General features: G+C 58.9%; 49 protein-coding genes and 4 tRNA genes (2 of these 53 running past the window's edge). 24 read left to right on the top strand and 29 right to left on the bottom strand.

Annotation, left to right across the window (positions count from 1 at the left end; genetic code table 11):
- From clpB to GHO25_RS01030, 5 genes are all read left to right on the top strand, one after another.
- Positions 1 to 1,329 carry the 3' portion of an ATP-dependent chaperone ClpB gene (clpB, locus tag GHO25_RS01050; protein ID WP_048367348.1) on the top strand. It extends 1,239 nt beyond the left edge of the window, so 1,329 of the gene's 2,568 nt are visible here — the last part of the coding sequence; its start codon lies off the left edge, out of view; it ends in the stop codon at positions 1,327 to 1,329.
- 307 nt (positions 1,330 to 1,636) lie between these two features.
- A tRNA-Asn gene (locus GHO25_RS01045) sits at positions 1,637 to 1,712 on the top strand.
- A gap of 9 nt (positions 1,713 to 1,721) precedes the next feature.
- Positions 1,722 to 1,798: transfer RNA gene (locus GHO25_RS01040), tRNA-Pro, on the top strand.
- A gap of 5 nt (positions 1,799 to 1,803) precedes the next feature.
- Positions 1,804 to 1,879: transfer RNA gene (locus GHO25_RS01035), tRNA-Lys, on the top strand.
- 93 nt (positions 1,880 to 1,972) lie between these two features.
- A tRNA-Pro gene (locus GHO25_RS01030) sits at positions 1,973 to 2,049 on the top strand.
- 31 nt (positions 2,050 to 2,080) lie between these two features.
- Here the strand turns inward: GHO25_RS01030 and GHO25_RS01025 are convergent.
- The 4 genes from GHO25_RS01025 to glsA are packed head-to-tail and all read right to left on the bottom strand — an operon-like array spanning position 2,081 to position 4,775.
- A complete protein-coding gene (locus GHO25_RS01025; protein ID WP_153389611.1) occupies positions 2,081 to 2,248 on the bottom strand; it encodes a hypothetical protein in 168 nt (55 codons plus the stop codon).
- Between the two features lie 29 nt (positions 2,249 to 2,277).
- Positions 2,278 to 3,420, bottom strand: coding sequence for an amino acid permease (locus GHO25_RS01020; protein WP_372240911.1), 1,143 nt, complete (start codon positions 3,418 to 3,420; stop codon positions 2,278 to 2,280).
- Between the two features lie 5 nt (positions 3,421 to 3,425).
- On the bottom strand, positions 3,426 to 3,806 hold the full coding sequence (locus GHO25_RS26440; protein ID WP_256677128.1) for an amino acid permease: 381 nt from the start codon (positions 3,804 to 3,806) through the stop codon (positions 3,426 to 3,428).
- Between the two features lie 24 nt (positions 3,807 to 3,830).
- Positions 3,831 to 4,775, bottom strand: coding sequence for a glutaminase A (gene glsA, locus GHO25_RS01015; protein WP_048367346.1), 945 nt, complete (start codon positions 4,773 to 4,775; stop codon positions 3,831 to 3,833).
- Positions 4,776 to 4,948: 173 nt separating this feature from the next.
- On the opposite strand from glsA, the gene GHO25_RS01010 reads away from it, so the two are divergent.
- Positions 4,949 to 6,346, top strand: a complete 1,398-nt coding sequence (locus tag GHO25_RS01010; RefSeq protein WP_048367344.1) for a glutamate decarboxylase — start codon at positions 4,949 to 4,951, stop codon at positions 6,344 to 6,346.
- 58 nt (positions 6,347 to 6,404) lie between these two features.
- Here the strand turns inward: GHO25_RS01010 and GHO25_RS01005 are convergent, their stop codons facing one another.
- The 6 genes from GHO25_RS01005 to GHO25_RS00980 form a co-directional block, all read right to left on the bottom strand.
- Positions 6,405 to 7,706: an NAD(P)/FAD-dependent oxidoreductase gene (locus tag GHO25_RS01005; RefSeq protein ID WP_153389610.1), complete on the bottom strand. Its 1,302-nt coding sequence runs from the start codon at positions 7,704 to 7,706 to the stop codon at positions 6,405 to 6,407.
- Positions 7,707 to 7,989: 283 nt separating this feature from the next.
- Positions 7,990 to 8,619 carry a DUF1780 domain-containing protein gene (locus tag GHO25_RS01000; protein ID WP_048367338.1) on the bottom strand — a complete coding sequence of 210 codons (630 nt, stop codon included), beginning with the start codon at positions 8,617 to 8,619 and terminating at the stop codon, positions 7,990 to 7,992.
- Positions 8,620 to 8,699: 80 nt separating this feature from the next.
- Positions 8,700 to 8,906, bottom strand: coding sequence for a DNA gyrase inhibitor YacG (gene yacG, locus GHO25_RS00995; protein WP_048367331.1), 207 nt, complete (start codon positions 8,904 to 8,906; stop codon positions 8,700 to 8,702).
- A complete protein-coding gene (gene coaE, locus GHO25_RS00990) occupies positions 8,903 to 9,526 on the bottom strand; it encodes a dephospho-CoA kinase (RefSeq protein ID WP_048367327.1) in 624 nt (207 codons plus the stop codon). Before coaE ends, yacG begins: the two co-directional genes overlap by 4 nt.
- Position 9,527: 1 nt before the next feature.
- Positions 9,528 to 10,394: an A24 family peptidase gene (locus GHO25_RS00985; protein ID WP_153389609.1), complete on the bottom strand. Its 867-nt coding sequence runs from the start codon at positions 10,392 to 10,394 to the stop codon at positions 9,528 to 9,530.
- On the bottom strand, positions 10,391 to 11,608 hold the full coding sequence (locus GHO25_RS00980; protein ID WP_153389608.1) for a type II secretion system F family protein: 1,218 nt from the start codon (positions 11,606 to 11,608) through the stop codon (positions 10,391 to 10,393). The genes GHO25_RS00985 and GHO25_RS00980 overlap by 4 nt, the downstream gene beginning before the upstream one ends.
- Positions 11,609 to 11,828: 220 nt before the next feature.
- Here GHO25_RS00980 and GHO25_RS00975 point away from each other — a divergent pair, with 220 nt between their 5' ends.
- From GHO25_RS00975 to GHO25_RS00965, 3 genes are all read left to right on the top strand, one after another.
- Positions 11,829 to 12,239: a prepilin-type N-terminal cleavage/methylation domain-containing protein gene (locus GHO25_RS00975; protein WP_227024818.1), complete on the top strand. Its 411-nt coding sequence runs from the start codon at positions 11,829 to 11,831 to the stop codon at positions 12,237 to 12,239.
- Between the two features lie 84 nt (positions 12,240 to 12,323).
- On the top strand, positions 12,324 to 13,820 hold the full coding sequence (locus GHO25_RS00970) for a DNA-3-methyladenine glycosylase 2 (RefSeq protein WP_153389607.1): 1,497 nt from the start codon (positions 12,324 to 12,326) through the stop codon (positions 13,818 to 13,820).
- On the top strand, positions 13,817 to 14,314 hold the full coding sequence (locus GHO25_RS00965) for a methylated-DNA--[protein]-cysteine S-methyltransferase (protein WP_153389606.1): 498 nt from the start codon (positions 13,817 to 13,819) through the stop codon (positions 14,312 to 14,314). The genes GHO25_RS00970 and GHO25_RS00965 overlap by 4 nt, the downstream gene beginning before the upstream one ends.
- Before the next feature lie 83 nt (positions 14,315 to 14,397).
- Here GHO25_RS00965 and nadC read toward each other — a convergent pair whose 3' ends face one another.
- Complete coding sequence (nadC, locus tag GHO25_RS00960; protein ID WP_048367315.1) at positions 14,398 to 15,246, bottom strand: carboxylating nicotinate-nucleotide diphosphorylase; 849 nt, start codon at positions 15,244 to 15,246, stop codon at positions 14,398 to 14,400.
- Between the two features lie 403 nt (positions 15,247 to 15,649).
- Here nadC and GHO25_RS00955 point away from each other — a divergent pair, with 403 nt between their 5' ends.
- From GHO25_RS00955 to ampE, 3 genes are all read left to right on the top strand, one after another.
- Positions 15,650 to 17,086: a DUF1631 family protein gene (locus GHO25_RS00955; protein ID WP_372240910.1), complete on the top strand. Its 1,437-nt coding sequence runs from the start codon at positions 15,650 to 15,652 to the stop codon at positions 17,084 to 17,086.
- 81 nt (positions 17,087 to 17,167) lie between these two features.
- Positions 17,168 to 17,731 carry a 1,6-anhydro-N-acetylmuramyl-L-alanine amidase AmpD gene (gene ampD / locus GHO25_RS00950; protein ID WP_048367313.1) on the top strand — a complete coding sequence of 188 codons (564 nt, stop codon included), beginning with the start codon at positions 17,168 to 17,170 and terminating at the stop codon, positions 17,729 to 17,731.
- Positions 17,728 to 18,564: a regulatory signaling modulator protein AmpE gene (ampE, locus tag GHO25_RS00945; protein WP_153389604.1), complete on the top strand. Its 837-nt coding sequence runs from the start codon at positions 17,728 to 17,730 to the stop codon at positions 18,562 to 18,564. The genes ampD and ampE overlap by 4 nt, the downstream gene beginning before the upstream one ends.
- 83 nt (positions 18,565 to 18,647) lie before the next feature.
- On the opposite strand, the gene GHO25_RS00940 is transcribed toward ampE, so the two are convergent.
- Together GHO25_RS00940 and cra are read right to left on the bottom strand one after the other, a co-directional pair.
- Positions 18,648 to 19,433 carry a TatD family hydrolase gene (locus GHO25_RS00940; protein WP_048388032.1) on the bottom strand — a complete coding sequence of 262 codons (786 nt, stop codon included), beginning with the start codon at positions 19,431 to 19,433 and terminating at the stop codon, positions 18,648 to 18,650.
- A gap of 9 nt (positions 19,434 to 19,442) precedes the next feature.
- Positions 19,443 to 20,432 (bottom strand): catabolite repressor/activator, encoded by a 990-nt coding sequence (gene cra, locus GHO25_RS00935; protein WP_048367306.1) that lies wholly within the window; start codon positions 20,430 to 20,432, stop codon positions 19,443 to 19,445.
- A 341-nt stretch (positions 20,433 to 20,773) separates the two neighbouring features.
- Between cra and ptsP the strand changes: the two genes are divergently transcribed.
- The 4 genes from ptsP (at position 20,774) to GHO25_RS00915 (ending at position 26,913) form a co-directional block, all read left to right on the top strand.
- Positions 20,774 to 23,638, top strand: coding sequence for a phosphoenolpyruvate--protein phosphotransferase (ptsP, locus tag GHO25_RS00930; protein WP_153389603.1), 2,865 nt, complete (start codon positions 20,774 to 20,776; stop codon positions 23,636 to 23,638).
- The gene (gene pfkB, locus GHO25_RS00925; RefSeq protein WP_153389602.1) at positions 23,638 to 24,582 is read left to right on the top strand and encodes a 1-phosphofructokinase; all 945 of its coding nucleotides are present in this window, start codon (positions 23,638 to 23,640) and stop codon (positions 24,580 to 24,582) included. Before ptsP ends, pfkB begins: the two co-directional genes overlap by 1 nt.
- Positions 24,583 to 24,593: 11 nt before the next feature.
- Positions 24,594 to 26,330, top strand: coding sequence for a PTS fructose-like transporter subunit IIB (locus GHO25_RS00920; protein ID WP_048367299.1), 1,737 nt, complete (start codon positions 24,594 to 24,596; stop codon positions 26,328 to 26,330).
- Between the two features lie 214 nt (positions 26,331 to 26,544).
- Positions 26,545 to 26,913: a hypothetical protein gene (locus tag GHO25_RS00915; protein WP_153389601.1), complete on the top strand. Its 369-nt coding sequence runs from the start codon at positions 26,545 to 26,547 to the stop codon at positions 26,911 to 26,913.
- Between the two features lie 55 nt (positions 26,914 to 26,968).
- On the opposite strand, the gene GHO25_RS00910 is transcribed toward GHO25_RS00915, so the two are convergent.
- A complete protein-coding gene (locus GHO25_RS00910) occupies positions 26,969 to 29,506 on the bottom strand; it encodes a sulfite reductase flavoprotein subunit alpha (protein ID WP_178109932.1) in 2,538 nt (845 codons plus the stop codon).
- Positions 29,507 to 29,645: 139 nt separating this feature from the next.
- The gene (locus tag GHO25_RS00905; RefSeq protein ID WP_153389600.1) at positions 29,646 to 31,946 is read right to left on the bottom strand and encodes a TonB-dependent siderophore receptor; all 2,301 of its coding nucleotides are present in this window, start codon (positions 31,944 to 31,946) and stop codon (positions 29,646 to 29,648) included.
- Positions 31,947 to 32,164: 218 nt separating this feature from the next.
- Between GHO25_RS00905 and GHO25_RS00900 the strand changes: the two genes are divergently transcribed.
- Complete coding sequence (locus GHO25_RS00900; RefSeq protein ID WP_048367292.1) at positions 32,165 to 32,845, top strand: Fe2+-dependent dioxygenase; 681 nt, start codon at positions 32,165 to 32,167, stop codon at positions 32,843 to 32,845.
- A gap of 3 nt (positions 32,846 to 32,848) precedes the next feature.
- Complete coding sequence (locus tag GHO25_RS00895; protein WP_048367289.1) at positions 32,849 to 33,607, top strand: tetratricopeptide repeat protein; 759 nt, start codon at positions 32,849 to 32,851, stop codon at positions 33,605 to 33,607.
- Positions 33,608 to 33,680: 73 nt separating this feature from the next.
- Here GHO25_RS00895 and GHO25_RS00890 read toward each other — a convergent pair whose 3' ends face one another.
- A complete protein-coding gene (locus tag GHO25_RS00890; protein WP_153331743.1) occupies positions 33,681 to 34,844 on the bottom strand; it encodes a type III PLP-dependent enzyme in 1,164 nt (387 codons plus the stop codon).
- Positions 34,845 to 35,240: 396 nt separating this feature from the next.
- Entirely contained in the window at positions 35,241 to 37,526 is a 2,286-nt protein-coding gene (locus GHO25_RS00885; RefSeq protein ID WP_305977942.1) for a TonB-dependent siderophore receptor, read from the bottom strand.
- Positions 37,527 to 37,659: 133 nt separating this feature from the next.
- On the opposite strand from GHO25_RS00885, the gene GHO25_RS00880 reads away from it, so the two are divergent.
- The 4 genes from GHO25_RS00880 (at position 37,660) to GHO25_RS00865 (ending at position 41,749) form a co-directional block, all read left to right on the top strand.
- Positions 37,660 to 38,418, top strand: a complete 759-nt coding sequence (locus GHO25_RS00880) for a response regulator (protein WP_153389599.1) — start codon at positions 37,660 to 37,662, stop codon at positions 38,416 to 38,418.
- Between the two features lie 19 nt (positions 38,419 to 38,437).
- Entirely contained in the window at positions 38,438 to 39,811 is a 1,374-nt protein-coding gene (locus GHO25_RS00875) for an ATP-binding protein (RefSeq protein ID WP_153389625.1), read from the top strand.
- A gap of 106 nt (positions 39,812 to 39,917) precedes the next feature.
- Positions 39,918 to 40,793 carry an alpha/beta fold hydrolase gene (locus tag GHO25_RS00870; protein ID WP_048367278.1) on the top strand — a complete coding sequence of 292 codons (876 nt, stop codon included), beginning with the start codon at positions 39,918 to 39,920 and terminating at the stop codon, positions 40,791 to 40,793.
- A 38-nt stretch (positions 40,794 to 40,831) separates the two neighbouring features.
- On the top strand, positions 40,832 to 41,749 hold the full coding sequence (locus GHO25_RS00865) for a LysR substrate-binding domain-containing protein (protein ID WP_178109931.1): 918 nt from the start codon (positions 40,832 to 40,834) through the stop codon (positions 41,747 to 41,749).
- Positions 41,750 to 41,834: 85 nt separating this feature from the next.
- Here the strand turns inward: GHO25_RS00865 and leuD are convergent, their stop codons facing one another.
- Positions 41,835 to 42,449, bottom strand: a complete 615-nt coding sequence (leuD, locus tag GHO25_RS00860) for a 3-isopropylmalate dehydratase small subunit (RefSeq protein ID WP_153389597.1) — start codon at positions 42,447 to 42,449, stop codon at positions 41,835 to 41,837.
- Positions 42,446 to 43,867, bottom strand: coding sequence for a 3-isopropylmalate dehydratase large subunit (leuC, locus tag GHO25_RS00855; protein ID WP_153389596.1), 1,422 nt, complete (start codon positions 43,865 to 43,867; stop codon positions 42,446 to 42,448). Before leuC ends, leuD begins: the two co-directional genes overlap by 4 nt.
- 374 nt (positions 43,868 to 44,241) lie before the next feature.
- Between leuC and GHO25_RS00850 the strand changes: the two genes are divergently transcribed.
- Positions 44,242 to 45,141, top strand: a complete 900-nt coding sequence (locus GHO25_RS00850) for a hypothetical protein (RefSeq protein WP_153389595.1) — start codon at positions 44,242 to 44,244, stop codon at positions 45,139 to 45,141.
- Between the two features lie 89 nt (positions 45,142 to 45,230).
- On the opposite strand, the gene GHO25_RS00845 is transcribed toward GHO25_RS00850, so the two are convergent.
- The 5 genes from GHO25_RS00845 to GHO25_RS00825 all read right to left on the bottom strand — a co-directional run bounded on the left by GHO25_RS00845 (position 45,231) and on the right by GHO25_RS00825 (position 50,204).
- Positions 45,231 to 46,472 carry a hypothetical protein gene (locus GHO25_RS00845; protein ID WP_082148617.1) on the bottom strand — a complete coding sequence of 414 codons (1,242 nt, stop codon included), beginning with the start codon at positions 46,470 to 46,472 and terminating at the stop codon, positions 45,231 to 45,233.
- Between the two features lie 280 nt (positions 46,473 to 46,752).
- On the bottom strand, positions 46,753 to 47,910 hold the full coding sequence (locus GHO25_RS00840; RefSeq protein WP_048367267.1) for a betaine/proline/choline family ABC transporter ATP-binding protein: 1,158 nt from the start codon (positions 47,908 to 47,910) through the stop codon (positions 46,753 to 46,755).
- The gene (locus tag GHO25_RS00835; RefSeq protein ID WP_048367265.1) at positions 47,907 to 48,560 is read right to left on the bottom strand and encodes an ABC transporter permease; all 654 of its coding nucleotides are present in this window, start codon (positions 48,558 to 48,560) and stop codon (positions 47,907 to 47,909) included. Before GHO25_RS00835 ends, GHO25_RS00840 begins: the two co-directional genes overlap by 4 nt.
- Before the next feature lie 9 nt (positions 48,561 to 48,569).
- A complete protein-coding gene (locus GHO25_RS00830) occupies positions 48,570 to 49,463 on the bottom strand; it encodes a glycine betaine ABC transporter substrate-binding protein (RefSeq protein ID WP_153328542.1) in 894 nt (297 codons plus the stop codon).
- 24 nt (positions 49,464 to 49,487) lie between these two features.
- A complete protein-coding gene (locus GHO25_RS00825; RefSeq protein WP_048367262.1) occupies positions 49,488 to 50,204 on the bottom strand; it encodes an ABC transporter permease in 717 nt (238 codons plus the stop codon).
- Between the two features lie 337 nt (positions 50,205 to 50,541).
- On the opposite strand from GHO25_RS00825, the gene GHO25_RS00820 reads away from it, so the two are divergent.
- Positions 50,542 to 52,125: a peptide chain release factor 3 gene (locus GHO25_RS00820; protein ID WP_048367260.1), complete on the top strand. Its 1,584-nt coding sequence runs from the start codon at positions 50,542 to 50,544 to the stop codon at positions 52,123 to 52,125.
- Between the two features lie 341 nt (positions 52,126 to 52,466).
- Here the strand turns inward: GHO25_RS00820 and GHO25_RS00815 are convergent, their stop codons facing one another.
- From GHO25_RS00815 to GHO25_RS00795, 5 genes are all read right to left on the bottom strand, one after another.
- Positions 52,467 to 53,441, bottom strand: a complete 975-nt coding sequence (locus GHO25_RS00815) for a peptide ABC transporter ATP-binding protein (protein ID WP_153389594.1) — start codon at positions 53,439 to 53,441, stop codon at positions 52,467 to 52,469.
- A complete protein-coding gene (locus GHO25_RS00810; RefSeq protein ID WP_153389593.1) occupies positions 53,441 to 54,409 on the bottom strand; it encodes an ABC transporter ATP-binding protein in 969 nt (322 codons plus the stop codon). Before GHO25_RS00810 ends, GHO25_RS00815 begins: the two co-directional genes overlap by 1 nt.
- A 10-nt stretch (positions 54,410 to 54,419) precedes the next feature.
- Positions 54,420 to 55,331: an ABC transporter permease subunit gene (locus tag GHO25_RS00805; RefSeq protein ID WP_153389592.1), complete on the bottom strand. Its 912-nt coding sequence runs from the start codon at positions 55,329 to 55,331 to the stop codon at positions 54,420 to 54,422.
- A 10-nt stretch (positions 55,332 to 55,341) separates the two neighbouring features.
- The gene (locus tag GHO25_RS00800) at positions 55,342 to 56,352 is read right to left on the bottom strand and encodes an ABC transporter permease subunit (protein ID WP_048367255.1); all 1,011 of its coding nucleotides are present in this window, start codon (positions 56,350 to 56,352) and stop codon (positions 55,342 to 55,344) included.
- Between the two features lie 74 nt (positions 56,353 to 56,426).
- On the bottom strand, positions 56,427 to 57,383 hold the 3' portion of the coding sequence (locus tag GHO25_RS00795; RefSeq protein WP_153389591.1) for an ABC transporter substrate-binding protein. It continues 639 nt past the right edge of the window; the window shows 957 of its 1,596 coding nt (coding positions 640-1,596); the start codon falls outside the window, past its right edge; it ends in the stop codon at positions 56,427 to 56,429.

Genomic DNA, 57,383 nt, shown 5'->3' with positions numbered 1-57,383 from the left:
CGTCTTGAGCGCCGCTTGATTCAACTGAAGGTTGAAGCCCAGGCGCTGAAGAAAGAAGAAGATGAGGCGGCGAAAAAACGTCTCGAGAAACTGCAGGAAGAAATCGAGCGCCATGAGCGTGAGTATTCTGACCTGGAAGAAATCTGGACCTCGGAAAAAGCCGAAGTGCAGGGTTCTGCCCAGATCCAGCAGAAAATCGAGCAGGCTCGCCAAGAGCTGGAAGTGGCACGCCGCGGTGGCAACCTTAACCGCATGGCCGAGTTGCAGTACGGGGTCATTCCCGACCTGGAGCGCAGCCTGCAGATGGTCGACGAGCACAGCAACCAGACTGAGAACCAGTTGTTGCGCAGCAAAGTGACCGAAGAAGAAATCGCTGAAGTCGTCTCGAAGTGGACCGGTATCCCCGTGTCGAAAATGCTCGAAGGCGAACGCGAAAAACTCATGAACATGGAAAACCTGTTGCATGAGCGCGTGATTGGTCAGGACGAGGCCGTGGTGGCCGTGGCGAACGCGGTACGTCGTTCGCGGGCTGGCTTGAGTGACCCGAACCGTCCAAGCGGCTCGTTCATGTTCCTGGGCCCAACCGGTGTCGGTAAAACCGAGTTGTGCAAGGCGCTGGCCGAGTTCCTCTTTGATACTGAAGAGGCAATGGTACGGATCGACATGTCCGAGTTCATGGAGAAACATTCCGTGGCTCGACTGATCGGTGCGCCACCAGGGTATGTGGGTTACGAAGAAGGCGGTTACCTGACCGAAGCAGTACGGCGCAAGCCTTACTCGGTGGTGCTGCTGGACGAAGTCGAGAAGGCGCACCCGGATGTGTTCAACGTGCTGCTGCAAGTGCTTGAAGACGGTCGCCTGACTGACAGCCATGGCCGTACGGTGGATTTCCGCAACACGGTGATCGTGATGACCTCCAACCTGGGCTCTGCACAGATCCAGGAACTGGTCGGTGATCGTGAAGCACAACGCGCTGCGGTGATGGATGCGGTGAGTACGCACTTCCGTCCGGAGTTTGTGAACCGGATCGACGAAGTGGTGATCTTCGAGCCTCTGGCACGTGATCAGATCGCAGGCATTGCCGAGATCCAGCTGGGTCGTCTGCGCAGCCGTCTGGCTGAGCGTGACCTGACGCTGGAACTGAACCAGGATGCGTTGGACAAGTTGATCGCTGTGGGTTACGACCCGGTGTATGGCGCACGGCCACTCAAACGTGCGATTCAACGCTGGATCGAAAACCCTCTGGCACAACTGATTCTTTCGGGTCAGTTCTTGCCAGGCACCACGGTAGTGGCCAGTGTGAAAGACGACGAAATCGTCTTCGCATAAGGCTCAAGACCCGTGTTTTAAGGAAGGCCTCACTCAGTGAGGCCTTTTTTTACTTAGGGTGTTGATCTGTAAGGAAAACGCTTGTAAGATGCGCCCCGCAGTAAGTCACCCGCAACGGCAACTTGGCCCAAACCAAGAAGCCCATTAGAAGACCTAAATCATTGTCTTCTAAGGAAAAAAAAGGGTTGACAAGGGTTTGAAAGGTTGTAAAATGGCCCGCCTCAGAGACGCCAACGCAGCGATGCGATGAAGTCAAAGAGAATTGCAAAGATGTAAAGCAGTAACGTTGTAAATTGAAACAAATAGTTCCGCGATAGCTCAGTTGGTAGAGCAAATGACTGTTAATCATTGGGTCCCTGGTTCGAGTCCAGGTCGTGGAGCCAGTTTCAAGCCGGGGTATAGCGCAGTCCGGTAGCGCGCCTGCTTTGGGAGCAGGATGTCAGGAGTTCGAATCCCCTTACCCCGACCATTTTTGGGTCGTTAGCTCAGTTGGTAGAGCAGTTGGCTTTTAACCAATTGGTCGTAGGTTCGAATCCCACACGACCCACCATTTTTGGCTCCAGTTCGCTGGAGCTAGATCTTAAGATCAGAGGCCAAAAGCGCTGATCGCAGAAGGCGCCTCTTGAAGGTGCCTTTTTTTTACCGGGGTATAGCGCAGTCCGGTAGCGCGCCTGCTTTGGGAGCAGGATGTCAGGAGTTCGAATCCCCTTACCCCGACCATTTTCTGCCCGGCAGTAATGGGTGTGAAAAATCAGGTACTGATGCCAATCGCATCAGAGGCCATAAAAAAAGCGTCCTTCGGGACGCTTTTTTTATGCCTGTAGAAAACCCGGTTCCCCGCGACCTTGTAGTCGCTGCCGCAGGCTGCGATAAGGCCCGAAAGGCCTTCGGTTTTAAGCAGGACCGCGATGCGGTCCATCGCAGCCTTCGGCAGCGACTACAGGCCCATCACGCCTTCGCGGCCTTGGCGTCGGCGTCCTGCAGGTCTTGCAATGCCGCTGAATATTGATCGGCCTCGGCTTTTGGCACCATCTGCCATGACGGTTTGCGCACCGCATAGAAGATGAACGGCGGCACGCCAGCAATCACCAGCCCGATCAACAAGACCCCTGCGTACTCGAAAAACGGCATGCTGCTGAAGTTATTCGGCGGGATAAAGCCGAACACCAGCGCCACACACGTCGAGAACAACCCCAGGTAGCACCAGCCATGCAGCCCTTTAAGGACATAGCCGCGTTTAACGTTGGGCTGAGTTTTACGCAGCTTCATGGCGGAGAGGAACATAAACACATAAATAATCAGGTACATCAGCGCCGCCATCGCACTGATCATCCAAAACGCATCCGACACGTTGTCGATAAAGATGTAAATCGTTGAGAGCAACGTGACGATCACGGCCTGCAGGTACAAAATATTTTTCTGTACGCCTTTTTTGTTCACTTCTTGCAGCACAGGCGGGAGCATCCCGGCCTTGCCCACAAACAACAGACCCGTCGAAGGCCCTGCCGTCCAGGCCAGTACTCCGCCCAACGCCCCGATAATCAGCAAAATTGCCATGATCGGCGTCGCCCACGGCATGTTGAACCCTGCAAAGAAAGCGGCATAGGCCTGAATCACGCCGGCTGTGAGGCTGGTTGAGTCAGCCGGTACCACCAGCGAAATCGCCACGGTCGGCGGGATGAACACCAGCAGGATCATAAAGAACGCCAAAAGAATCGCACGCGGCATTTCTTTTTGCGGGTTACGCAATTCGCGGGCGTGGATGGAGTTCATTTCGATACCGGCAAACGCCAAAAAGTTACTCACAATCAACACCAGGCCGGTAATCACCCCGGTGAATTCGCGCCACAAGTCCGAGTGCAGGTTGTGCGGGCCTGCCTTAACCGTGGTGGAAGTGTCGAAAATGGCCGGGATCAGCGCGTCCAGGGTTAATGGCGCCGCAGACTTGTGCCCCAGTACCAGCCAAGCCACGCCCAGCAATACCAGCACGGCAGCAGGCAGGGCCGTGCCCAGCAACATGAACCAGGACGTCAGCTTGGACAGCGCACCCAGGCCGTTAAGCGCGACAAACGTTGATAACCAATACAACACGATGATCACCGCCGCCGTGAACACCCCGCTTTTGGCAGGTCCGGGTTGATCAAGTAGGCCATGGTACTGGCTGCAAATCCGAGCACGATGGGGTACCACACCACCACCTGTACCCACATGAACCACATGATAAAAAAGCCTGGACGGTCGCCGTACGCTTGCCTCACCCAGCCGTAAATCCCGCCATTCCAGCCGGTGCCCAGTTCAGAGGCCACCAGTGACACGGGGATGAAGAACAACAGGGCTGGAATCACATATAGAAAAATAGAGCCCAGGCCATAAACGGCCATGGTCGGTAGTGAGCGGATACTGGCAACAGCGGCCACCATCATGAAACAGATGGTGAGCCATGACATGTAAGTTTTTGCTTTGCTGGTCGTAGCCATTTGCGCCTCCCTTAATCTTCCTGATCAGTGCAGCAAGCTCAGATTGAGCGTGCGGCTGAGATATTCAGCGGCCAATTGGCCGCGAACGCTGTTGCCTGCTACATCCAGTGGCGGAGCAAAGGCGGCGATGGCGCACACCCCGGGTACAACGGCCAGAATCCCGCCGCCAACACCGCTTTTGCCGGGTAAACCGACTTTGTAGTACCAGTCACCGGTGGTGTCATAAAGGCCATTCAAGGTCATTTCGGACAGTATCGGCGCTACGTTTTTGGCCTCTACCACGCGTTTACCGGTGAGCGGATTAACCCCGCCATTGGCCAGTGTCACGCCCATCGTGACCAGATCCTGGCAGGTGATCGACACCGAACATTGGCGGGTGTACACGGCGCAGACTTCCATCGGATCGGCGTACATGTAGCCGTAACTTTGCAGCAACCAGGCAATGCCGCGATTGTGCTGATTGCTGGCGGCTTCGGACTTGTATACCTCTTCGTTGACGCTTAACTCGCGCCCGGCAAAGGCGTTGTAAGTGGCCTGGATTTTCTCCCAGCGCACTTGCGGGTTTTCGGCCTTGATCAAGCTGACGGTGGCCATGGCGCCGGCGTTTACAAACGGGTTGAGCGGTCGGCCTTTGTGCAATTCCAGCGCGACCACCGAGTTGAAAGGCTCGCCGGTCGGGTCACAGCCAATCTTGCTGCGCAACGTTTGCGGGCTGTATTCGTCGAGCACATGGGCGAGGGTGAAGACTTTGGAAATCGACTCGATGGCGAATTCGTAATCGGTGTCTCCGACCTCGGCATGGGTGCCGTCGCAGAACATGATGCTGATGCCGAACAACTGCGAAGGGACAGACGCCAGATAGGGGATGTAACTGGCGTTTTTACCGTGGTGGTTGCTGGCGAAGCGTTTCAAGGCTTCCTCCAGGGCCTGTGTGACGGTGGCGTCGGCAGTCGTGACTTTTCGCTTCATTACGCTCGCTCCGTGAGTTCAGTACAGGAACGAAGACTATAGATCGGAAAAAAAGCGTTGATCGTAAATCGGACAGCAAACTCCAAATGCTTGGCTAAGCTGCATGGGTCGATGCTGAGCCGGTGGCAAGCGGTAGGTTCAGTTGTGTTGCTTATTACTCAAGGAGAGTTTTCATGGCACTGCACCGCGTCAAGCGTCACTCTGCGACTGACCCTATTTTTGGTTCATCGACTTTGGATCATGCCGCCGCGATCAAGCGCTTCCCGGAGTCGGAGCAGGTCGCAAGCGAGGTTTTCCAATTGGTCCACGACGAGTTGTATCTGGACGGTAACTCCCGACAGAACCTCGCCACTTTCTGCCAAACCTGGGCAGAAGATGAAGTGCACCGGCTGATGGACTTGTCGATAGACAAAAACATGATCGACAAAGACGAGTACCCGCAATCGGCGGAGCTTGAGAGCCGTTGCATTCATATGCTGGCCGACTTATGGCATTCCCCTGATGCGGCGAGCACCTTGGGCACCTCCACCGTGGGTTCCAGCGAAGCTTGCATGCTCGGCGGTCTGGCTGCGCTGTGGCGCTGGCGTGCTGCACGTAAAGCCGCTGGCAAATCGACTGCCACCCCGAACATGGTCTGCGGGCCGGTGCAGGTGTGCTGGCATAAGTTCGCCCGTTATTGGGACGTAGAAATCCGCGAAGTGCCGATGTCCGAAGGCCACTGGTTCATGACCCCGGAAGACCTCGACGGCCGGGTCGATGAGAACACCATCGTAGTGGTGCCGACGTTTGGCCAAACCTTTACCGGCTTGTACGAGACGGTCCAGCCGCTGTCAGATGCCCTCGATGAGCTGGAAAAACGCACCGGCCTGAGCGTGGATATTCACGTCGACGGCGCCAGCGGTGCATTCTTGGCCCCGTTCTGTGCGCCTGAAGTGCTGTGGGATTTCCGTGTTGCCCGGGTCAAATCCATCAGCACCTCCGGCCACAAATTCGGCCTGGCGCCATTGGGGGCGGGCTGGGTGGTCTGGCGCGATGCGCAGGACCTGCCAGAAGGGTTGATCTTCCACGTGAACTACCTGGGCGGCGACATGCCGACTTTCGCCCTGAACTTCTCGCGCCCGGCCGGGCAGATTATTTCCCAGTACTACAACTTCTTGCGTCTGGGGCGTGAGGGCTACGAGCGTATTCACTCGGAATGCTATGCCACGGCGCAGTACCTGGCACGTGAACTGGTCAAGATCGGGCCGTTTGAAATGCTCTTCAGTGGCGACCCCAAGCTCGGGATCCCGGCACTGACCTGGCGTTTGAAGCCGGGCGCCGACACCAATTACACCCTGTATGACCTGGCTGACCGGTTGCGTATTCGTGGCTGGCTGGTGCCCGCGTACAGCCTACCGGCGAATGTTGAAGACGTCGTGGTGCAGCGGATTCTGGTCAGACAAGGCCTGTCGATCGACATGGCCAAGCTGCTGCTGGAAGACTTTGCGCGCAACGTGAAGTTTTTTGAAGACCACAAACCCCACGGCTTTAAAGGCCGTGAGGCGGAAGCAGGGAACCACGCAGGGCGTTGAAACCTGTGGTCGCTGTCCAGGCATGAGGCCGCGCCTCGTGCTTGGACAGCGGCTGCGGTTAATGCAGTTTCAGGCGCGGTTCGGTGCCGCGTCCGATTCTGCTGCCCAGCATCAGCATCAACGTACGGAACGTGCCATACAGCGCCATCTGGTGCATGCGGTACAGCGAAATGTAGAACATCCGCGCCAACCAGCCTTCCAGCATCACGGTGCCCATCAGGCTGCCCATCAAGTTACCCACTGCCGAAAAACTCGACAGCGAGATCAACGAGCCGTAATCGCGGTAGTGGTAGTCCGGCAATTGCGTTTTACCTTCCAGGCGCAGCTTCAACGATTTGGCCAGCAATGAAGCCTGTTGGTGAGCCGCTTGCGCGCGCGGTGGCACCATCTTGTCGCTGCCCGGTTGCGGGCAGGCCGCGCAATCACCAAAGGCGAAAATGTTCTCGTCGCGAGTGGTTTGCAGGGTCGGCAGCACCACCAATTGGTTGATGCGGTTGGTCTCAAGCCCCGCCAAATCCTTGAGAAAGCCCGGCGCACGAATACCGGCTGCCCAGACTTTCAGGCTCGCGGGAATCACTTGCCCATCGGCGGTCACCAGACTGTCTGCGGTCACTTCGCTGACGGCCGAGTTGGTCAGCACTTTAACCCCAAGTTTTTCCAGGGTTTTATGCACAGGTCCGCCAATGCGCTCAGGCAATGCAGGCAACACCCGTGGCCCGGCTTCGATCAGGGTGATGTGCATGTTTTCAGGTTTGATGCGGTCCAGGCCGTATGCCGCCAGTTCGTGCGCCGCGTTATGCAGTTCGGCGGCCAGTTCGACCCCGGTCGCACCGGCACCGACAATGGCCACGCTGATGGTTTCGACCGCATCTGTTTGTCCGGCATGGGCGCGCAGATAGTGGTTGAGCAATTGCTGATGGAAGCGCTCGGCCTGCTTGCGGGTATCCAGAAACAAGCAATGTTCAGCCGCGCCCTTGGTGCCGAAATCGTTGGTGGTACTGCCCACGGCAATCACCAGCGTGTCGTAGCTCAACTCGCGCGCAGGCACCAGTTCTTGCCCGTTTTCGTCGAGGGTCGCCGACAATGAGATCTTTTTCAGCTCACGGTCCAACCCGCTCATGCGCCCCAGCTGGAATTCGAAGTGATTCCATTTGGCTTGGGCCACATAGTTGAGTTCGTCTTCTGATGAGTTCAGCGAGCCAGCAGCGACTTCATGCAGCAGCGGTTTCCAGATATGGGTCAGGTTGGCGTCCACCAGCGTGACGTTGGCTTTGCCGCGCTTGCCCAGGCTCTTGCCCAGGCGGGTCGCCAACTCCAGACCGCCAGCGCCGCCGCCGACGATAACAATACGATGGGTCATAGGTATCACTCACAAGGCTTAAAAAAATCGGTGCGCGGGTTATCCGGGCGAGCGCAAAGCAGCTCAAAGCGCCGGAGAACCTGGAATTCGGTGTGCAACGGGTCATCTGGGTTATGGGGCCAGGCATAAAGAGTGCCCCGTCAGATAGACGTTGCAGGGTGTGACAAAGCTACAGCATTAGCGCCATCAGGATCAAAGCCAGCATAACGGTTGCAGCTCAACGGCTCGACTCTCAGTTTGTCGTGTAGACGAACGAGGGTGTTTTCAATTAACCGCTTTGGGCTCACAAACTGATCCCGACATCGAAAATAATGCTGCGGCCCAGATTGTTGCGCAAAAAATCTGGCGCATCCGGTTGGGCGAACAATACTCGGGCAAAGGTTGGCCCCACCAGTGAAAGCGAGCGCCAGCCCTGGCGCAAATACTCGGTGGGCGGCGGGAAATGACTGTTCAGGTCCAGCACCTCACGTTTGAGGCTGGAAAAAGCGACGATATCCAATTGGCCCAAGTCGATGTCGCGCTCTTGGTAGTTCTTGGCTTTTTTGTGCAGCGTGGGGCCCAGACGTTGCAACAGCTTGCTGGCCGGGATCCGCTTGGGCCGCGCTTCGCGGCGCACCAGTTGGCTCAAGGAGTAAGCGCTGCGACGGCGCTGGAGTTCTTCGCGCCATTCATCGTTGAGACGACGGCCTTCATCGAGCACAAAGAACACCTCAAAACGCGCCTCACCAAACAATACGTCGGGCGGTTCCTGGCTGGCTTGAGTGAAGTCCTCGGTGTGGTAGGCAATATTCAAGCCCTGAAGCAGCCGTTGGCATACCCAACGCTCACGCTCCCATTTGCGGGCATTGGATAAAAAGGCATTGGCTTGTTCGGCCTGACTCGTAAGCAGGCGCAAGTAATCAGAGTCGTCCATGCACGCAGCTTAGCCTTGAAACAGGTGTAACTGAAAGTGTGGGGGTGGAACGTTCAATTGCACCCCCACAGGCTTCACGATTAATGCAGACGTGTTGGCAAGTCTTCTGAAAACAACTCGTCTTCAGCGTCCGGGGCCACCGGGATCTTGTGTTCTTCGCTGGCCCAGGCGCCCAGGTCGATGAGTTTGCAACGGTCCGAACAGAACGGCCGGAAGGCATTGGTGGTTGTCCATTGCACTGCGACGCCACACGTCGGGCAGTCTACGGTCATTGGGGGTTTGGTCATGGTTGGCCTCCATGCAGAGTTAAATAAAAGTGATGCAAGCGCTCAACTTCGGACTTGAGCGCGTTGAGGTCAGTGTCGTTGACCAACACGTCATCAGCATGGCGCAGGCGCTCTTCGCGGCTGGCTTGGGCCTTGAGGATAGCCTGCACTTGCTCTTCACTGGTGTTGTCGCGCAACAACGTGCGCTGAATTTGCAGGGCTTGCGGGGTGTCGATCACCAGTACGCGTTGGGTGGTCTTGTGTTGCCCGGCCTCAATCAACAGCGGCGACACCAAAATGGCGTAGGGCGATTGAGCCTGGGCCAGGTTTTGCGCGATCTCTTCACGCACCAGCGGGTGCAGCAGGGCTTCGAGCCACTGGCGCTCCTGCGGGTCGCTGAAAATCAGGCTACGCAGCGCGCTGCGATTGAGCTGTCCGTCGGCCTGCAGCACGTCATCGCCAAAGTGCTTGGCGATTTGCGCCAGTGCCGGGCGTCCGGGTTCGACCACCCAGCGCGCCGCATGATCGGCGTCGACTACGTGCACGCCCAACGAGGCAAAGTGCTCGGCGGCGGCACTTTTGCCGCTGCCGATGCCGCCGGTGAGGCCGAGAATCCAGGGTTTGGAAGAGGGGGTATTCATTTCAAACCGAAATCTGCCAATAGAAGTCGGCCATTTGACCACCCCAGAGCAATGCAATCCAGCCGGCAATTGCCAGATACGGTGCAAACGGGATGGGCGTTGAGGCCTGCGCCCGGCGCAAAGCCAGCAGCGTCAGCCCCACCATCGCGCCCAGCAGCGATGACAGCACAATCGTCAACGGCACAATCGCCATGCCGCCCCAAGCCCCGAACAGCGCCAGCAACTTGAAGTCGCCATAGCCCATGCCGTCCTTGCCGGTGAGCAGCTTGAACAGCCAAAAAATCGACCACAGGCTCAGATACCCCAGCGCCGCACCCCATACAGCCTGGGTCAGGCCGGTAAAGGTCTCGAAGGTGTTAAGCAGCAAACCCAGCCACATCAGGGGCAATACCAGCACGTCCGGGACAATTTGATGCTTGAGATCGATCAGGCAAATACCCAGCAGGCCCCAGGTCAACAGCAGCATCCAGCCTGCTTGCGGGGTCAGCCCGAAATGCCATGCGACCACGCCCGACAAGACCGCGCAGGTCAACTCGGTGAGGGGGTAACGCAGGCTGATGGCGGTTTTGCACTGCGAGCATTTGCCGCGTAGCACCAGGTAACTCAGCAGCGGAATGTTCTCCCATACGCGCAAAGTGTGTTGGCAGTGCGGGCAATGTGAGCGCGGCAGCATCAAGTTATACACAGGGCCTTTGGCCGGGGCGGGCAGGCCAAGCAGTTCGCGGGCCTGCGTCTGCCAGTCCTGCTCAAGCATCTTGGGCAACCGCCATGCCAGCACATTGATAAAACTGCCCACCAGCAGGCCAAGCACCAGGGTGCAGGCAATAAAGGCGCCGGGAGACAGGGTGAAAACTTCGATCGTGCTCAAATGACATGGCCCAGTTTGAAAATCGGTAAATACATGGCGATCACCAGCCCGCCCACCAAAACGCCGAGAACCGTCATGATCAGCGGCTCCATCAACGTTGTCAGGTTGTCGACCACACTGTCGACCTCGCTCTCATAATAGGTGGCGACGTGATTAAGCATGTCATCCAATGTGCCGGATTCTTCGCCAATTGCTGTCATCTGAATCGCCATGCCCGGAAACACGCCCGTCGCGCCCATGGCCACATGAATTTGACTACCGGTTGCCACGTGCTGCTGGAGCCTGAGTACCGCCTCTTTGTACACGTGATTGCCCGTCGCACCAGCAACGGCGCGCAAGGCCTCGAGCAGCGGAACACCGGCCGCCAGGGTGGTGGCTAAGGTGCGGGCAAAGCGGGCGATGGCTGACAACCGCAGCAAGCTGCCGATGACCGGCAGTTTCAGCAGCCATCGATCAACCCGCTGGCGCAGGGCTTCTGAGCGTTTATAGCGATGGCCAAGCGCGAAAAAAATCAGGCAGCCACCGCCAAACAGCCAAGCGCCGTGTTGCGTCAGCATTTCGGACAAAGCGATCACCGCCAGGGTGAAGGCGGGCAATTGGGCATCAAAAGAACTGAACACGCCTTGAAACTGCGGTACCACCTTTATCAACAAAATAGCGCTGACCACCAGTGCCACCAGCACCACGGCGATGGGGTAGGTCATGGCCTTTTTGATCTTCTTTTTCAGGGCTTCGGTTTTTTCTTTGTAGGCCGCCACCCGTTGCAGCACGACATCCAGAGCACCGGCCTGCTCGCCTGCGTCGACAAGATTGCAAAACAGCGCATCGAAATGCGCCGGTTTTTTGCGCAGCGCCGTGGCCAGGTTGATGCCCGCGCTGATGTCCTGCTTCAGCTCGCTGACCAATTGGCGCATGGTCATGTGCTCGAAGCCTTTGGCGATGACCTCGAGGGCTTGCAGCAGCGGGATGCCCGCTTTGATCAGCGTGGCCAGTTGGCGGGTAAACAGTGAGATTTCCAGTGCGGTGATCGATTTGCCCCTGCGCGGCTCGCGGTCACTATGACGGCGGATTTTACCTGCGGTAATACCTTGGCGGCGTAGCTGAACGCGGATCATGGCCAGGCTTTGGGCACTGGTTTCGCCGCTCACAGGGGTGCCCTTGAGGTCGGTGCCTTCCCAGCGGTATACCCCGGTTTTAACTGGCTGTGTTGCCATGCGTTCATCCTTGAAGAGCGGCTCGCCCTGTTGGGCTGTGAGTCTGAAGGCTAGATGCGCCGGGCGCTGAGCGACTCACTGGAGCGTGTCCAAAGGTGTCTGCCATGCAGTGAGGGAGCATCCGCCCGCTAACCTTGATAGCCTGTGCGCACTTTTTTGCAGGCTTGGCACGGTTATGGCGTTTGGCCGCTGGGCCGCGTCCCACGTTTGGAGACTTTTTGTGAAACAACAACAACTCGGCATCACCCTGATCGAAATGATGATCGTGGTTGCGATCATCGGCTTGATCGCCTCGTTCGCGTTACCGGCTTACCACGAGCACACCATGAAGGCCCGCTTCGCTGAACTGAACTCCATCAGCAATACGTACAAGACGGCAGTGGCCCTGTGCTACAGCGAGAGCAATGACTTGAGCGTTTGCGACGCCGGCAGCCATGGCATTCCTGGCCCGGCCGATCCGACGGACAACCTGGCGGCTGGCATGACCGTGATTGACGGCGTGATCACCATGACCGGCACCGAGGCCGCGGGTGGCTGGACCAGCGTCATGACCCCATCGCTGAGCAGCTCGGGCGGCACACTGGTGTGGAGCCAAAGCGGTACATGCCTGGAGAAGGGGGCGTGCAAGTAGCGGGTAATTCTGTGGTGGGCAGCCCGGACATTGACGTCCGAAAATGGCGAGAACCGCTAAAAACCCGGTGCTATTCTGCGGCTCATGAACACACAAGACAGCCTTCCCGCACCCAGCACCGCCGCCTGTGAAATCGCCCGTTTAAGCCGCGATGCGCGGTTTGACGGGGTGTTTTTTACCGCGGTTCTCAGCACACGCATCTATTGCCGCCCGGTATGCCCGGCGCGGCCGCCCAAAGCCGAGAATGTGGTCTATTACCCCAGCGCTGCCGCCGCCCAGGCTCAAGGTTTTCGCCCGTGCTTGCGCTGTCGGCCGGAGCTGGCGCCGGGTAACCAGTTGTGGCTGCACGGCGAGCATTTGGTGGCGCGGGCGCTCAAGCTCATTAATGAAGGCTATCTGGCCGACCACTCGCTGGAGGCGCTGGCCGAGCGCATGCACATTGGCGCCCGGCAATTGCGCCGTTTGTTCGTCCAGCATTTGGGCGCGCCGCCGATGGCGGTGCATGCCACCCAGCGGTTGCTGTTCGCCAAACAACTGCTGACCGAGACCGACCTGTCGATTACCGAAGTGGCCATGGCATCGGGTTTTCGCAGCCTGCGCCGTTTCAATGCCGCGTTTGCCGAAGCCAACCATGCCGAGCCAAGGGCGTTCAGGCGTAGCCCTAAAACCCGTGCTGACAAGGCCTTGGTACTGCGCCTGGGCTTTCGTCCGCCGTACGATTTTCAAGCGTTGCTGGGCTTTTTGCAGACCCGGGCTTTGCCGGGCATCGAGCAGGTGGATGCACAGAGTTATCAGCGAGTAATGGGCGATCCGGCGGCGCCGGGCTGGCTGCGGGTCAGCGCCTGGCCCGGCGAACAGCATGCATTGCAACTGGAGCTACTGAATGTGCCGCCGAGTCAGATGCTCAGCGTGGTCACGCGGATTCGCCGCATGTTTGACCTCGACGCCGACCCGCTGGCTATCGCCCGAACCTTGAGTGCCAGCGCGCTGCTGGCGCCGGTTATCGAGCGCTACCCCGGCTTGCGGTTGCCAGGTGGTTGGGACGGTTTTGAGGTGGCGGTACGCGCCGTGTTGGGGCAGCAAGTCAGCGTGGCTGCGGCGCGCACACTCGCCAGTCGCATCGTGCAGCGCTACGGCATTGCGATTGAGCCGGTTGCTGGGGCTGATTTGAACCGGCTGTTCCCTGGCCCCGAGCAATTGGCGGACGCCGACATGGGCCAAATGGGTATTACCCAGGCCCGCATCAACACCATTCAAGGCATTGCCCGCGCCTTGCTTGACGGGCGAGTCGACTTTGCCCTTGAACAACCGTTGCAGCACTTTATCAACCGCTGGGTGCGGCTACCGGGCATTGGCGAATGGACCGCGCATTACATCGCCATGCGCGTGCTTAAACACCCCGATGCGTTCCCGGCGGCGGACTTGATCCTGCGCCGCGAGGCCAACCCGCTGGGCGAGCCGGTGAGCACCAAAGCGTTGCAAACCCTGGCCGAAAGCTGGCGCCCATGGCGTGCCTACTCAGTGATGTATTTATGGCGTGCAGCCACCGATTCGGCTGCGGCGCGCAAGGAGCCAACATGACCCAGGTGTATTACGACCAAATGCCTTCACCGATTGGCCCGCTGTTTTTGGTGGCGGACGATGAAGGCCTTCGCGAAGTCCGCTTTGAACTGGACCGCCGCCCGCACACGCCGCTGGACGGCTGGGAGCATGCGCCGCACAAACTGGCCGAAGTGCGCCGCCAGTTGGACGAATATTTCGCGGGTGAGCGGTTGATCTTCGAGCTGCCCCTCAAACCGCAGGGTACGGCGTTTCAGCAGTCGGTGTGGCAAGCCTTGACCACCATTGCGTATGCCACGACCACCAGCTACGGGGAGATTTCCCGGCAGATCCAGCGGCCCAAAGCCTCACGGGCGGTGGGTGCTGCCAATGGGCGTAACCCGATTCCGATCATCATCCCGTGCCATCGAGTGATCGGCAGCAACGGCACCCTGACCGGCTTTGGTGGCGGGTTGGCGGCCAAGCAATGGCTGCTTGAGCATGAAGAACGCAGCCAGGGTTTTTCGCTGGCGTAATGACTGTAGGAGCGAGCTTGCCTCGCGATCTTTTGAATGTTTAAAAGATCGCGAGACAAGCTCGCTCCTACAGGTGATGGTGGTTAGATGCTCAAACGCATCGACAGGTCCACCGCTTTGACATCTTTGGTCATGGCACCGATCGAGATGTAGTCCACGCCGGTTTCGGCAATCGGGCGCAAGGTGGCGTCGTTGATCCCGCCGCTGGCTTCAAGCTTGGCTTGGCCCGCGTTGATGCGCACGGCTTCGCGCATGTCATCCAGGCTCAGTTCGTCGAGCATGATGATGTCGGCACCCGCCGCAAGCGCCTCTTTGAGTTCGCTCAAGCTTTCGACTTCGATTTCCACCGGCTTGCCAGGCGCGATTTTGTGCGCGGCGTTGATGGCCTCGGCGATGCCGCCACAGGCCGCGATGTGGTTTTCCTTGATCAAGAAGGCGTCGTACAAACCAATGCGATGGTTATGGCAGCCGCCACAGGTCACCGCATATTTTTGCGCCAGACGCAGGCCCGGCAAGGTTTTGCGGGTGTCGAGCAGCTTGACTTGGGTGTCTGCGACTTTGTCGGCCAATGACTGCGCGTGGGTCGCAACGCCCGACAACATTTGCAGAAAGTTCAGGGCGCTGCGTTCACCGCTGAGCAACGAGCGGGCAGGGCCTTCGAGATGAAACAACACTTGGTTGGGGCTCACGCGCTCGCCGTCGACCACTTGCCAGTGCACGGCCACCCGCGGGTCAAGCTGGCGAAACACAGTGTCGACCCAGGCGGTGCCACTGATCACGGCTGCTTCGCGGGTAATGATCGTCGCTTTGGCCAGACGTTCGGCGGGTATCAGTCGTGCAGTGATGTCGCCGCTGCCCAGGTCTTCGGCTAACGCACGACGCACGTTGGCTTCGATTTCGGCAGTGAGGTCGGCCAGATGTAAATTCGGCATAACGCGCTCCACAAACAAAGTGCGTCGATTATATGACTATGCCGCTGCGGAACCCAAGGCGCATGCAGCGCAGGAATAACACGCCTAACTGTGCGGCTTTTGGCAGTTTCAGGATTAATTTGTCCGCTCGCTCATTGAAATGCCGAGTGTGACTGGTACAAGCGAGTTCTTTTACCGATAATCCGCCTTCTATTTGGCGTCATAGCTTTGACGCACTAAGTGATGTTCTGATTTCGACCTGCCGGCGAGTGTGCAAACACTTGCCGGTAACTGTCTGTGAGCGTCAGGCGTGACCCATGAGTCACGTGCATTTCACGGGGCAGCGAAGAAACCATTACTGGAGGGCAGGATGCAAAATGACGGGAAAGTGGGGCCTGGCTACAGGACCTCTACGGAGTTGGCGATGCATTCGCCGCTTACCCGCCTGCCTGTGATCCTGTTGCAGGTGCATGACAAGGCCGCACAGCAACTGAAATACGAGCTGCAAGTGCTGTTCGACAATGCCGACGAAACCCTGTTTGCAATGGCCGACAAGGCCCGCAGTGACGCCGAGCAAAGCCTGTATTTTGAAGCCATGCGCGACGTGCGGCTCAAGCGTAAAAACATCGAACGCGGCTTTCTTGAACGACTGTTTTTCGCCTTCCTCAAACTGACCCAGCCAGATACCAGCGAAAGCGCCTTGCAGGACCCTGTGCCGACACAGAGCGCCTTTTCATTGGTCATTGTCGATAGCGAGCGTGATCAAGCGATCAATGCGATGGTCACTCAAGTGCTGGCCCGGGATCAGCTCGACCTGTGCCACTTGACCACGCGCCTCAACACCTTGAGTTGGGTGACGCTCAATGAGCACACCAACCCGTTGGGTCCGGCCATGCTCTGCGAGTACTTCTTGCAGGCTGAACGCGATCAGGGCGTTGATCTCAAGGTCAAACTGATCATGTTGCAGCTCTTCGAAAAGTACCTGCTCAGCCAGACCTCACGCCTCTACGCCGATGCCAACCAGTTGCTGGTGGCCACGGGCGTGCTGCCCGAGATCTCGACCGGAATCGCCTGCTGCAGCTCAAGCAAGGCCGGGCACCAGCACGAATCGGTAGTGGCGGGCGAAGACGTGAACCAGTTGGTCGGTAAGCTGTTTGACTATATAAGCAGGGACCGCAACCTCGCGCCGCCGTTGAAAAAGCTCATGGGCCAGTTGCAAGAGCCCATGCTCAAGATCGCTCAGCTCGATCCGCACTTCTTCAGCAGCGACAGCCATCCGGCCCGCAGCCTGTTGAACGTGATGGCCGATGCGGCGGTTGGCTGGGATGACAGCGTGGGCGTGCGCAACGAGCCGCTGTACCGCGAAATCGAACAGCTGTTGAAGCAACTGGCGCGTTGCCCCTGCGTTGACACGCCCGAGTTGCTGGAAGAGTTGCTGCATGACTTCTTGCGCTTTACTCACGCCGAACGCGGGCTGGTCGAGCAGCTTGAGCACCGCACCCGTGCCCGCGAGCAGTTACAGGCACGCCGGTTGCGCCCGTTGGAGGCTGGCCTGGCGTCAGCGCTGGATGAGCAGGATCACTTGGGTTTGCTGCTGGTCAGCCAGCTACGTATTGGCACCTGGATCGAGCTGCAAACCAACCCGACCTGCCGCCAGCGCTGCAAACTGATTGCGATTATGGAGCCCGAAGGTCGGCACATTTTTGTCAATCGCAGTGGTGTGAAAGTGGTGGAAAAGAGTCGCATCGACTTGATCGGCCAACTGCGCAGCGGGACGATTTCGTTACTGGATGACCGCCCGTTGTTCGACCGCGCTCTGGCATCAATGATTGGCAGTCTGGGGCAATACAGCGCTCATTGATCCACAGCAGGCAGATTGCTCCCCATCGCCGCGTTCATCGCGGCATACTGGGCCTTTCGTTAGCGTCGTTGAGGAGCCTGTATGCAGCTGGACCCCGCAAGCGGTTGGTGCAAATGCGTGCGCCATTGCCCGTCACCCAACTTCAATGCGCGCCCTGAGGGCGAGATCTCCCTGCTGGTTATCCACAACATCAGCTTGCCGCCGGGTCAGTTCGGTACGGGGAAAGTGCAGGAGTTTTTCCAGAATCAACTCGACTTCACTGAACATCCCTACTTTGAAGGCATCCAGAAGCTCACGGTCAGTGCGCATTTTCTGATTGAACGTGACGGCAAAATCACTCAGTTTGTCTCGTGTCTTGATCGCGCCTGGCACGCGGGTATTTCATGTTTCGACGGGCGTGAGGGCTGCAATGATTTTTCTTTGGGCGTCGAGCTGGAAGGCACCGATGACCTGCCATTCACCGACGCGCAGTACGAGTCACTGCTAGCCTTGACCCGGCAATTGCAAGCCGCCTACCCGGCGATCACGGCGCAGCGCATATGCGGTCACAGTGACATCGCACCGGGGCGCAAAACGGACCCGGGCCCGGCTTTTGAATGGATGCGCTTTCGTGACGCGTTGCGCCACACAGGAGATAAGCAATGAGTTTTGTGGTGTTACTGCTGGCGATTCTGGTCGAGAAGTTCTCGGCGCTGCGCCAGCGTTTGCAGTGTGATAGCGGCTGGTTGCGCGAACTGCACAAACTGGAGTCCAGCCCCAAACTGGTGAACAGGCCGTGGTGGGTGCTGGCCATTCTGATTCTGTTCCCGGTGCTGGTCCTGGGTCTGCTGTTGTGGGTGCTGGAGCCGGTGGCGTATGGCTTGCTGGTGCTGCCGGTGCACCTGTTGGTGCTAATTTACAGCTTGGGCCGGGGTGACCTGCTCGCGGGGCTGGGGCCGGTTCGCGATGCCTGGCGACGCGGAGATCTGCAAGCCAGTGCACATGTGGCCGAGCGCGACATTGGCGTGCGTGCAGACAGCGGCGAGCAGTTGCTTGAGAAAGTGCAGAGCCATTTGCTGTGGCAGGCGTATCAGAGCTTTTTTGCGGTGATTTTTTGGTACTTCCTGCTGGGCCCGGTGGCGGCCTTGAGCTATCGCTTGCTGGCGCTGGCGGCCGAGCACAGTAAAAACCCTGAGCTGGTTGAGCGTGCCCGGCAACTGCGGCATGCCTTTGACTGGTTGCCGGTACGTTTGCTGGCGGCGAGTTTTGCGTTGGTGGGCAACTTTGCCGCGGTCACCCGGGTGATGTTGCACGAACTGCTGAGCTGGGACATCAGCGCAGAACAACTGATCAACAAAGCCGGTTGTGCCGCGGCTGAAATCCCGGCACCGCAAGTCGGCCCGGAAGGCGTAGCCAGCCTCGATACGTTGTGGGCCTTGCTACTGCGGGCGGCGGTGCTGTGGTACACCGGCTTTGCGGTGTGGACGTTGTTGCTCTAAGCCAACTGCCTGTAGGAGCGAGCTTGCCTCGCGATCTTTTGCTGGTTTAAAAGATCGCGAGGCAAGCTCGCTCCTACAGAGTTTTAGTTAGCTTCCCAGCCAAACACCTCACACGCATTCGCCGTGCTTGCCTCGGCCAACACCTCGGCACTGATCCCCATGATTCCCGCCAGTGCTTCACAAATAGCTGGCAAGTGCTCCGGGCTATTACGCTGGTTGGGGTACATGACCGGCGCCATGTCCGGCGAGTCGGTTTCCAGCACGATGGATTCTAGCGGCAAGTCGGCGATGACTTTGCGCAGGCGCAATGCCTGCGGCCAGGTCGCGGCGCCGCCCAAGCCCAATTTGAACCCTAGCTTGATGTATTCGCGGGCTTCTTCCCGGCTGCCTGCAAACGCATGAATGATCCCGCCGCGCTTAAGCCGAAAACGCTTCAAGGTCGCAATCACCGGCGCATGGCTGCGGCGCACGTGCAGCAAGGCCGGGAGTGAGGCGTCTGCCGCCAGCGATAACTGCGCTTCAAATAACGCCTGCTGAGCGTCGCGATCCAGCTCCGGCAAAAAGTAGTCGAGGCCGATCTCACCGACCGCGCACAACTGTGGGTGCCCGGCCAGACGCTCCAGCCATTGCCCGAGTTCGCGCACATGCTCGGGCCGGTGCTGCTCAAGGTACACCGGATGCAAGCCAAAGGCGGCGTAGAGCTGAGGGTCGGTTTGAACCCCGTCCCACAGGCGCTGCCAATTGTCCTGATACACCCCCAACACGACCATTTGCCTGACCCCCAGCGCCCGGCTGCGCGCCAGTAAAGACGTGCGGTCGGGGTCAAAGTCCGGGAAGTCGAGGTGGGTGTGGGTGTCGATCAGGTGCATGCAGCCAACCTACTGAATGCGCTGTTTAAAGGTGCGCGCAATGGCCCGGATGCCCGGCTCGTAGCGCCGATCTTCAATGGCCGCCAAGGCCAGTTCCAGGGCTTTTTCAGCAATCAGCGGGTGCTGTTGGCCCATGGCATTGACCGGCAATGGCAGGAAGTCCAGCAACTGCGTATCACCAAACGTAGCCAGGCGCAGCGGCGGCGTGTGGTCAGGGTGCTCCAGCAACGCATCGAACATGCCTTGCAGCAGCACGTAGGAGGTTGTAACCAGCGCTTCAGGAAAATGCCCCAAACGCTCCAGCAGCTCATCGATGATGCGGCGGCCACAGTCGCGGCTAAAGGCTGCGCCGTGCTCGATCAGGATTTCACCTTCAAAGCCTTCCAGTGCCTGTTTGAAGCCCGCCGCCCGCGCCTGGCTGATGCTCAGTTCGGGGCGTGCGCCGATCAGGGCGATTTGCTGCGGCAGGGGGTTGAGCAGGCTGCGGGTCAGTTGCAGGCTGGCTTCGCAGTCATCGCTGATCACGGAGCAGAAACGCGCCGGGTCCAGGGTCCGGTCAATCGCAATGATCGGCATGCCGAGGTCTTGCAGTTGGCGGTAGCTGTCATCTTCAGGTGGCAGGCAACTGGCCACAAACAAGGCATCGCAACGGCGGGCACGAAACAGCTTGAGCAACTGCCGCTCGCTGTCGGGTGCGTCATCGGAGCTGGCGATCAGCAGTTGATAGCCGCGCGCACGGGCACCTTGCTCCAGCTGTTTGGCGATGCGTGCATAACTCGGGTTTTCGAGGTCCGGAAGAATAAAACCCAGTGTGCGCGTGTGCCGGCTGCGCAGGCCTGCGGCTTGCGGGTTGGGGGTAAACCCATGCGCCTCAACGACTGCGCGTACGCGCTCGACCGTGCTGCTGCTGATGCGCTGCTGCTCGGCCTTGCCATTGATGACATAGCTGGCGGTAGTCACCGAAACCCCTGCCAGGTGTGCAATATCACTGAGCTTCACGCCGAAAATTCCTTATTTTTTGTAGTACGTGTCGACATTGTGGTCAATCCTAACCGATTACGGCAGTCGATCATCGTCTGCCTTGTGGTCACTGTATTTTTTTGCAACATCGCTCGGTTGACATCGATCAAACCGACAGGTTGGGCTTCAAGCGCGAGCGATTATGCAGTAACGTGCCGTTCTTTCTTGATTAAACGATTCAGCCTACGTGATTTAAGGTGTTTTCCTACGACAGCAGGGTGCTTGCCACACATCTGCTGACACACTCCGGGGAGAGCGACCTAAGCTGACATAATTCAAAACAATACCGTGCGCCATTGAGCGTCGGAAAAGGAGAACGCATGCTCGAGCTCACCATAGAGCAGATTTCCATGGGCCAAACGGCTGTGGACAAGTCTGCGGCGCTGCACTTACTCGCCGATAAACTGGTCGCCGATGGTTTGGTGGCCGAAGGTTATCTGAATGGCTTGCAGGCGCGTGAGGCTCAAGGCTCAACCTTTTTGGGGCAAGGTATTGCGATCCCCCATGGCACCCCTGAAACCCGCGACTTGGTGCACACCACCGGCGTGCGTTTATTGCAGTTTCCACAGGGTGTGGACTGGGGCGACGGGCAGATTGTTTACTTGGCGATCGGGATTGCGGCCAAGTCCGACGAACACCTGCGCCTGTTGCAACTGCTGACCCGGGCGCTGGGTGAAACCGATCTGGGTGAAGCTCTGCGCCGCGCCAGCACACCAGAGGCGCTGCTCAAGTTGCTCCAGGGCGCCCCGCAAGAGCTGGCGCTGGACGCTCAGATGATCGGTCTTGGCGTGTCTGCCGACGACTTTGAAGAGCTGGTTTGGCGCGGTGCGCGTTTACTGCGCCAGGCCGATTGCGTGAGCAATGGTTTTGCCGCTGTCCTGCAACAAGCAGAAGCGCTGCCGCTGGGCGATGGTCTGTGGTGGCTGCACAGCGAACAAACGGTCAAACGCCCGGGGCTGGCGTTTGTCACCCCAGACAAGCCAATACGCTACCTTGGCCAGCCGCTCAGCGGCCTGTTTTGCCTGGCCAGTTTGGGCGAGGCGCATCAGGCCCTGCTTGAACGCCTGTGCGCCTTATTGATTGAAGGGCGTGGCCAAGAGTTGGGCCGCGCCACCAGTCGCCGTGCGGTGCTCGAAGCCTTGGGCGGCGAGTTGCCAGCCGATTGGCCGAGTGCTCGTATCACCCTGGCCAATGCCCACGGTTTGCATGCGCGTCCGGCCAAAGTGCTCGCGCAATTGGCCAAGGGCTTTGAGGGCGATATTCGTGTGCGCATCCTCGATGGCCAAGAGGGCAGCGCCGTGTCTGCCAAGAGCTTGAGCAAACTGCTCAGCCTCGGCGCCCGTCGTGGCCAGGTCCTGGAATTTATCGCAGAACCGACCATCGCCAATGACGCCTTGCCAGCCATTTTGGCGGCGGTTGAAAAGGGCCTGGGCGAAGAAGTCGAGCCACTGGCAGCGCAAGCGGAACACGCGCCAGCCTTGGCCGAGATTGCTGAAGTGGTGCTGGCCCCGGCTGCCGGCAGCGTGATCCATGCCGTGGCGGCGTCGCCGGGCATTGCCATCGGCCCGGCGCATATTCAGGTGCTGCAAACCTTCGATTACCCGCTGCGCGGCGAGTCATCCGCCGTTGAGCGTGAGCGTTTGCACGGTGCTATCAGTGCGGTGCGCCAAGACATCGAAACGTTGATCCAGCGCAGCCAGTCCAAGGCCATTCGCGAGATTTTCATCACCCACCAGGAAATGCTCGACGACCCGGAACTGACCGATGAAGTCGGTTCGCGGCTCAAACAGGGCGAAAGTGCCGAAGCCGCCTGGATGGCAGTGATCGAAGCGGCGGCCCGTCAGCAGGAGTCCTTGCAGGACGCGCTGCTGGCCGAGCGTGCGGCGGACTTGCGCGACATTGGTCGCCGCGTACTGGCGCAGTTGTGTGGTGTCGAAACTCTGGCCGAACCCGATCAGCCCTACGTGTTGGTGATGGACGAAGTCGGGCCTTCTGACGTGGCGCGTCTCGACCCGGCGCGGGTCGCGGGCATTTTGACCGCTCGCGGCGGGGCGACCGCACACAGCGCCATTGTTGCGCGCGCCTTGGGCATTCCTGCCTTGGTGGGGGCCGGTGACGCCGTGTTGTTGCTGGCACCGGGCACGCAATTGTTGATCGACGGCCAGCGTGGCCGCTTGCACGTGGCCCCCGATGCGGATGCCCTGCAACGCGCCCTCGATGAGCGTGACAGCCGTGAGCAGCGCTTGCTGGCCGCCTCGGAGTTGCGTCATCAACCGGCCGTCACCCTGGACGGGCACGCAGTTGAAGTGTTCGCCAACATCGGTGAGAGCAAAGGTGTGGCCACCGCGGTTGAGCAGGGCGCTGAAGGCATTGGCCTGTTGCGCACCGAGCTTATTTTTATGGCCCACCCGCAGGCGCCGGATGAAGCGACCCAGGAAGCCGAGTACCGCCGTGTGCTGGACGACCTGCATGGGCGACCTTTGGTGGTGCGCACGTTGGACGTGGGTGGCGACAAACCCCTGCCATACTGGCCTATCGAGAAAGAAGAAAACCCGTTTTTGGGGGTGCGCGGCATTCGTCTGACGTTGCAGCGCCCACAGATCATGGAAAGCCAATTGCGCGCGCTGTTGCGCTCGGCTGACAACCGCCCGCTGCGCATCATGTTCCCGATGGTCGGCAGCGTGGCTGAATGGCGTGCGGCGCGGGACATGACTGAGCGTCTGCGTCTGGAAATCCCGGTAGCTGACTTGCAGTTGGGGATCATGGTCGAAGTGCCTTCTGCCGCCTTGCTGGCGCCGGTACTGGCCAAGGAAGTCGACTTTTTCAGTGTCGGCACCAACGACCTGACGCAATACACGCTGGCCATCGACCGTGGTCACCCGACCTTGTCGGCACAAGCCGACGGCTTGCACCCGGCAGTGCTGCAACTGATCGACATCACCGTTCGCGCCGCCCATGCCCACGGCAAATGGGTGGGTGTGTGCGGTGAATTGGCGGCCGACCCATTGGCGGTGCCGGTGCTGGTGGGCATGGGTGTGGATGAACTCAGCGTCTCGGCCCGCAGCATCCCTGAAGTTAAAGCACGAGTACGTGAGTTGAACATGGAACGTCTTAAAACACTGGCCGAACAGGCCCTGAGCGTCGGCAGCCCGGACGAAGTCCGCGCATTGGTAGAGGCCCTGTAATGGCCAGAATTCTCACCATCACCCTTAACCCGGCGCTGGACTTGACCGTGCGCGTGCCGCACCTGGAACCCGGTGAAGTCAACCGCAGCCAGGCCTTGCTCAGCCATGCGGCGGGCAAGGGCCTCAACGTGGCGCAAGTGCTGGCCGACCTTGGCCACTCGCTAACCGTCAGCGGCTTTCTGGGCGAAGACAATCAGCAAGCCTTCAACGCGCTGTTTGCGCGCCGTGGTTTTGCCGACGCGTTTATCCGCGTGCCGGGCGAAACTCGCAGCAACATCAAGCTTGCCGAAGACGATGGCCGCGTCACGGACATCAATGGCCCTGGCCCGCACGTGAACGATCTGGCGCAACACGCCTTGCTCGACAAACTCGACCACATTGCCGCCAGCCATGATGCGGTGGTGGTGGCGGGCAGCTTGCCACGTGGCGTCAGCGCGCAGTGGTTGCGCGAATTGGTGCTGCGCCTCAAAGCCTTGGGCTGCAAAGTGATTTTGGACACCAGTGGTGAAGCCTTGAAAGAAGGCTTGCGTGCAGGCCCGTGGCTGGTCAAACCGAATGCCGAAGAACTCAGTGAAGCGCTGGGCCACCCGGTCAGCAGCGTGGCATCGCAAGTCGCAGCTGCCACCGAGTTACAGACCCTGGGGATTTCCCATGTGGTGATTTCTCACGGGGCTGACGGCGTGAACTGGTTCAGCCGCGGGACTCAACCCTTGCAGGCGCTGCCACCCAAAGTGCGTGTGGCAAGTACGGTCGGTGCGGGTGATTCGCTGCTGGCGGGCATGGTGCACGGCCTGATCAGCGGCCACAGCCCGGAACAGACCCTGCGCAGCGCAACCGCGATTGCGGCAATGGCGGTCACCCAGATCGGTTTTGGAATCAGCGATACGCTGCAGTTAGTGACGCTCGAAAGCGGCGTCAACGTCCGCGCCTTGGCACAAGAATAAGAGGAATACACATGAAATTAGCCATTGTGACGGGCTGCCCCAACGGCATGGTGACCAGCGTGCTGTGTGCCCGCTTGCTCGATGCCGCCGCGCAGCGTCAGGGCTGGAGCACCAGCGTAGAAGTGCATGACCCCAAGCACCCGGAACGTCAGTTGTCCAAGGCGACAATCGACGAAGCCGAGTGGGTGCTGGTGGTCAGCAGCACGCCGTTGGACATGCAGCGTTTTATTGGCAAACGGGTTTTCCAGAGCAGCCCGGCCCAGGCTCTGCAAGATGTTGAAGCCGTGTTGCTGCGTGGCGTCAACGAAGCCCAGGTGTACACCGCCCCCAGCGTTGAGGCTGAGGTTACCGAGCAGGCCCACGCGCCTAAAATTGTCGCCGTTACTGCCTGCCCGACGGGCGTTGCGCACACCTTTATGGCAGCAGAAGCACTGCAGCAGGCAGCCAAGCGTTTGGGCTACGACTTGCAGGTCGAGACCCAAGGCTCGGTTGGCGCCCGCAACCCGTTGAGTGCCCAAGCCATCAGCGACGCGGATGTGGTGCTGTTGGCGGCTGATATTGAAGTCCCGACTGAGCGTTTTGCGGGCAAGAAAATCTACCGTTGCGGCACCGGCATTGCGCTTAAACAGGCCGAAGCCACGCTGAAAAAAGCCCTGGCCGAAGGTCGGCAAGAGAGCGCGGCAACGGGCGGTGCGGCACCGGCTAAGCAAGAAAAAACCGGCGTCTACAAACACCTGCTCACTGGCGTGTCGTTCATGCTGCCGATGGTGGTGGCGGGCGGCTTGCTGATCGCGTTGTCCTTTGTGTTCGGCATTAACGCTTATAAAGAGCAGGGCACCCTGGCTGCAGCGCTGATGCAAATCGGTGGCGATGCGGCCTTCAAATTGATGGTGCCGTTGCTGGCGGGTTACATCGCCTACTCGATTGCTGACCGTCCGGGCCTGGCGCCGGGGATGATTGGCGGCTTGTTGGCGAGCACCTTGGGGGCTGGTTTTATTGGCGGGATCATTGCCGGTTTTATTGCCGGTTACTGCGCCAAGGCGATCAGCCGTTATGCGCGGTTGCCGCAAAGCCTTGAAGCGCTGAAGCCGATTTTGATCATCCCGTTGTTTGCCAGCCTGTTCACCGGCCTGGTGATGATCTACGTGGTCGGAAAGCCGGTGGCCGGCATGCTCGAAGGTCTGACGCATTTCCTCGACAGCATGGGCACCACCAACGCGATCCTGTTGGGCGTGTTGCTGGGCGGCATGATGTGTGTCGACCTGGGCGGGCCGATCAACAAGGCGGCTTATGCGTTTTCGGTCGGTTTGCTGGCCTCGCAAAGTTATGCACCGATGGCTGCGACCATGGCGGCGGGCATGGTGCCACCGATTGGGTTGGGCATCGCGACCCTGATTGCACGTCGCAAATTCGCCCAGACCGAGCGCGAAGCGGGCAAGGCGGCGATGGTGCTGGGGCTGTGCTTTATCTCGGAAGGCGCGATCCCGTTTGCGGCCAAAGACCCGCTGCGGGTGATCCCGGCCAGCGTCGTGGGCGGTGCGCTGACGGGGGCGTTGTCGATGTACTTCGGCTGCAAACTGATGGCGCCGCACGGCGGGTTGTTCGTGCTGTTGATCCCGAATGCCATCAACCACGCGTTGCTGTACTTGCTGGCGATTGTGGCCGGCAGCCTGGTGACCGCAGTGGTCTACGCCCTGATCAAACGCCCGGAGCCCGTGGACATGGCGCTGGAAACGGCCAAGGCTTAAGGCAGAGGTTCAATTCGAGCGCTGTAGGAGCGAGCTTGTCTCGCGATCTTTTAAAAGATCAAAAGATCGCGAGGCAAGCTCGCTCCTACAGAATGAACAGTATTTTCCGTAAGAAATTTCTTTAATATCCTTCGATTGCATCATTGATTGGTTATTTGCCTAGTCTTGTAAAACAGGCGTTTTTTAATGCCTGTTTTACTTAAAGGAACCAGTTATGAGTAGTTATGCAGGTAGAAGCAGTTTAAAAAGATCTGCTATCAACTCTATCGTCGGCGCGTTATTTATTCTGCTGGGCGCTGTAGCCCCCGCGTATGGCGCAGCGCTGTGCAATGGCGGCCCGGCGCTGCTGGGCGGGGTGACGTGTGACATGTTACCGATTGGCGGCGGCTCGGCGTTGTGTCTGTTTATCGGTGTGGATAAAAATGCCAATGGCAGAGTTGAGGGAGGAACTTCGGATACTTGCATCTTGATTGATGCAAACAATAAACAACACCCTGGCTACAGTTGTACCCTGGCGTGTCAAAACACAAACGGTTGCTCCAGGCCGCAGTGTTTGTCTTTAAAAAAATCAGGCAGTAAATAAAAAGGATTCGGTTCACAAACACCGTCCTGATACTAATCAGGGCGGTGTTTATCGATTAATACACATCCCGGCGATAACGCCCTTGTTCGATCAGCTGTTGCACCGCATCAGCCCCGAGCAGGTCGATCAGCGTTTGATCCACGCCCGCTGCCATGCCGTTCAGGCTGCCGCAGATGTAAATGGCCGCACCGTCCGCCAGCCAACGACCCAGTTCATCGGCGGCCTCGCGCAGCCGGTCTTGCACATACACCTTGTGCGCCTGGTCCCGCGAGAAGGCCAGGTCCAGTCGGGCCAACTCGCCACTGGCCAACCAACCTTGCAGTTCGTCACGGCAGTAGAAGTCGTGCGCAGCATTGCGTTCGCCAAACAATAACCAGTTTGGCTGCTGACCCTGGGCGATTCGGGCCTTGAGCAAACTGCGCAGCCCGGCAAGCCCGGTGCCGTTACCCAGCAAGATCAGCGGGCAAGGTTCGGCAGGCAGGTGGAAGCCGCTGTTGCGCCGCAGCCGCAGGCTGATCGCCGCGCCCAGTGGTGCGTGTTCGGTCAGCCAGCCTGACCCCAGGCCCAGGCTGCCATCGGGATGGCGCTCCTGGCGCACGATCAGTTGCAGCACGCCGTCCTGAGGAATGGAGGCAATCGAGTATTCGCGCATGTTCAACGGGATCAGGGCGTCGACCAGCGCCTGGGCGTGGAGGCCGACCAAGTGCCCGCGATTCTCTGGCAATTGGCGGCTGGCCAACGCTTGAGCGAGGGTTTCTTGCAGGCCATCCAGGTGTACCGGTGTGTTTGCCGACAAGCCCAACCCGTCGAGCAGGTGTTCAACCGCCCAGGTCGATTGCCTTGGCATCACCTCAACCAAGTCACCTGCTTGCCAGGTGAAGCTGGCGTCAGGCGCGCTGAGGCCCAGCAGGTAAACCCCGGAACCGCTGCTGTCAGGGTTAAGCAGTTGCCGCTGCTCAAGGGTCCAGTTGTTGTAGCTCGGCGCTTGCCAGTTGGCGCCGGGCACAGCGCCTGTCAGTTGGCTGAGGTGCACTTGCCAGTGGTGCAAGGCTTCGGGGTCGCCACTGTCGACCTGCACCGGGCTGAACAGCGACTGTGCACCACGCTCAGCCAGCCATTGCTGGATACGGGTGGCAAAGCCGCAGAAGTGCGGGTACTGGCGATCACCCAAGGCCAGTACCGAGTACTTGAGGGCGCTGAGGCCCAGCGGTTGGCCGAGGATTTTGCGTTCAAAGCCGCGCGCGCTATCCGGGGCTTCGCCATCGCCAAAGGTGCTGACCACAAACAAGGCATTGCTGGCTTGCTGCAAGTCTTCTTCGCTGACGGCGGCCAATGGCTGGACGCGCACCGGCAAGCCCGCCGCCTGCAATTGCCCGGCGGTTTGCCAGGCAAGTTGCTCGGCAAAACCGCTCTGGCTGGCAAAGCCGATCAGCCAGGACGACGCATCGCTACGGGTGTCGCTAAAGCCCTGTCGCGCCTGTTTGACCTGACGCTTTTTGCGCCGACGGTCCAGGTACAGCAACCAGCCGGTAATAAAGAACAGCGGCATGGTCAGGGACGCAACGGTGACCAGCACACGCCCGGTGATGCCCCAGTAGCTGCCGGTGTGCAGGGCGTAGATGCTGGTCAGCAGTTGCGCCTTGTAGCTTTTATCGTCATAGCGATCGACGCGCTTCACCACGCCGGTAGCCGGGTCGAGAGTGATCTGGTTGAGGGCTCGCTCATGGGGCGAGGTTTTCAACAGGTAATAGACCGTCGCGGGCATGCCGCCAGCAGGGGGCATGCGGATGTTGAACTGGCTCAGGTCAGGCCCGGCGGCTTTCTGGATACTGGCCCACATCGCGTCATAGTCCGCCACCAGCGGTGCGCCACCGGCACTCGGCGGCCCACCGCGCCCGCCTTTGCGTTGTTCGCTGTTAGGGCTGTCGGAGAAGAGCTTTTGCAGGCCTTTGTTGTACCACTCGTAGGACCAGGACAAGCCGGTCAGGGCGACCAACAGGTAAAAGATCAAGCACCAGGTGCCGGCCACCGCGTGCAGGTCCCAGTTGAAGCTGCGGCCTTTTTTCGCCCAGTCCAGGGTCAGCCAGGCGCGCCAGTTCAATGCCTTGCGCGGCCAGCGCAGGTACAAGCCCGACAGGCAGAAAAACAGCAGCATCAAGGTGCAGGCCCCGGTGATCTGGCGGCCGGTATCACCGATGGCCAGAAAACGGTGCAGTTGCAGCATCAGGTTGAAAAAGCCCAGGCCAGAGACGTCGCCCTGGTAGTCGCCGGTGTACGGGTCGACATAGCGCAATTGGCCACGGCGTTCGCCCGACGGCGGGGTGAAAAAAATGCGCGAGGCACTCTCGGTGTCAATGCCGCCCCAAATCATGGCCACTTGTTTGCCTTCGGTGGCCTCGACTTTACGCACCAATTCGGCAGGCGGCAGCACGCCGCTGTCGAGCTTCTGGACCTTGAGCACGGTCGGATTGAGCCAGTCCAGTATCTCGTCCTGAAACGACACGGTCGCGCCTGTGATGCCCATCAGAGCCAGGACCAGCCCTGCGGTTATTCCAAAAAACCAGTGCAGCTGGAACAGGGTTTTCTTAAACACGACGGCCGCCTTGCTCGCTCAATGTGTTGCGTCACCGCGCATTATGCCGTGACACAGTTGTTTACACGCAAATGCCCCGGCCATGGTTGGGTCGGGGCACTGGTTGTCGCTGTGGGCTGGCCCACAGTGGCTTGCGCGCTTAGAAGTGGAAGCTGGTAGTCAACAAGGCTGTACGGCCTGCCGCCTGATTGGCGAAGTGCGAGGCGTAGGCTTTGTCGTAGTAGGTTTTGTCCGTCAGGTTTTGCACGTTCAGTTGCAGGTCGATGTTTTTGGTCAGCTTGTAGCTGGCCATCGCATCGTAGCGAGTGTAGGACGGCACATAAACGGTGTTAGCCGTGTCGCCATAAACCGCGTCGACATAGAACGCACCGCCGCCAATGGTCAGCTTCGGCATGACCTCATAGGTGGTCCACAGGCTGAAGCTGTTTTTCGGCGTGTTCGGCATTTCGTTGCCTTTGTCCGACACCGCAGTCGTGTTCACACTGCCGTTACGGTTGCCTTTAAGGCCCGGATCAACAAGCTCGCTTTTCAGGTAGCTGTAGCCTGCAAATACTTGCCATTTGTCCGTGATTTTGCCGCTGGCCGACAGTTCGATACCGTCTACACGGGATTTACCGGCGTTTTCATAGGTGAACGAGTCGACCAGAACACGGGTGTTTTTCTTCTCGGTACGGAACACCGCAGCGGTCAGGGACAGACGGTCCTGGAACACATCCCACTTGGTGCCCAGTTCGTAGTTAACGGTTTCTTCAGGCTTGAGGTCGCTGGTGATGATGCTGCCTGGAGCAATTAGGCCGTTGGGGTCTACGCCTTCACCGACGATGCCGCCTGGCGGTGTGGCCGATGTGGCGTAGGACAGGTAAACGCTGCCGTTATCCAGTGGTTTCCAGACCAGCCCGGTCTGCCAGTTGAAGAAGTTGCTGTCGTTTTTGGCCTTGGTGCGACCCGCCACGGCGTTGGTGTTCGCCGTGGTATCAAACTGGTCGTAACGCAGGCCGGCGTTGAGCAGCCATTGCGGGTGGAGTTCAATGGTGTCAAACACGTAGGCCGCTTTGGTCACGCCCACGGTGTTGGTGCCGTAGTAGTTGCGCGCTTCGGTGCCGGTCCACTCGTCACTCGGGTTCGGGTTGGACAGCGAGGTGCACTGGCCGCCGCTGTTGCCGACTTTGTCCGGGGTGCAATTAGGGTTGCTGTTCGGCGTTACGGTGTAGCCGCTGGCGCGGGTTTCTTCGCGAGTGAACTCAACACCGGTGGAGTAGGTGTTCTTGAAGCCCGCCAGGTTGAAGTTACCGTACAGATCGGTCTGGTTGGTGGTGGTCTGGGTTGTCGAAACGCGGGTGTTGGCGCGACGCCAAACGGTACCGTACTGGTTCACGTTGTGCTGGCTGTCGTCCGGCTGGGTCAGGATGTAGTCCTGGCCGGTGTTGCCGTGACGGAAGGTGTTCTTCACGGTCATCGAATCGTTGAAGTCGTGTTCGAACGTGATGGTGCTGATATCGACACGGGTCTTGCGGAAGTCGCGGTCTTTGAGGCCGTAGAAGTTATTGCTGTTGCCGCCGTCGTCCGGTTTGTCGTGTACGTGCGCGGCGGTTTTCGAGGCGCTGCCGTAGCCGTAAGGAATGCCCGAATCTGGCAGGTCGTCGCTTTTGAGGTGGTAGTAGCTGAGGTTCAGACGGGTGTCGGTGCCCAGGCCGAAGGTCAGCGAGGGAGCGATGCCCCAGCGGTCGTAGTTGACCGAATCACGGCCCGCGACGTTTTGCTCGTGGCTCATCAGGTTCAGACGGAACGCGGCGGTGTCGAGGAACTGACGGTTGATGTCGACGGTGTAGCGGCGGGTCTGGTCTGAGCCGTAGGTGAAGCCACCGTTGAGGAAGTCGCCCAGTTTTGGGGTCTTGCTCACCAGGTTCAAGCTACCGCCCGCCGAGCCGCGGCCACCGAAAGACGAGTTCGGGCCTTTGCTGACTTCGATGGATTCGATGTCAAAAATTTCGCGGGTTTGCCCGCCTGCGTCGCGCACGCCATCCAGGTAGGTATCGCCCTGGGCGTCAAAGCCACGAATAAAAGGACGGTCGCCTTGTGGGTTGCCGCCTTCGCCGGCGCCAAATGTCACACCCGGTACGGTGCGCAGGGCGTCTTGCAGCGAGGTGGCGGCGGTGTCTTGCAGCACTTGCTGCGGAATGACGGTGACCGAGCGCGGCGTGTCGACCAGCGGCGCGGTGTACTTCTGGGAGCTGGCTTTTTCTGTCTGGTACGACTGCTGGGTCTGCTCACCGGTAACGGTGGTTGCACCCAAAGAAATACTGTTGCCCTGCGCTGGCTTTTCGGTGCTTTCAGCGGCCTGGGCCATCTGGTTGGCAGAGGTTGCCGTGAGCGCTACACCAATGGCCGAAGCCAATAAACGCGGTGAATTGGCAGGTATTTTTATACGTTGGCGTGACATGTGAAGATCCCTCCCCCCGGAATTTGAGGGCGGAATATAGTGCAAACAATTCCTCCTAACAATTGAGAGGGATTACTATTCGCGCTAAATTTACATTCTTTACAATTTGCCGTTACGGGTTTTGCAAGGCTATTCGTCTCCCGACTTTTTAACAAAGTTTTACACGATCAATAAGAATCAATACCATTGGCACCCTTCTCTTGTTCAGGTATCGCGCCATGCTGCTGCACATTCCCGGCTTGTTCTCCCGTGAAGAAGTCCAGCGCATCCGTGAGGCGTTGATAGCGACAGAGTGGGCCGACGGCAAAATCACCGCCGGGTATCAGTCCGCCAAAGCCAAGCACAACTTGCAATTGCCCGAAGGTCACCCGCTGGCCAAGGAAATCGGCGCGGCGATGATTGAGCGCTTGTGGCAAAACCCGTTGTTCATGTCGGCGGCCTTGCCGCACAAAGTGTTCCCGCCGCTGATCAACTGCTACACCGGGGGCGGAAGTTTCGACTTTCATATCGACAACGCGGTGCGCCAGCCCAAGGGCAGCCCGGAGCGGGTGCGCACGGACCTGTCGGCTACCCTGTTTTTCAGTGACCCGCAGGACTACGACGGCGGGGAGCTGGTGATCCAGGACACCTACGGTGTGCAGCAGGTCAAGTTCCCGGCGGGGGATATGGTGCTGTACCCCGGCACCAGTTTGCACAAGGTCAACGCGGTGACCCGCGGCGCCCGTTTTGCCTCGTTTTTCTGGACCCAAAGCCTGGTCCGTGAAGACAGCCAGCGCACCTTGCTGTTCGAGATGGACAACGCCATTCAGCAATTGACACGCGATGTGCCCGATCACCCGTCACTGATTCAACTCACCGGCACCTACCACAACCTGTTGCGCCGCTGGGTTGAGGTGTAAGCCATGAGCTTTCAATTACGCCGCGAAGAACTGCTCAGCGGCGAGCAACTGCAAAGCATGCTCGCTGAGAACCCGGCCCGTGCCGCACAAGCCATTTTGATGGCTGCCAAGCAAGGCATCCTTGAAGGGCAAGCGCTGCTCGGCCAGATCCTGCTGGAAGGGCAGGGCATTGAGCGCGATGTGCCGCTGGCCTTTCGCTGGTTCGCCATTGCCGCCAACGGCGGACACTTGATGGCGCGCAACATGCTCGGGCGCTGCCTTGAACATGGCTGGGGGTGCGAGCTGGATGAGCGCGCGGCCGCCAGCCATTACCGCCTGGCTGCTCAGGGCGGGCTTGATTGGGGGCTGTACAACTACGCCAACTTGCTGGCGACCGGGCGCGGTGTGGCGCAAGACCAGTACGCAGCGTTTGCGCTGTACCGCGAAGCCGCGCATTTGGGCCACGCCAAGTCGATGAACTTGCTGGGGCGCTACCTTGAAGACGGTCGTTATTGCCCGGCAGACCCGCAGGCCGCGCGCCAATGGTATGAACGCTCCGCCCATGCCGGTGATTTTCGCGGGCAGTTCAGCCACGCCGCCGTGCTGGCCGAGCGCGGTGATGTAGAGGGTGCACTGGTCTGGCTGGAGCGTGCCCAGGCCATCGGCAACCTGAAGTTTTTGCGGGTCAGCCGCGTCGCGTTGCTTGAGGCCAAAGAGCCGGCCATTCGGGCGATGGGTGAGGTGTATCAAGCGCGAATCAACACCTTGCAGCAGGCGGTGTGACACCCATCGGCGGCACCTTCAGGCCATAAAAAATCTCCCCGGAGGCCAATCCGGGGAGGTTTTTCTGTAAGGCTTACAGGTAGAACGACTTCAGCGGCGGGAAGCCATTGAACTCAACAGCGCTGTAACTGGTGGTGTAGGCGCCGGTCGACAACCAGTACAGGCGATCACCGATGGCCAGGTTGAGTGGCAGGCCGTATTTGTAGTTTTCGTACATGATGTCGGCGCTGTCGCAGGTAGGACCGGCGATGACCACTTCTTCCATTTCGCCTTTCTTTTCAGTCCAGATCGGGAACTTGATGGCTTCGTCCATGGTTTCGATCAAACCAGAGAATTTGCCGACATCGGTGTATACCCAACGCTCAACAGCGGTGCGCGACTTGCGGGCGACCAGGACCACTTCACTGACCAGAATCCCGGCGTTGGCGATCAACGAACGGCCCGGCTCCAGAATGATTTCTGGCAGGTCGTCACCAAAGTCTTCTTTCAGGAAGCGGATGATTTCTTCGGCGTAAGTTTCCAGGCTGTTGGTACGGGTGATGTAGTTGGCCGGGAAGCCGCCACCCATGTTGATCAGTTTGAGCACGATGCCGTCTTCTTCTTTGAGGCGCTCGAAGATCACTTTGACTTTGGCGATGGCCGCGTCCCAGACGCTGATGTCGCGCTGCTGCGAACCCACGTGGAACGAAATACCGTAAGGCACCAGGCCCAGGTCGCGGGCCAGAATCAGCAGGTCCATGGCCATGTCGGTCTGGCAGCCGAACTTGCGCGACAGCGGCCAGTCAGCCGTGGTCGAGCCTTCAGTGAGGATGCGCACGTAGACTTTGGAACCCGGTGCGGCCTTGGCAATGTTGCGCAGGTCGGCTTCGGAGTCGGTCGAAAACAGGCGCACGCCTTTTTCGTAGAAGTAGCGGATGTCTTTGGATTTTTTGATGGTGTTGCCGTAGCTGATGCGATCCGCCGTCACGCCCTGGGCCATCACTTTGTCCAGCTCGTAAATCGAAGCGATGTCGAAGCTCGAGCCTTTGTCGCGCAACAGGTTGATGATTTCAACGGCCGGGTTGGCCTTGACCGCGTAGTACACCTTGGCGAATTCGAAACCTGCACGCAGGTCGTCGTAAGCCTGGCTGATCATGGCGGTGTCGATCACCACGAACGGGGTTTCTTGGGTGTCAGCGAACGCCTTCATTTTTTGGAAGGTTTCGCGCGCGAAATATTCTTCGACCTGAATCGACATACGTAGGGACTCCTAGTGGCAAACGTCATAAATCAATGGGTGCAAATGAACATCCTCCGTATCCCCACTTTGGTTCGCCTACTTCCCAAGGCATGTCCGCCGAAAGCTTGCTCTCTCGTCGTCAGTACTTGAGCCGGATGGATCGTTTCCAGCATGGATGTTCGGCGCGAACTTTAGGGCGTGACTGCGCTGAGATCAACTAAAAATGTCGCATTTTTATAAGCCTTCGTCGGGTCGCCAAAGTGAGCTATTTAAGTAACCGACCTTGATGACGGTGTGATGTTCCCACCGTGGCTTTTTTGCCCGTTGCCCAATAGGCGAAGCCCGCCATAGGGCGGGCTTCGGTAGTTGCACATTGAAGCGTGGCTTACCTGGGGGGAAGGATCGGGCCAGACCTCAAAATGCAGTACTCAGGGTCAACGACAGGCTGCGCGGATCACCATAAATGGCGCCTGCATAGAAGCCGTATCGGGTGTAGTAGGTTTTGTCGAAGAGGTTGTTGGCATTCAGGGTCACGGCCGTGTCATCGGTAAGGTCGTATTTGGCCATTGCGCTCCAGATGGCATAACCCGCCCAGGTCACGTCGGTAGGGCCGCGGCTCACACCGTTGGTGGGAATGCCTGCCGGGGTGGACGTGGCGCGAATGCTGGTTTGCGCGGTGACGCCGGTGCCCACGGTCAGGCGATCAAGTGCACCCGACAAGCGATAGGTGGTCGAGGCCTTGAACAAGTGCGACGGGTCACTTTGGCCGTCGGCGTTGAGACGGCGGAAGTGCAGGTAGGTGTAGCCACCGTAGACATTCCAGTTGGGCGTCAATGCGCCGGAGACTTCGAGGTCGATACCTTCGGTCTCTACGCCAGTGCCCGTGGTGTATGCCTGGTTACCGGTGGGCGTGGTATTGGCGCCATCGGTCACCGCCTTGTTTTCCTGGCGGGTCAGGAAGTAGGCCGCTTGCGCATTGACCTGGCCGTCGAACCATTCACCTTTAATACCGGTTTCGTAGCTCTGACCGCGAATCGGCTCGATCTTGTTGCCGTTGGCGTTTTCTTCGCTTTGCGGGCTGAAGATGTCGGTGTAGCTGGCGTACAGCGAGTAGGTGTCGTTGAGGTCATACACCGCGCCCAGGTAAGGCGTGACGATGCCGTTTTGCTGTTGATTGCTGCGCGCACCGTTAGTCGACAACGTGGTGCTGCTGTAATCGCTGATGCGCGCGCCGAGGATTACCGACAACGGGTCGGTAATGCTCAGGCGGGTGGCCGCATACATGCCTTGCAGGCGGGTGGTGGTTTTGGTGTGCAGGCCGGTTTTGTAGGCGTTGATCCGGTAGTCGCTGTCCACCCCGTTGTGCCAGTCGGTAATCGGGAAGCCGTTGTTGGCGCGGAACTGGCAGCCCAATGCGCTGGCGCTGGTGCGGTCATCGCTGACCATGTTGCAACGGTACTGCGGCGACCAGGCAACGGTGCGGCTGTCGTTATAGCCGAACATGGCCTGATGGGTACGGCCGAACAGGCTGAATGGGCCGGTTACATCGACTTGTGCCGATTGCTGGGTGGTGTCGGTGGAGCTGTGCAAACCATTGAGCACGGCGCCGGTGCCATCCTGGTTCCAGTAGCCGCCGAATGCGCCGCCGCCTTTGGAGTTAACCTTGGCCAGTCCACGGTGATTCAAGGCTTCAGTGGTGCTTTGCGAGGCTTTGACGTTGAGCGTCCAGTCATTGTCAAAACGATGCTCTAGCGAGCCGAACGCCGTACGCGTGGTGTATTCGCCAAAACTCCAGCTCGGCACCACGTTGGTGCTGCGCGGCAAGTGGGTTTTACTGCCATCGCCGTACCAGATCGGGATGTTCGCGCCCCAACCGCCGCCGACGTTCTTGTAGTACTCGTATTGATAGCCGGCGCCCAGGGTTGTGGCGTCGGTCAGGTCAAATTCAAAGTTGGCCAGCGCGGCCCGCGAACGGTCGGACTGATGGTCGCGGAAAGAGTTGGAGTCTTCTTGGGTCATGACCAGGCGCGAGCGCAAGCGGCCATCTTCTGACAAGGGCACGTTGAGGTCAGCGCCCAGGCGCCGTTTGTCCCAGCTGCCATAGGTGGCGTAAGCACGGCCGCCAAACTCGAAACCGGGGCGTTTGCGCATCAGGTTGACGGTGGCCGACGGATCGCCGGTGCCGCCCAGCAGGCCATTGGCGCCGCGAACGATGTCGATACGTTCGTACATGTCCATGTTCAGCGAGTTGCCGGCGCCGCTGAAGTCCGAGCCGCCCGGGAACTGCAGGCCGTCGGTTTTCCAGTTGGTAATCGGATAGCCGCGTGCCCGGTACTCGGTGCGCCCGCCCACTTCCGACTTGCTCATGGTGATGCCGGGTGCACTGTCCAGCGCTTGCTCGATATTGGTGATCTGGCGGTCGGCCATTTGTTCCTGGGTGATGGTGGTGACCGACTGCGGCGTCTGGCGCGGGGTGAGTTTCATGCCCGTCGAGCTGGTGGTGCTCTTGACGGTGTAACCCAGTTGGCCGCTGCTTTCATCGGCGGTGGGCTGGGTGCCCTGGACATTCAGGGTGTCGAGTTCCAGCGACGCGGCGCCAACCTGTTGGCTGGCCATGCCGAGCATTGCACTGATGCCCATGGCGACCATGATTGCGACAGGGCTGCGGGGTGCTGAAAGGCGAGAAGGGGTGCTTAACATCAATGGTCGTGCTGAGAGGTCCGTCATCATGCCCTGCGTTGTCATTGGTAATACTTCGTATTTGCAGATAATGTTTGGTAGCATTTTAGGCATCGCGCCGTCAGGCACTATTACGGATATGTCTGGATGTGTAATGGAATGTAATGAACGGTACATTTTGCCTACCCCCAAACCGCTTCCAGACGCCAAGACGCTGCTGGTGGTGGATGACGATGATGAAATTCGCGAGTTGTTGTGCGACTACCTGAGTGAGAACGGCGATCAGGTGCTGGCCGCCGCCGATGGCCTGGAGATGTGGGCGCACCTTGAGCGCCAGGCTGTCGATTTGGTGGTGCTGGACGTCATGCTTCCGGGCGAAGACGGCCTCAGCCTGTGCCGCCAGTTGCAGTCGCGCCCCGGCCTGAGCGTGATCATGCTGTCGGCCAAAGGCTCAGCGCTGGATCGCATCATTGGCCTGGAGGTGGGCGCCGATGATTACTTGACCAAGCCTTTCGAGCCCCGTGAGCTGGTGGCCAGAATCAAGGCGGTGATGCGCCGGCAAATACGGGCCGAGCCCGTCGTGGATCGCCCGGTCACCACCCAGCGCGAGTTCGCCGGTTATCGTCTCGATGATGTAAAGCGCCTGCTGCACACCCCGGATGGACAGGCCCTGACCTTGCCGCGCTCCGATTTCAGGGTGTTGCGTGATTTGCTCCAGGCCCGTGAGCAGGTGCTGTCCCGCGATCAATTAACGCTGAGTGCAATGGGCCGTGAATACGCGCCCGACGATCGCTCGATCGACATGTGCATCAGCCGCCTGCGCCAGCATTTCAAGGACGGGCCCGTGCAGATCGTGACCGTGCGCAATGAAGGCTACCTGTTGAGCGTCTCCAGCCCTGAAGCGGCGGTTTAGCCCGGTGCGCGACCTGCTGTTGAAGGGGTTGAGGCGCCTGTGGCCGAAAACCTTGTTTGGCCAACTGACGCTGATTCTGGTCAGCGGCACGCTGGCCATTCAATTGTTGTCGAGCAGCATCTGGTTCGACGTGCGTTATGCACAGGTGCTCGAAGCCCCGGTCCGGTTAATGGCCAGCCGCACCGCACCACTGATTGACCAGCCCGGTTGTTTGCCGGGGCAGCCGCAGACAGCCCCGGCCAATTACACGGTCACGTGCCTGGCCGCGAAACCCGATAGCCAACCTGAGAACGACCGTGCTGCCCGACGCACAGCGCTGCTGTTGAAGCAGGCGCTGGCGTATGAATTGGGGCAAGAGCCCACGGTTGAAATGATCGAGGTCGACCTCACCGATGCCGAGGGCCAGCCGCTGGTCTGGCGTAGCCTGTTTGGCCTGCAAACGGCCACGGCGCACATCGACTTCGCGGTGCCGCTGGCCGACGGTCATTGGTTGAGTATCGAGGGGCACGAGTTGCAGGGCTGGAGCGGCGAGTCGGCGTGGGCGTTGATTGCCGACTACATTCTGCGGGTCTATGTGGTGCGCATTATCGGCGTGATCGGGATGTGCTGGCTGGCGGTGCGGCTGTGCCTGCGTCCGCTTAAACGGCTGAGTGATGCCGCCAATGCGCTGGGCGATAACCTGGATCAGAAGCCGTTGGCGGTTGAGGGGCCGCTGGAGGTTCGCCAGGCCGCCCAGACCTTTAACGCCATGCAAAAACAGATTGTCGCGATGGTCAATGACCAGAGCTTTTTTCTTGCGGCGGTGTCTCACGACCTGCGCACGCCATTAACCCGCATGCGCTTGCGCATCGAGCGGTTGAGTGATGTTGATCAGCGTGAGCGCTTGAAGCAGAACATCTACCAGATGGACAAGATGATTACCCAGGTACTCGTCTATTTGCAGAGCGCCAACCAGCACACGTGCCAGTTCATTGATGTCGACAGTGTTTTGCGCAACCTGTGCGCAGAGTTGTCGACCCCCGCCGAGCCGTTGCCCATCTGCGGCCGGGGCGGGATGATCTACGCCAACGGCGTGCTGTTGCACCGTTGCTTGCAGAACTTGCTGGTAAACGCACAAGCCTATGCCCGCGACATCACCCTTGAGGTCGAGCGCTCGTCTAACGGCGTGACGTTGCGCATCAACGATCGCGGGCCGGGCATCGCGCCAGCGGTGTTGCAGTCGATCACCGACCCGTTCGTGCGCGCCGATCACTCGCGCAACGATCAGTCCGGTGGTTTTGGTTTGGGCCTGAGTATCGCCAAGCGCATTGCTGTCAGCCACAAGGGCAGCCTGACGCTGAGCAATCGTGAAGGGGGCGGTTTAAGCGCCTGTGTGTTCTTGCCCGCTCAGTGAGGGCGGTGCGATGTTTCACACTTCATGAACCGAGCCGCCACGGTTTGGCCCTTGCAGCAAAATTTGAGGGCCCTAGCATGGGCTGACCATTAGAAGGAGCAGCCTCATGTTCGCGGGATTTCAAACAGCTCAGCGCCAGGTCAATGGCGTTCACATTGCCTACCGTATCGGCGGCAGCGGGCCGGGGTTGTTGTTGATCCATGGTCACCCGCAAACGCATGTCATCTGGCACAAAGTCGCTGAGCAATTGGCGGAGCACTTCACAGTGGTCGCGGCCGACTTGCGCGGTTACGGCGACAGCGAAAAGCCCGCAGCAGTGGCCGATCACAGCAACTACAGCAAGCGTGAAATGGCCCGCGATTCGCTGGCGTTGATGCACAGCCTGGGGTTTGAGCAGTTCTCGGTACTGGCCCATGATCGCGGTGCCCGTGTGGCCCATCGTCTGGCGCTGGATCACCCGCAGGCCGTCAGCCGTTTGGTGATGCTCGACATCGCGCCGACGCTGGCAATGTATGCGCAGACCGACGAAGCCTTTGCCCGGGCTTACTGGCACTGGTTCTTTTTGATTCGCCCGGCACCGCTGCCGGAGCGCCTGATCGAAGCCGACCCCGAGCAGTACCTGTTGAGCGTGATGGGCAGTCGCAGCGCCGGCTTGCAGCCGTTTACGGCGCCTGCGCTGGCCGAATACGTGCGCTGCATTCAATTGCCGGGTACGGCGCGGGGGATCTGCGAGGACTACCGCGCCAGCGCCAGCATTGACCTTGAGCATGACCGCGAAGACATCGACGCCGGTCGCCACCTGAACCTGCCAGTGTTGGTGCTGTGGGGCGCGCAAGGGACGGTCGGGCGCTGTTTCGACCCGCTGGCCGAATGGCAGAAAGTCGCAACCGATGTGCGTGGCCAGGCGTTACCGTGCGGGCACTACATTGGCGAGGAAGTCCCCCAATTGCTGCTTGAGCACGTGCTGCCTTTTTTGCGCTGAGCTATTCTCTGCATTCTTGTCGCCACGCGTTCATGACCATGCCGCCCAAAAAAGACACTGCGCCGTTGCCTGAAGACCTGCGGGTGTTCCTTACGGTTGTGCGCAAGGGTGGCTTTGCTGCGGCGGCAGAAGAGCTGGGATTGTCCCCGGCCTATGTCAGCAAACGTATCCAGATCCTTGAAACCACCCTTGGCAGCCGCTTGCTGCACCGCACCAGTCGACGTGTCGCCCTGACCGACGACGGTGAGCGGGTGCAGCGCTGGGCGGTGCGCATCCTTGATGATGTTCAGCAATTGCAGGACGAACTGTCCGATGCGCATACCGCGCCCCGTGGCCGTTTGCACCTGTGCAGCAGCTTTGGCTTTGGTCGCAACCATGTCGCGCCGGCCATTTCGTTACTGGCCGAGCAGTACCCGGAACTGGAAATCCGCCTCGATGTGTTTGATCGCGTGGTGGACATTGTGCATGAAGGGTTCGACCTGGAAATCCATGTGGGCGATGACATTGCCGGTCAACACATCGGCCGTCGTCTGGTCACCAACAACCGCGTACTGTGCGCCTCGCCCGACTACCTCAAGCGCCGGGGCGTGCCTGAGTCGCTGCAAGATTTGCAGCAGCACGATTGCCTTGTGCTAAAAGAGCGCGACAACGCATTTGGTATCTGGCAACTGCAAGGCCCGGAAGGTGAAGCCAGCGTGAGGGTCAGCGGGCCGCTGTCTTCCAACAGCGGCGAAATCGTTTTGCAGTGGGCACTGGATGGGCGCGGTGTGTTGCTGCGCTCGATGTGGGATGTAAAGCCGCTGCTGGACCAAGGGCGTCTGGTGCAGGTGCTGGCCGACTACCGGCAAAGCGCTGACGTATGGGCGGTGTACCCGACGCGGCTGGCCAACTCCGGCAAATTGCGGGTGTGTGTGGAGTTTTTGCAGGCATACCTGCGACAACTCTCCACCTCGTAGGAGCGAGCTTGTCTCGCGATCTTTTGATCTTTAAAAGATCGCGAGACAAGCTCGCTCCTACAGGGGGCTGGGGTGAGGGCGCTTTTCAGCGCAACCAGGGATTAGCCTGCAAATGCCGCTGCTCAAATTCGCGAATCTGTGTACTGCGCTGCAAGGTGCTGCCTATCGCATCCAGCCCCTTTAACAGCGCGGTTTTACGCAGGTCGTCGATCTTGAATTCAATCACTGAACCCTCCGCCAGGCGGATGCTTTGCGTGATCAGGTCTATCGTGATTTCAGCCGTTTGGGGCTGGCTGATGAGTCGGCCCAGCGCCTGCACCAATACGTCTTCCAGGGTGATCACCAGCACGCCGTTACGCTGGCAGTTGTCATAGAAAATCCCGGCGAAACTGCTGCCAATCAGTGCGCGGATACCCAACTGTTTCAAGCCCCAGACCGCATGCTCGCGGCTGGAACCACAGCCGAAGTTCGGCCCGGTGACCAGAAAACGTGCGTCTTGCCACGCGGGCTGGTTGAGGATGAACTCAGGGTTTGGCTCGCCCGAGGGCAGAAAGCGCAGATCGAAAAACACGCCGCGGTCCAGCCCGTTGCGATCAATACCTTTAAGAAACTGCTTGGGCATGATCACGTCGGTGTCGATATTGGCGGCGAGCAGGGGCGCGGCCTTGCCGCTGACGGTGGTGAACGGTTGCATGCTCAGAGTCTCCCGGCAAGTTGGCGAACGTCAGTGAGGTGGCCGGTAATGGCGGCCGCCGCGACCATGGCCGGGCTCATCAGGTGGGTGCGTGCCCCGGCGCCCTGGCGGCCTTCGAAGTTGCGGTTGGTGCTGGAGGCGCAGCGGTCGCCGGGGGCGAGCACGTCATCGTTCATGGCCAGGCACATCGAGCAGCCAGACTGGCGCCACTCAAATCCAGCCTCGATAAAGATCGCCGCCAAGCCTTCCGCTTCTGCCTGATCGCGTACTTGGGTGGAGCCAGGAACAATCATGGCGCGTACATGGGCTGCGACCTTGTGGCCGCGCACCACGTGGGCCGCGTCGCGTAAATCTTCAATCCGGGCGTTGGTGCAGGAACCGATAAAGGCGTGGCTGATGACCACCTCGTTCAGCGCCATGCCGGGCTCCAGGCCCATGTAGCTCAAGGCGCGACGCATGTCCTGGCGCAAAATCAGATCGCTGACGCCCTGCGGGTCAGGCACGGTGCTGCCAATGGTGGCGGCCTGGTCGGGGCTGGTGCCCCAGGTGACCATGGGCTGCAACTCAGTGGCGTCCAGGTGCACTTCTTGATCGAACTGTGCGCCGGGGTCGCTGTACAGCAAGCGCCAGCGGGCCACGGCGCGTTCCCATTGTTCGCCTTGCGGGGCACGCGGCTTGAGTTGCAGGTAGGTGAACACTTTGTCATCGGGGGCCATAAAGGCGCCGCGAGCACCGGCTTCGACGGCCATGTTGCAGATGGTCATGCGCGCTTCGACGCTCAGCGCCTCAATGGTCGAACCGGCAAACTCAATGGCATAACCGCTGGCGCCGGAGGCACCGATCTTGCCAATCAGGGCCATGATCACGTCTTTGGAGGTCAGCCCTGTACCCAGTTCGCCCTCAACAGTGACACGCATGCTTTTCAGGCGTTTATACACCAGGGTCTGGGTGGCCAGCAGGTGCTCGATTTCCGAGGTGCCGATGCCGAATCCAAACGCCCCCAATGCGCCGTAGGTGGTGGTGTGGCTGTCACCGGCGGCGATCACCATGCCGGGCAAGATAAACCCTTGTTCCGGGGCGATGACGTGTTCGATGCCCTGGCGCTTGTCGAGCACATCAAACAGCTCGATGGCGAACTTTTCGCAGTTCTGTTGCAGGTACGACACCTGCAACGCGCCGCCGGCATCGGCCATGGCGGCAACGCGCAACGGCGCGGTCGGGTTCACATGGTCAACCACCGCCAGTGCGGTTTGCGGGCGCCACACATCACGCCCGGCCTCGCGCAAACCGCTGAAGGCTTGCGGGCTGGTGTATTCGTTAATGACCTGACGGTCGATGTAGAGCAAAACATGCCCTTGGTCATCGAGCGCGCACACGGTGTGCGCATCGATGTGCTTGTCATAGAGGGTTTTGGCGTGGGTCATGGGGCAGGCTCGCAGCGAAAGGCATGCGAGCCATCATAAGGACGGGCAGTGCACCATCAATGGCCAGGCAGTGATGGCTCAGATCATGATTCGTGTTGGATGCAAAAAATTGTTGTGGCGCGTGAGCTGTTTTGAAACGGCTAGGGGCTAATTGATTTTTGTGTCACTTCAACCAACTCCTCACCGTCCTTTAGTGCAGCGTCTGGAGCGCTGACAGAACTGCAAAGGCAGATAAGTTAAAATCATATTCACTTTAATTATAGATAACTGTCAGTTCTTACAGGTGTTTGTATTGGTTAAAGCCGCCAAGCTGTCGCAAGTTGTTCTTCGCGCCATTTAGCGTGTTTGCATTTAATCACCTTAAGGTACTGATAATGACAAGATTATTACTGGTAGTTTTAACAGTTTTATTAACAGCGTGCGCCAGCCATGAAGGTGTTAAAACGTCGACGCCTGCTGGGGCATACCAACACTTGAATCGTTTAGGTGAAGAAACCGCAGCGGCATTGACCGAACGTTACAACAACCCGGTCAGTGCATGTCGGCCGCACAATCCCTCCGCCGCATTTGAATGTTCAGGTGTCATCATCAGGGGGACGTCGCCTTCGACCCAGTATCATGCCTGGAACCCCAATCCCAGTGGTAACGAGGTATCGTTCTCGTATTTGCGCAAAGACACAAAGTTTACAAATTTCTACCTGTATAAGAATGGGTTTATCTTATATCCGCGCCTGCTTGCACCTGAAGGTAAAGTCAGTGTGTCCATTTTGTGTTTCTTTCCCCGGGATGGGGCGACGAATGCAAGGGAGGATCAGGGATGCGGTCAAAGTCCAAATCGGCCAACCAGCCGGGAGTGCCAGGTACAAGGTATTAATACGGCTGAACGATGGGTCGAACATTACAATCAATATGGCAGTTATGGCGAAATGTGCGGTTTTAATGTGCGTGAAGCATTAGGTGAAAATGCAACGATTGCGTTTACCGAAGGGCTTAAAGCTCAGCGTTTGGTATTCAACCCTCAACTCTCTAGTCACAATGAGCTGAGAGTCGCCAAGTGGGATCAGGACATAGGTGATGTATTACCACTTCAAGCGTTCTTTTATCTGGACAGTTCAGGCAAGGCTGGCGCGCAATATGACCAACAGGATTTTTTGAAGGAGACGGGCATTCTGGTTCCGATCATTCTCATTAGCTTGCCGGCCAATGACGCGGATCCAGCGACTTTCCGATTTATTCCCGAAGACCAAGCGCCGAGCCTGCACACCCAACGGTGAGTTTATGGCCCGGGTCATGGGTCAGGCTCGCAGCGAAAGGCATGCGAGCCATCATCAGGACGGGCCATGCACCTTCAATGGCCCGGTACTCAGCCTAGAAAACCTGCCAGGACACCGTGCTTGTCATGGCGACCCGCACATACGATGCGCCTCTTGGGCGAGAGCGCCATACCTTGCTTTGATGAGGTATGGACGAACGTACCGGTGGATGCCAGACCCTTCTGGCCAAAGCTGTTGTCCGGGGTACCGTCTGACAGATAGCGGCCAATCATCCCCTGCGGCGCAGGATCTGACGCGGCTCTATAGCCCGCGATGACCAACTTTGCATCGGGCTGGCAAACGATCTGATGACACTGAAGAGGGGATATTGCCGGGAAAGTGATAATCACGGGTTTTGCCTGATTGAACGCTGTATCCAGCTGCCCCTTGAAGGTTATCCCGACCATCATGCCGTGACTGATATTCGGGTCAGTCCTCAAACTTGTGCTACCGATACTGACCAGGCCGGTGGGTGTTTCGACAAGACTGAACTGCAAGTACGTTTTGTCTTCATACGCCAGTGTGAGAACGCCTTGGTCTGCAAAATCGGGCACCAAAACGCCCTGGCTATCAAAGCAGGCAATAAACACATCGTTATTCAGTACGCTGCTGAAAACAACGAGGCGACCGTTCTTCAGCATCAGCACGCCTCCGGGCGATGTCGATTGTCCATGATGTTGAAATTTACGCACGCCGCGTTCGGCAAAGCGCTCATCCAGTGTGCCGTTAGGCATTAACTTTGTTATGTAAGTTGTCCAGAGGCCATTTAAACTTTTGCCATACACCATGAAGATACTTTTGTCTGGAGAAACACAGGCAGAGTTGAACATATAGGATTCATTTTCAAGCGGCTCAGGTACTGCAAAGACCCCTTGTTCAGCAAATGTCTTGTCAACAGCACCATCCTTCTTCACACAGATCAGTGCAGGCACTGGTTTGACGGAATTTATCAAAAAGTGCCCCCATAACAGCGTGCGATTATCAGACATCAACGCGAGCCCGGAGGCTACGTTACGGTGGCCTTGCTTAAACACGCACTCAACCAGGCCTTCGACACCAAATGTGCGATCCATCGCGCCATCGTTTGTCAGGCGCGCAATGCCCATGACAGTACTGTTGTCTGGAGTATTTGCTGCCCATGTCGCCAGAAACCTGTTGTCCGGTGTGGCCACCACGCAACTTGAAGTGCCGGTTGTCAGGTGCGAGGAATTAATAACGGCAATGCCTTCTTTGCCAAAGTGTGTATCCGCAGCGCCAGAATTATCGGCTTTAATTAGAGATGAAATACTCATGATGTTTTGCCCCTCTCAACGCATTGTTTATTTTAGTGTGATGGTCTTGTTGTGTGCGCGTTCGAGTTAATAGGGTTTTAAAATAATTACTACTGTTAGAAATAACAGTTTTGATATTGATTTATTATGGTCGGCTTAGTTTTAATAGCGACGATGTCAAATAACGCTGAAACGTCGAGCTGGTTGTAGCCGCTAACGCGCAACGAGGCTGTGATGCGGGTCGCAGGACCGCCCCCCACAGTGCTGTGGCAGCGCTGTGAGGGGGGACAAATGGCAGGGGTTAAGCGGAGGCTATTTCAGCCGGTGAAACGATGCTGGTTTTGGCCCCGCGTGAACGGCCCGAGCTCAGGTAGGCGGCGATCGATTCCTGGGTCACTTCACCGAGGAACACACGCTCGGCATCCATCACCGGCAACCATGAGCGGTTGAACTCGTACATGCGCGACAGCAGGATGCGCAAGTGTTCGTCGTAGGCCGCGGTGGCGTTGAATTCACGCAGGAATTGGCCGCAGGTGCCGGTCTGACGGTGCAGGTCGCGACGACGGACATAACCCAGTGCCTTGTTGTCGGCGTCGGTGACGACGACATAGCGGCGGTCGAGTTCGTCCATCAGGTCCAGTGCTTCGGCCACTGGCGTTTCCGGGCTCACCGACGGTGCGTTGTCAGCCGCATCTTCGGCCTTGACCAGCAGCAAGCGCTTGAGCGTGCTGTCCTGGCCGACAAAGTTGCTGACAAAGTCGTCGGCCGGGTGCGCGAGCAGGGTGTCCGGGTGGTCCATCTGCAGCAGCTTGCCGCCTCGGAAGATGGCGATCTTGTCGCCCAGCTTGATGGCTTCGTCGATGTCGTGGCTGACCATGATCACGGTCTTGTTCAGCGCGCGCTGCATCTCGAAGAATTCGTTCTGGATCATTTCGCGGTTGATCGGGTCGACCGCACCGAACGGCTCGTCCATCAACAGCAGCGGTGCGTCGGCCGCGAGGGCGCGGATCACGCCGATACGCTGTTGCTGACCACCCGACAGTTCACGCGGGTAGCGGTGCAGGTACTGCTTGGGTTCCAGCTTGATCATGCTCATCAGTTCGCGGGCACGGTCATGGCACTTTTGTTTGTCCCAGCCCAGCAGGCGCGGCACCACGGTGATGTTTTCTTCGATGGTCATGTTCGGGAACAGACCGATCTGCTGAATCACGTAACCAATGTTGCGGCGCAGCGTCACTGCGTCGAGGTCGGTGGTGTCTTCGCCGTTGATCAAAATCTTGCCGGAGGTCGGTTTGATCAGGCGGTTGATCATTTTCAACGTGGTGCTTTTGCCGCAACCCGATGGGCCGAGGAATACGCAGATTTCGCCTTCGTTGACGGTCAGGCTTACCGAGTCCACGGCCTTAACGTCTTTGCCGTTGCTTTGGAAGGTCTTGCTGAGGTTTTGAAGTTCGATCATTTCAGTAATCCTTTTGGAGTCAACGAGCGTTGCAGCCATTGCAGAAGCAGGTCAGCGACGATGGCCAGAACACTGACCAGGACCGCGCCGACGATCAGCATCGACATGTCGCTGCGGCTGATTGCAGCCAGAATAAGTACACCCAGACCGCCAGCACCGATGGTGGCGGCGATGGTCATGACACCGATGTTCATCACCACGGCGGTGCGCACACCGGCCAGAATCACCGGCACAGCGATGGGCAGTTCAACCATGCGCAGGCGCTGGCCGAAGGTCATGCCGATGCCGCGTGCGGCTTCACGAATACCTGGCTCAACGCCGGTGAGGGCGAGGTAGGTGTTGCGCATGATCGGCAGCAGCGAATACAGGAACACGGCGGTAATGGCGGGCATCGGGCCCAGGCCCTGGCCGAATTTCGAGTAAAACGGCAGCAACAGACCAAACAGCGCAATCGACGGAATGGTCAGCATCACCGTGGCGCTGGCTTGCATGGGGCCTGCCAGCGACGGGAAGCGGGTCATCAGCACGCCCAAGGGCACGCCGACCACAATGGCCAGGGTGACGGCAATACCGACCAGAGTGATGTGCTGCCATGTCAGGTGTGCGACCAGTGACCAGTCCATGTGGGAAAAGGCGTTTAGAAATTCCATGTCTTCTCCTCAGTTGAGTGGATGTTGGCGCAGAAAGTCTGCGGCGACTTTGGACGGGCTTTCGTGGTCAACGTCGACCCGGGCGTTGAGCTGGCGCATGGTTTCGTCGTCCAGCAGATCAGCCAGCGGCTTGAGTTGCGCTTCGAGCTCCGGGTGCGCGTCGAGGAAGGCTTTACGCACCACCGGCGCGGCGGTGTAGTCCGGGAAGTAATGCAGGTCGTCGTCGAGCAACTTGAGGTTGAATGCGCTCAAGCGACCGTCAGTGGTGTACACCAGCCCTGCAAACACCTGGCCGTTTTTAAGGGCGGTGTAGACCAGGCCTGCGTCCATCTGGCGAATGTTTTTGCGCGTCAGGTCCATGTCGTACAGCTTGACCATGCCTTGCAAACCGTCGGAGCGGTTGGCGAACTCGGTATCGAGTGCCACCAGGGCGTTTTTGTTTTCCGGGTCACGCAGCGCTTTGTCCAGATCGCTGATGGTGTTGATGTCCGGGAACTTTTCAGCCACGTTTTGTGGCAACGCCAGCGCATAGGTGTTGCTGAACTTGGACGGGTGCAGCCAGATCAGGCCCTTTTTCGCATCGACTTCTTTCACGCGGTCGTAGGCGTGATCTTTGTCGAGCTTCTCGGTGATGTGGTTGTAGGCCACCAGCGACACACCGGTGTATTCCCACACCATGTCCAGTTGCCCGGTTTCATGGGCGCTGCGTGCCAGGCTGCTGCCCAGACCGCCGGTTACCTGGGCGTTATAGCCCTTGCTGTTGAGGTACTGGGCGGTGATTTCTGCGAGCAGGGTTTGCTCGGTAAACACCCGCGCACCAATACGGATGGTGGGTTTTTCTGCGGCCTGAACAATTCCTGCGAACAGCAGGATGCAGCCTAATATCAAGCTAATTTTCTTCATGATTATTCCTTTCCTCAGCCCGACCTATGAAGGTCGCAGACCGCGTTCCAACCAGCGGCGGCTGATGAGTATCACCAGGCCGTCGAGCAGCAATGCCAACAGCGCGGTACACGCTGCGCCAAGGATCAATTGCGGCTGATTGTTGAGGGCAATGCCAGGGAAAATCAGACTGCCCAGGCTGTTGGCGCCAATCAGGAAGGCCAGCGGCGCAGTACCGACGTTAATCGCCAGTGCAACCCGCACGCCGCCCATGATGATGGGCACGGCATTGGGCAATTCGACGCGCCACAGCACTTGGCGCGGGGTCATGCCGATACCGACAGCGGCTTCTTTGAGTGAGGCAGGAACGTTTTTCAGGCCTTCGTAGGTGTTGCGCACAATGGGCAGCAACGAGGCGAGAAACAGCGCGAAGATAGCAGGCCCACTGCCGATCCCCAGAAAACCCAGGGCAATGGCCAGTACTGCAAGCGGTGGAACGGTGTTACCGATGTTGAAGACCTGCATGAAACGTTCGGCATGCCCGACCATGTTCGGTCGGCTTAACGCAATGCCAGCGGGTATCCCTACAAGGAGGGCGATAAACATTGAAGCGAGTACGAGGTACAGGTGGGCTTGCAGGTAGAACAACAGATCATCTTGATAGTGTTCGATAGTGCTTATGCCGATCCAGTGGACCAACAGGGCCAGGACCGCGATCACAACCGCGCATCCTATAAGCCCTTTACCATAGCGATTAGCCATAGGCGGACTCCTTTTTTTTCAGTCGGCGGACACATTCCCGTGTGGCAAGGCCATTTATGGCTGCCGGCAATGCGTTCGCGAAGAGCAACAGGTGGGGCGAAATACACCCCAATTGCCTGTCATTAGCGCAGCCTCGTCAGACTAACTTGCTGATAATTCAGCCCCTGACACGTTGTCGTATCAAAGGAATGGACGCCTCCACTGTTTAAAAGGTTCACATTTTTTACGGCACATTGCCACCCTTGTCCGACGAGCAAGGGCGCGAACGGTGGCTGCACGGCCCTGATTTGAGCTATAATCCGCGCCCTTTTTTGAATCAATCGTCAGGCGATTTCCCATGACCCATCAGGCCGCCGAAGTCGCGAAACGCCGCACTTTCGCCATTATTTCCCACCCCGATGCGGGTAAAACCACCATCACCGAGAAGCTCTTGCTGATGGGCAAGGCGATTGCGGTCGCCGGTACGGTGAAATCGCGAAAGTCCGACCGCCATGCCACCTCCGACTGGATGGAAATGGAAAAGCAACGGGGTATTTCGATTACCACGTCGGTCATGCAGTTCCCGTATCGCGACCACATGATCAACCTGCTCGACACCCCGGGCCACGAAGACTTCTCGGAAGACACCTACCGCACATTGACGGCGGTCGACTCGGCGCTGATGGTGCTCGATGGCGGTAAAGGTGTTGAGCCGCGGACCATCGCCCTGATGGACGTTTGCCGCCTGCGTGACACGCCGATCGTCAGCTTTATCAATAAACTCGACCGTGACATTCGTGACCCGATCGAATTGCTCGACGAGATCGAAGCCGTCCTGAAAATCAAGGCAGCGCCGATCACCTGGCCGATTGGTTGCTACCGCGACTTCAAGGGTGTTTACCACCTGGCAGACGACTACATCATCGTCTACACCGCCGGGCACGGTCATGAACGTACCGAAACCAAAATCATCGAAAAGCTCGACTCCGACGAAGCCCGCGCCCATTTGGGTGACGAGTACGATCGTTTTGTCGAACAGCTTGAGCTGGTGCAGGGCGCCTGCCACGAGTTCAACCAGCAGGAGTTCCTCGACGGGCAACTGACCCCGGTGTTCTTCGGTACGGCGTTGGGCAACTTCGGTGTCGACCACGTGCTGGACGCGGTGGTTGACTGGGCACCGATGCCGCTGGCCCGTGTGGCCAACGAGCGTGTGGTTGAGCCGGTTGAAGAAAAATTCAGCGGCTTCGTGTTCAAGATCCAGGCGAACATGGACCCTAAACACCGCGACCGTATCGCCTTTATGCGCATTTGCTCGGGCAAGTACGAAAAGGGCATGAAGATGCGCCACGCGCGTACTGGCAAAGACGTGCGCATCGGCGATGCGCTGACGTTCTTCTCCTCCGAGCGTGAACAGCTCGAAGAAGCCTACGCGGGCGACATCATCGGTTTGCACAACCACGGCACCATCCAGATCGGTGACACCTTCACCGAGGGTGAAAACCTTAGTTTCACCGGTATCCCGCACTTCGCCCCGGAACTGTTCCGTCGCGTGCGTCTGCGCGATCCGCTCAAGTCCAAGCAGTTGCGCCAAGGCTTGCAGCAACTGGCCGAAGAAGGCGCCACCCAGGTGTTCTTCCCGGAGCGCAGTAACGACATCATTCTGGGCGCCGTCGGTGTGCTGCAGTTCGACGTGGTCGCGAGCCGCCTGAAAGAAGAATACAAAGTGGAATGCTCCTACGAGCCAATCACTGTGTACTCCGCGCGCTGGATCGACAGCAGCGATAAAAAGAAGATGGAAGAGTTCAGCAACAAGGCCGTTGAAAACCTGGCCGTCGATGGCGGCGGACACCTGACTTACCTGGCCCCGACCCGCGTCAACCTGGCGTTGATGGAAGAGCGTTGGCCAGAAATCAGCTTCCGCGCAACGCGTGAGCACCACTAAGCGCTCCGGCGTTTACGGGTTAAAAAAGCGAAGCCTTCGGGCTTCGCTTTTTTTATGCCTGGCTATTCCAAACAGGTCTATCGCCCGCTTTAAGTGGTGTTGGTGTTGCTGACGGCCAGGGCGGCAGCTCTGGCAATGACAGCAGCGATGCCGACGATGGCGACAGCCAGACATAAACCCTGACTGGTCACTTAACTCTGTGGGAGCGGGCTTGCTCGCGATAGTCGTTAACGATGACGCGTTTTGCCGAATAAATGAGGCGCTCTAAAGGCCATCGCGAGCAAGCCCGCTCCCACTCTTATTAAGTGAACTGCATTGGCGCCTACAGCCAGGGTTTTGCGCTATGCCTGCAAAAACAGCTCCGCGTGATGGCAAGCCACTTGCCGGTTATCCAGCACACGCAATGACGGCTCATGAGTGCTGCAAAACTCGGTCGCGTACGCGCAGCGCTTGTGGAAGGCGCAACCAGAGGGCGGGTTGAGCGGGTTGGGCAGTTCTCCGGTGATTTTGATTTTCGGCTTGAGCGGGTCCGGGTGGATGGTCGGGGTCGCCGACAATAGCGCCTGGGTGTAAGGGTGCAGCGGCCGGGTGTAGATTTCTTCTTTGGGGCCCATTTCTACCGGGCGGCCCAGGTACATCACCAGCACTTCATCGGCCACATGCCGCACCACCGCCAAGTTGTGCGAGATGAAGACGTAAGCGGTGTTGAACTCTTGTTGCAAGTCCATGAACAGGTTGAGCACCTGCGCCTGAATCGACACATCGAGCGCCGAGGTCGGCTCATCGGCCACCAACACTTTGGGTTGCAGCATCATGGCCCGAGCCAGGGCGATGCGCTGGCGCTGGCCACCCGAGAACATGTGCGGGTAGCGGTGGTAATGCTCAGGGCGCAAGCCGACCTGTTTCATCATGGCCTGGACTTTCTCACGGCGTTCGCTGGCGCTCAGGGCGGTGTTGATCAGCAGCGGCTCGGCCAGTTGGTCACCGACCTTTTGCCGTGGGTTGAGTGAGGCGTAGGGGCTTTGGAAGACCATCTGCACGTCTTTGCGCAGTTGCTTGCGTTCGGCCTTGTTGGCGCCTGCAACTTCTTGCCCGGCTATTTTCAATGAGCCCGAAGAGGGTTCTTCGATCAGGGTCAGGGCGCGGGCGAGGGTTGATTTACCGCAGCCGGATTCACCGACCACGGCCAGGGTTTTGCCGGCTTCAAGTTCAAAAGACACACCGTTGAGCGCACGGACCACGGCATGGCCTTTGAACAGGCCGCGGGACACTTCGTAATGGCGGGTCAGATCACGGGCAGTCAGAACAACAGTCATTACGCCACCTCCTGGTTCAAGGGGAAGAAGCAGCGCACCTGGCTGTGAGCTTTGGGTTCAAGGGCCGGGCGTTGCTGGCGGCAGGTGTCTTGCACGTACGGGCAGCGCGGGGACAGCAAGCAGCCCTGCGGGCGGTCGTAACGGCCGGGGACGATGCCGGGCAAGGTCGCCAACCGCGCAGCGCCCATGCTGTGTTCCGGGATGGCCGCCAGCAATGCTTCGCTGTACGGGTGCGCCGGGACGTCAAACAGCCCCGGCACGTTGCCGACTTCGACCGCTTGGCCTGCGTACATCACGCACACGCGCTGTGCGGTTTCAGCGACAACGGCGAGGTCGTGGGTAATCAGCACCAGGGCCATGTCCTGCTCGCGTTGCAGGTTGAGCAGCAAGTCCATGATCTGCGCCTGAATGGTCACGTCGAGCGCGGTGGTCGGTTCGTCAGCGATCAGCAGTTTGGGTTCGGCGGCGATGGCCATGGCGATCGCAACGCGCTGGCTCATGCCCCCCGACAACTGGTGTGGATAAGCCTGCATGCGGCTGGCCGCAGCCGGGATCTCGACTTTTTCGAGCAGTTCGATGGCGCGTTTGCGGGCGTCTTTTTTCGACATCTTGAGGTGCAGGCGCAGCACTTCTTCAATCTGGAAACCCACGGTGTAACTGGGGTTCAAGGCGGTCATCGGGTCTTGAAAGACCATCGCCATGTCTTTGCCGACCACTTGCCGGCGTTGACGCGGGCTGAGGGTCAGCATGTTTTTGCCGCCGAAGGTCAGGGCGTCGGCGGTGACAATGCCGGGGGCTTCGATCAGGCCCATCAGCGCCATCATGGTCACGGACTTGCCCGACCCCGATTCACCGACAATGGCCAGTACTTCGCCTTTATCCACAGACAGACTCAAACCATCGACAACCGGCACGGCGTTGGCGTCGCCAAAACGAACGTTGAGATTCTTGATTTCTAGCAGTGACATGGGAATCTCCTCAGGCGGCGTTTTTGAGTTTCGGGTCCAGCGCATCGCGCAGACCGTCGCCCATCAGGTTAATTGCCAGCACGCTGAGCAAAATGGCCAGGCCGGGCAGACTCACCACCCACCAGGCACGTTCGATGTAGTCACGGGCCGAGGCGAGCATGGTGCCCCACTCGGGCGTTGGCGGTTGCACGCCCAACCCCAGAAACCCCAGGGCAGCGGCGTCGAGGATCGCCGACGAGAAGCTCAAGGTTGCCTGTACGATCAGCGGCGCCATGCAGTTGGGCAGCACGGTGATAAACATCAGGCGCGGCAAGCTGGCACCGGCCAGGCGTGCAGCGGTGACGTAGTCACGGTTCAGCTCGCCCATCACGGCGGCGCGGGTCAGGCGCACGTAGGACGGCAGCGAGACCACGGCAATCGCGATCACGGTGTTGATCAGGCCAGGGCCGAGGATGGCGACAATCGCCACCGCCAGCAGCAACGACGGCAAGGCCAGCATGATGTCCATTAAACGCATGATGCTGGGGCCCAGCAGGCGCGGGAAGAACCCGGCGAACAGGCCCAGGATCACCCCCGGAATCAGCGAAATCACCACCGATGACAAGCCGATCAACAGGGACAGGCGCGAACCTGCGATCAGGCGCGAGAGCATGTCCCGGCCCAGTTCGTCGGTGCCCAGCAAAAATTGCCAGTTGCCGCCTTCCAGCCACACCGGCGGGGTGAGCAAGAAGTCGCGGTATTGCTCGCTCGGGTTCTGTGGGGCGACCCACGGGGCAAACACCGCGCAGAACACGATGAGGCTCATGAACATCAGGCCCGCCACCGCGCCTTTGTTTTTCGCGAAGGCGTGCCAGAACTCTTTGTACGGGGAGGGATAAAGCAGGCTTTGATCCACTTCTGTGCTATTGGTCGAGGTACTCATGATCAGGATCTCAGCGCTGGTGACGGATGCGTGGGTTGGCAAAGCCGTAGAGGATGTCCACCACGAAGTTGACCAGAATCACCAGGCAGGCGATTAGCAGGATGCCGTTTTGCACCACGGGATAGTCCCGGGCGCCAATGGCTTCGATCAGCCATTTACCGATACCGGGCCACGAGAAAATGGTTTCGGTGAGCACGGCACCGGCCAGCAGGGTGCCGACTTGCAGGCCGACCACGGTCAGCACCGGGATCAGCGCGTTGCGCAGGCCGTGCACAAACACCACCCGGGCAGGCGACAGGCCTTTGGCGCGGGCGGTGCGGATGTAGTCTTCGCGCAGCACTTCGAGCATCGATGAACGGGTCATGCGCGCAATCACCGCCAGCGGGATGGTGCCCAGCACGATGGCAGGCAGGATGATGTGGTGCAGCGCATCCCAGAACGCTTCGGGTTCGTCGCTGAGCAGGGTGTCGATGAGCATGAAGCCGGTTTTCGGCTCGATGTCATAGAGCAGGTCGATGCGCCCGGAAACCGGGGTCCAGCCCAGGCCCACGGAGAAGAACATGATCAGGATCAGGCCCCACCAGAAGATCGGCATCGAATACCCCGCGAGGGAAATGCCCATCACCCCGTGGTCAAACAGTGAGCCGCGCTTGAGGGCTGCAATGACACCGGCCAGCAAGCCGAAAATGCCCGCGAACAATAGCGCCGCACCCGCCAGCTCAAGGGTGGCGGGGAACAGCGCGGTGAATTCGGTCCACACGCTTTCACGGGTGCGCAAGGATTCGCCGAGGTCGCCGTGGGCGAGTTTGCCGACGTAATCAAAATATTGCTCATAGAGCGGTTTGTTCAGGCCCAGACGTTCCATGGCTTGAGCGTGCATTTCGGGGTCGACGCGACGCTCGCCCATCATGACTTCGACCGGATCGCCGGGGATCATGCGAATCAGGGCGAAGGTGAGCAAGGTGACGCCGAAAAACGTAGGGATCAACAGCCCTATTCGGCGGGCAATAAAACTAAACATCGTGTGGTGTTCCTCATCAGCCGGTCAGGCAGTTCGCCAGTGTCGGGGTGGACGCTGGCGGGTATTTTATTGTTCTACTTCACCTGGGTTGTGGCGAAATTATTATGGGTCAGTGGGCTTAAAGTGTAGCCCTCGACGTTTTTACGCATGGCTGTAAACAGCATAGGGTGGGCGACGTTGATCCAGGGTTGTTCTTGATGAAATACCACCTGTGCTTGTTCATAGAGTGCCGCCCGCTCTGCGGGTTCACTGCTGTTGCGGGCTTTGGTGATCAGGTCCTCGAAGGTTTTATTGCACCAGCGTGAGTAGTTTTCGCCATTTTTAGCGGCCTCACAGCTCAGCAGCGGGGTGAGGAAGTTGTCTGGGTCGCCGTTGTCACCGCCCCAGCCGGTTGAAACCAGGTCGTGTTCGCCTGCTTTGGCACGCTTGAGCATTTCGCCCCATTCCATGACCCGGATGTCGAGTTTGATGCCGACTTTGGCCAGGTCTGACTGCAGCAACTGGGCGCCGAGCATCGGGTTGGGGTTGGTCGGGCCGCCACCATTGCGGGTGAACAGGGTGAAGGTGGTGCCTTCAGGCACACCGGCTTCCTTGAGCAGGGCGCGGGCTTTGTCCAGGTCGCGAGGCGGGCTTTGCAGGGTGGTGTTGAACCCCAGCATCGTCGGCGGGTACGGGTTGATGGCCAGCAGGGCGTTGCCTGCACCGTGGACGCTGTTGAGGTAGGTTTGCTTGTCGAACGCCATGTCGATGGCCTGGCGCACCCGCACATCGCTGAGGTACTTGTGGCTGGTGTTCATGGCGATATAGCTGGTCATCAGCGCCGCCAGTTCGTCGACCTTGAGGTTAGGGTCCTGGCGGATATTTTTAACTTCGTCGGGCTTGGGGTAGAGGGCGATCTGGCATTCGTTGGCCTTGAGCTTTTGCAGGCGTACGTTGCTGTCGGTGGTCACGGCGAAAATCAGGTTGTCGCTCGGTGGCTTGCCACGGAAGTAGTCCGGGTTGGCCTTGAAGCGCACTTGGGCGTCTTTGTT

It is taken from the genome of Pseudomonas sp. FSL R10-1350, assembly GCF_009600525.1.
Lineage (GTDB): Bacteria > Pseudomonadota > Gammaproteobacteria > Pseudomonadales > Pseudomonadaceae > Aquipseudomonas > Aquipseudomonas helleri.
Note: the sequence above shows the minus strand (reverse complement) of the source record. Positions and strands in the feature narration are given on the sequence as shown.

Bases quoted from the DNA above. Each gene is read 5' to 3' on its own strand.
- GHO25_RS01025 (WP_153389611.1), bottom strand. From the start codon at position 2,248: ATGGACCGCATCGCGGTCCTGCTTAAAACCGAAGGCCTTTCGGGCCTT.
- GHO25_RS26440 (WP_256677128.1), bottom strand. From the start codon at position 3,806: ATGGCTACGACCAGCAAAGCAAAAACTTACATGTCATGGCTCACCATC.
- glsA (WP_048367346.1), bottom strand. From the start codon at position 4,775: ATGAAGCGAAAAGTCACGACTGCCGACGCCACCGTCACACAGGCCCTG.
- GHO25_RS01010 (WP_048367344.1), top strand. From the start codon at position 4,949: ATGGCACTGCACCGCGTCAAGCGTCACTCTGCGACTGACCCTATTTTT.
- GHO25_RS01005 (WP_153389610.1), bottom strand. From the start codon at position 7,706: ATGACCCATCGTATTGTTATCGTCGGCGGCGGCGCTGGCGGTCTGGAG.
- GHO25_RS01000 (WP_048367338.1), bottom strand. From the start codon at position 8,619: ATGGACGACTCTGATTACTTGCGCCTGCTTACGAGTCAGGCCGAACAA.
- yacG (WP_048367331.1), bottom strand. From the start codon at position 8,906: ATGACCAAACCCCCAATGACCGTAGACTGCCCGACGTGTGGCGTCGCA.
- coaE (WP_048367327.1), bottom strand. From the start codon at position 9,526: ATGAATACCCCCTCTTCCAAACCCTGGATTCTCGGCCTCACCGGCGGC.
- GHO25_RS00980 (WP_153389608.1), bottom strand. From the start codon at position 11,608: ATGGCAACACAGCCAGTTAAAACCGGGGTATACCGCTGGGAAGGCACC.
- GHO25_RS00970 (WP_153389607.1), top strand. From the start codon at position 12,324: ATGAACACACAAGACAGCCTTCCCGCACCCAGCACCGCCGCCTGTGAA.
- GHO25_RS00965 (WP_153389606.1), top strand. From the start codon at position 13,817: ATGACCCAGGTGTATTACGACCAAATGCCTTCACCGATTGGCCCGCTG.
- nadC (WP_048367315.1), bottom strand. From the start codon at position 15,246: ATGCCGAATTTACATCTGGCCGACCTCACTGCCGAAATCGAAGCCAAC.
- GHO25_RS00955 (WP_372240910.1), top strand. From the start codon at position 15,650: ATGCATTCGCCGCTTACCCGCCTGCCTGTGATCCTGTTGCAGGTGCAT.
- ampD (WP_048367313.1), top strand. From the start codon at position 17,168: ATGCAGCTGGACCCCGCAAGCGGTTGGTGCAAATGCGTGCGCCATTGC.
- ampE (WP_153389604.1), top strand. From the start codon at position 17,728: ATGAGTTTTGTGGTGTTACTGCTGGCGATTCTGGTCGAGAAGTTCTCG.
- GHO25_RS00940 (WP_048388032.1), bottom strand. From the start codon at position 19,433: ATGCACCTGATCGACACCCACACCCACCTCGACTTCCCGGACTTTGAC.
- ptsP (WP_153389603.1), top strand. From the start codon at position 20,774: ATGCTCGAGCTCACCATAGAGCAGATTTCCATGGGCCAAACGGCTGTG.
- pfkB (WP_153389602.1), top strand. From the start codon at position 23,638: ATGGCCAGAATTCTCACCATCACCCTTAACCCGGCGCTGGACTTGACC.
- GHO25_RS00920 (WP_048367299.1), top strand. From the start codon at position 24,594: ATGAAATTAGCCATTGTGACGGGCTGCCCCAACGGCATGGTGACCAGC.
- GHO25_RS00915 (WP_153389601.1), top strand. From the start codon at position 26,545: ATGAGTAGTTATGCAGGTAGAAGCAGTTTAAAAAGATCTGCTATCAAC.
- GHO25_RS00905 (WP_153389600.1), bottom strand. From the start codon at position 31,946: ATGTCACGCCAACGTATAAAAATACCTGCCAATTCACCGCGTTTATTG.
- GHO25_RS00900 (WP_048367292.1), top strand. From the start codon at position 32,165: ATGCTGCTGCACATTCCCGGCTTGTTCTCCCGTGAAGAAGTCCAGCGC.
- GHO25_RS00895 (WP_048367289.1), top strand. From the start codon at position 32,849: ATGAGCTTTCAATTACGCCGCGAAGAACTGCTCAGCGGCGAGCAACTG.
- GHO25_RS00890 (WP_153331743.1), bottom strand. From the start codon at position 34,844: ATGTCGATTCAGGTCGAAGAATATTTCGCGCGCGAAACCTTCCAAAAA.
- GHO25_RS00885 (WP_305977942.1), bottom strand. From the start codon at position 37,526: ATGTTAAGCACCCCTTCTCGCCTTTCAGCACCCCGCAGCCCTGTCGCA.
- GHO25_RS00880 (WP_153389599.1), top strand. From the start codon at position 37,660: ATGGAATGTAATGAACGGTACATTTTGCCTACCCCCAAACCGCTTCCA.
- GHO25_RS00870 (WP_048367278.1), top strand. From the start codon at position 39,918: ATGTTCGCGGGATTTCAAACAGCTCAGCGCCAGGTCAATGGCGTTCAC.
- GHO25_RS00865 (WP_178109931.1), top strand. From the start codon at position 40,832: ATGCCGCCCAAAAAAGACACTGCGCCGTTGCCTGAAGACCTGCGGGTG.
- leuC (WP_153389596.1), bottom strand. From the start codon at position 43,867: ATGACCCACGCCAAAACCCTCTATGACAAGCACATCGATGCGCACACC.
- GHO25_RS00850 (WP_153389595.1), top strand. From the start codon at position 44,242: ATGACAAGATTATTACTGGTAGTTTTAACAGTTTTATTAACAGCGTGC.
- GHO25_RS00845 (WP_082148617.1), bottom strand. From the start codon at position 46,472: ATGAGTATTTCATCTCTAATTAAAGCCGATAATTCTGGCGCTGCGGAT.
- GHO25_RS00840 (WP_048367267.1), bottom strand. From the start codon at position 47,910: ATGATCGAACTTCAAAACCTCAGCAAGACCTTCCAAAGCAACGGCAAA.
- GHO25_RS00835 (WP_048367265.1), bottom strand. From the start codon at position 48,560: ATGGAATTTCTAAACGCCTTTTCCCACATGGACTGGTCACTGGTCGCA.
- GHO25_RS00830 (WP_153328542.1), bottom strand. From the start codon at position 49,463: ATGAAGAAAATTAGCTTGATATTAGGCTGCATCCTGCTGTTCGCAGGA.
- GHO25_RS00825 (WP_048367262.1), bottom strand. From the start codon at position 50,204: ATGGCTAATCGCTATGGTAAAGGGCTTATAGGATGCGCGGTTGTGATC.
- GHO25_RS00820 (WP_048367260.1), top strand. From the start codon at position 50,542: ATGACCCATCAGGCCGCCGAAGTCGCGAAACGCCGCACTTTCGCCATT.
- GHO25_RS00815 (WP_153389594.1), bottom strand. From the start codon at position 53,441: ATGACTGTTGTTCTGACTGCCCGTGATCTGACCCGCCATTACGAAGTG.
- GHO25_RS00810 (WP_153389593.1), bottom strand. From the start codon at position 54,409: ATGTCACTGCTAGAAATCAAGAATCTCAACGTTCGTTTTGGCGACGCC.
- GHO25_RS00805 (WP_153389592.1), bottom strand. From the start codon at position 55,331: ATGAGTACCTCGACCAATAGCACAGAAGTGGATCAAAGCCTGCTTTAT.
- GHO25_RS00800 (WP_048367255.1), bottom strand. From the start codon at position 56,352: ATGTTTAGTTTTATTGCCCGCCGAATAGGGCTGTTGATCCCTACGTTT.